The following is a 57,671-nucleotide window of genomic DNA, read 5'->3' as shown; positions in this document are numbered from 1 at the left end:
AAAATGGTCGTCAGGTTCTGGCACGTCGTCGTGCTAAAAGCCGCGCTCGTCTGACCGTTTCCAAGTAATAAAGCTAACCCTGAGTGGTTAAGCTCGCATTTCCCAGGGAGTTACGTTTGTTAACTCCCAGTCATTTCACTTTCGTCTTCCAGCAGCCATTACGGGCTGGCACGCCGCAAATCACCATCCTCGGCCGCCAAAATTCGCTGGGGCATCCCCGCATCGGTCTTACCGTCGCCAAAAAAAACGTTAAGCGTGCGCATGAACGCAATCGGATCAAACGTCTGACGCGTGAAAGCTTCCGTTTACGTCAACATGAACTCCCGCCAATGGATTTCGTGGTGGTGGCGAAGAAAGGGGTTGCCGACCTCGATAACCGTGCTCTCTCGGAAGCGTTGGAAAAATTATGGCGCCGCCACTGTCGCCTGGCTCGCGGGTCCTGATAGGCCTGATTCGGGTCTATCAGCGCCTGATTAGTCCGCTACTCGGGCCGCACTGCCGTTTCACGCCAACCTGTTCTCAATACGGAATTGAGGCATTGCGCAGGTTTGGATTGATAAAAGGCAGTTGGTTGACGGTGAAACGCGTATTAAAATGCCACCCTTTACACCCTGGTGGTGACGATCCCGTCCCGCCTGGACCATTTGATACCAGAGAACACTAACGATGGATTCGCAACGCAATCTTCTTATCATCGCTTTGTTGTTCGTGTCTTTCATGATCTGGCAAGCCTGGGAGCAGGATAACAATCCTCAGCCTCAGCAGCAGACCACGCAGACAACGACCACAGCAACGGGTAGCGCCGCCGACCAGGGCGTACCGGCCAGTGGCCAGGGGAAACTGATTACGGTAAAAACCGATGTGCTTGACCTGACCATCAACACCCGCGGTGGTGATGTTGAGCAGGCGCTGCTTCTGGATTATCCGAAAGAGCTGAAGTCAACTGAGCCATTCCAGCTTCTGGAAACTTCGCCGCAGTTTACCTATCAGGCGCAGAGCGGTTTAACCGGTCGTGATGGCCCGGACAATCCGGCAAACGGACCGCGTCCGTTGTATAACGTCGATAAAGATGCGTTTGTGCTGGCTGATGGCCAGAACGAAATCGTCATTCCGCTCACGTACACCGATAAAGCAGGCAACGTATTCACCAAAACCTTCACCCTGAAGCGCGGTGAATATGCGGTGAACGTCGGCTATAGCGTAGAGAACGCCAGCGAAAAACCGCTGGAAATCTCAACCTTTGGCCAGCTGAAGCAAACCGCCAACCTGCCGACGCATCGCGACACCCAGACCGGTGGCCTGACTACCATGCACACCTTCCGTGGCGCGGCGTACTCAACGTCTGAAACGAAGTACGAAAAATATAAATTCGATACTATCGTTGATAACGAAAACCTGAACGTCAGCACCAAAAACGGTTGGGTTGCCATGCTGCAGCAGTACTTTACTACCGCATGGGTTCCGCAGAACAACGGCACTAACAACTTCTATACCGCGAACCTTGGCAACGGTCTTGTGGCTATCGGCTACAAATCTCAGCCGGTTCTGGTCCAGCCGGGTCAAACCGACAAGCTGGAAAGCACCCTGTGGGTCGGCCCGGCCATTCAGGACAAAATGGCCGCCGTTGCGCCGCATCTTGACCTGACCGTCGACTATGGCTGGCTGTGGTTTATCTCTCAGCCGCTGTTCAAGCTGCTGAAATGGATCCACAGCTATCTGGGCAACTGGGGCTTCTCCATCATCGTCATTACCTTTATCGTTCGTGGCATCATGTACCCGCTGACCAAAGCGCAGTACACCTCCATGGCGAAGATGCGTATGCTGCAGCCGAAGATTCAGGCAATGCGCGAGCGTCTGGGCGACGACAAGCAGCGTCAGAGCCAGGAGATGATGGCCCTGTATAAAGCGGAGAAGGTTAACCCACTGGGTGGCTGCTTCCCGCTGATTATCCAGATGCCAATCTTCCTTGCGCTGTACTACATGCTGAGCGCTTCGGTTGAACTGCGTCATGCGCCGTTTATCCTGTGGATCCACGACCTGTCTGCGCAAGACCCGTACTACATCCTGCCGATCATCATGGGCGCGACGATGTTCTTCATTCAGAAGATGTCTCCGACTACCGTGACCGACCCGATGCAGCAGAAGATCATGACCTTTATGCCGGTCATCTTTACGGTGTTCTTCCTGTGGTTCCCGTCTGGTCTGGTGGTTTACTATATCGTCAGCAACCTGGTCACCATTATTCAGCAGCAGCTGATTTACCGTGGTCTGGAGAAGCGTGGTCTGCATAGCCGCGAGAAGAAAAAATCCTGATACTCTTGAATTATTTTGAGTATTTACGGTAACGTTAATGCCAGAGAAGGCGGTCAATAGACCGCCTTTTTTACATCTACATAGAGAGTCACCATGAGCCATAACGACACTATCGTCGCCCAGGCAACCCCACCGGGACGCGGTGGTGTGGGCATCCTGCGCATCTCTGGCCTGAAGGCGCGCGACGTTGCGCAGGCGGTGCTGGGCAAGCTGCCGAAACCGCGCTATGCCGACTACCTGCCGTTTAAAGACAGCGACGGCAGCGCGCTGGATCAGGGTATTGCCCTGTGGTTCCCCGGCCCGAACTCCTTTACTGGTGAAGACGTGCTGGAGCTTCAGGGCCATGGCGGCCCTGTTATTCTCGACCTGCTTCTGAAACGTATTCTGACGCTTCCGGGTGTGCGCATCGCCAGGCCCGGCGAGTTCTCCGAGCGCGCGTTTTTGAACGATAAGCTCGATTTAGCCCAGGCCGAAGCGATTGCTGACCTGATCGACGCCAGCTCCGAGCAGGCGGCTCGTTCAGCGCTGAATTCGCTGCAGGGCGCATTCTCTACTCGCGTCAACCATCTGGTGGAAGCGCTGACTCACCTGCGCATCTACGTCGAAGCAGCCATTGATTTTCCGGACGAAGAGATCGACTTCCTCTCCGATGGTAAAATTGAAGCCCAGCTTAACGCGGTTATCGCCGATCTCGACGCCGTGCGCGCCGAGGCGCGCCAGGGCAGCCTGCTGCGCGAAGGGATGAAAGTGGTCATTGCCGGGCGGCCGAACGCCGGGAAATCAAGCCTGCTGAACGCGCTGGCGGGCCGGGAAGCGGCTATCGTCACCGATATTGCCGGAACCACCCGCGACGTTCTGCGCGAGCATATCCACATTGACGGTATGCCGCTGCACATCATTGATACCGCCGGCCTGCGCGATGCGAACGACGAGGTCGAGCGCATCGGCATCGAGCGTGCCTGGCAGGAGATTGAACAAGCCGACCGCGTACTGTTCATGGTCGACGGCACCACCACCGGTGCGACCGATCCGGCGGATATCTGGCCAGATTTTATCGCCCGTCTGCCGAAAAATTTGCCGATTACCGTGGTGCGCAACAAAGCGGATATTACCGGCGAAACGCTGGGGTTGAGCGAAGTAAATGACCACTCACTTGTCCGCCTTTCGGCGCGTACCGGCGAGGGCGTAGACGTGCTGCGCAATCATCTCAAGCAGAGCATGGGTTTTGAGACCAATATGGAAGGCGGCTTTCTGGCGCGCCGTCGCCACCTGCAGGCGCTGTCCGATGCCGCAGAGCATCTGCAGCAGGGTAAAGCGCAGCTGCTGGGCGCCTGGGCTGGCGAGCTGCTGGCGGAAGAGCTGCGCCTGGCCCAGCAGAACCTGAGCGAAATCACCGGTGAGTTTACCTCCGACGACCTGCTGGGGCGCATTTTCTCCAGTTTCTGTATTGGTAAGTAATCTCAGTTTGTGAGCATTGACTAACCCGCCTTAACGTCCTGTTAAAGCGGGTTTATTATTTTCCCTTTACGTCTTCACGGCATAGCGCTTTCTCTATTACCCTGATCGATACCCTCGCTTTACTCGTACCGGATACCACCATGTTGAGTGATTACACCCTGATTGATACCGTACCTTCTGCGGAAGACTTTTGCCGCCTGCGCATCATTTCTGGTATGTCCCCGCGCCCGCTGGAAGGCGCCCGCGCGGGTCTGCCGCATAGCTGCTACGGGGTGCATATCCTCTATGAGGGCGTGCCCGTTGGGATGGGGCGCATCGTCGGCGACGGCGCGCTGAACTTTGAAATCGTCGACGTCGCCGTTGATCCCGCTCATCAGGGAAAAGGGCTTGGTCGCCAGATCATGCAAAAAATTGTCGCCTGGCTGGATGAAAACGCGTTTAAAGGGGCATACGTCTCGCTGGTGGCGGATGTTCCCGAGCTGTACGCAAAATTTGGGTTTTCCAGCGTCAGGCCAGAAAGTGAAGGTATGGCAAAGATCTGGAAATAACGTCGCTGATAAAGAAGCATCCGGGGATGCGGTATCCCGCGGATGCCAGTCGATGCGCTTAACGATTAAATAAAATCGGCAGCGCGAAAAGCGTCCAGCGCGACGCGCTTTTGCTCGCTGGTCATCGGGCGCAGCGGGCGGCGCGGATCGCCGACGTCAATACTGTGCAGCTGCATCGCCAGCTTCCCGGCCGCAACGCCGCCGTACTGAATCAGGACGCGAATAATTGCGATAACCTTATCCATACAGGCAGCAACATCCTGATGGTCTCCCCGGTTAAAGCTGTCGATCAGACGATGATAGAGCGGCGCCGCATAGTTATAAGTACTGCCAACCGCGCCGACGGCGCCGCAGGCCAGGCCTGCCGGTAAAAACTCATCCACGCCGAACGGAATATCGAACTGGCGATTGTTGACGCGCAGGCAGCGCTGGAACTCATACATATCCGCGGAGTTAAACTTCATACCGGACAGGTTCGGGATTTTATCCGCTGCCGCGATCAGGAACTGCTCCATATCCAGGCTCAGACCCGACATGCCGGAGTGGTAGTAATAGAAGCCTTTTGACGGCGCGGCGGCGGCGATAATACGGCAATATTCCACCAGATCGTCGACGGTTGACGGTTTGAAGAAGCACGGTCCGATGACCGAGGTGGCAAAAATATCCAGGGTTTCAGCATGGCGGCTGAGCTCCAGCGCATCGGCGATGCTGAGAGCCCCGGTGTGTAGCGTAATGCTTAATTGTCCCTGGCTTGCCGCGACCCAGCGCTCGGCAATTTTTTTACGCTCTTCTACGGAACAGTGGATGCCTTCTCCGGTCGTCCCACAGACGTAAGCACCTTTAACGCCCTGCGCAATCAGATGCTCGGCAATCCGATCGATAACGGGGTAGTTGACTTCGCCGTTGGCATCAAAAGGCGTATGGGGGGCGGCAATAAGACCTGTTAACTTTGTCATGTAATCCTCGAATGGTGTTTTTCTTCTTAAATTAATTAATTTTGAAGTATTACTCCATCCTAGGGGCTAACGATGCCGGTTGCAACAGGTTACCGGCAGGGAGAAAAAACGGGAGTATCAGATTGTGACGAATCGCACTAAATTCGCGCTACTTGAGCATGGACAGAGCATCCATCGTTCGCAGTTTATTCGCGCGGGCGGCTTCCGGGTCTCTCTGCACCAGCAGCGTATAAATGAGATCCAGAACGAAGAGCTGCGCCGTTTTAGTGCCGATAGAGTCACCCTGCAGGCGCCCCTGTCGGTTGCCGTTAATGAGCGTAATATCAGCGACTTTACTCAATGGCGATCCGAGGTTATGCGTTAAGGCGACGGTGGTGGCTCCAGCCTGCCTTGCCAGATCGAGGGCGTGCGCGGTTTCCGGCGAATGTCCGGAGTGGCTGATGCCGATGGCGACATCGCCAACCTTGAGCAGCGCGGCCTGCATATACATAAAGTGATTATTTGTTAAGGCATCGACGCGCAGCCCGATTCGCATCAGCTTATGCTTCATCTCCTCGGCGGTCAGTCCGGAAGCGCCAACGCCAAAGATATAGGCGCAATTACAAGTATGCAGCGCCTCCACGACCCGTTCCACCTGCTCCATATCCAGCAGATTTAGCGTTTCCGAAAGCACGGTCGAGATGGCGCCCTGGAGCTTCAGGCCGATGGTGTGCGCATCGTCGGTTTTCTGAATTTCAGCCTCCAGCAGCGTGCTGTTGTCATCGCTATCGTTCATGGCCAGCTCAATGGCCAGTTCCATTTTGAAGTTCTGAAAACCTTTATAGCCCAGCTGTCGACAGAAACGGATCACCGATGCTTCGCCCGCGTTCACTTCCTCTGAGAGATCGGCAATCGAAAGCTGAGTCACCTTATGCGGGGAAGCGATCACATACTGCGCGATGCTTTTCCCGACGCGGGTCATACTGCTTTGCATCGCCCCCAGGGTATCAAGTATTTTCCCGGCTTTGACCGGCGAAGTCGGAGTCGTCATCTCTTCCCTACTGTTTACGCGATTATCAGGCGCTCATGATGGAGGACAGTTCAGCGCCAGGCAATATGGTTTTTTAAAAAACGCCGTGGTGATGCGGCTATCCCCGGCGCGGCAAAAACATATTACGTCTCATCGCGTGAGTCAGATCGCCTTTTTTCATTCCCCCTCGCCTGTGACCATGATCTTGTTCACATATCTCATGCAAAGCCCTTGTGGTGTTTAACTTCTAAAAAATACATTAATTGGAGTTTAACTTCATTCGGGTGCGCGGCACCCTGCTTTTTTTTGGCCCTACAGCATAAAAACGTTGCTCATCACAGGAGAGCATATGAGTGAAATAATAAGTACCAAACCATGGTATAAGCACCTCAATAAGTCGCAGTGGCGGGCGTTTTCCGCAGCCTGGCTGGGCTATTTACTGGATGGTTTTGATTTCGTTTTAATTGCTCTGGTGCTCACCGAAGTACAAAGCGAATTCCAGCTCACCACGGTACAGGCGGCGAGTATTATCTCGGCGGCGTTTATCTCCCGCTGGTTCGGCGGCTTGCTGCTGGGGGCGATGGGTGATCGCTATGGCCGCCGCCTCGCGATGGTCAGCAGTATTATTCTTTTCTCCGTCGGTACGCTGGCCTGCGGCTTTGCGCCCGGATACACCTCCATGTTTATCGCCCGTATGGTGATTGGAATGGGAATGGCCGGAGAGTACGGCTCCAGCGCCACCTATGTGATTGAAAGCTGGCCAAAACACTTGCGAAATAAAGCCAGCGGCTTCCTGATTTCCGGCTTTTCCGTCGGCGCTGTCGTAGCGGCGCAGGTTTACAGTCTGGTGGTCCCCTTGTGGGGCTGGCGCGCGTTGTTCTTCCTCGGCATTCTGCCGATTATTTTCGCGCTGTGGCTGCGTAAAAATATTCCGGAAACGGAAGACTGGACAGAGCGCCAGACGAAAAAAACGCCGGTGCGGACGATGGTGGATATTCTCTATCGCGGTAAATATCGCGCCATGAATATGCTGATGACGCTGGCCGCAACGGCCGCGCTCTGGTTCTGCTTCGCCGGAAACCTGCACAATCCGCTCGTGGTGATTGCGCTGGCGCTCGTCTGCACCATCATTTTCATCAGCTTTATGGTACAGAGCAGCGGAAAACGTTGGCCGACCGGCGTGATGCTGATGGTTGTCGTTCTGTTCGCCTTTCTCTACTCCTGGCCTATCCAGGCGCTGTTGCCGACCTATCTGAAAACCGAGCTGGCATACGATCCGTCGACGGTCGCGAAGGTGCTCTTCTTTAGCGGATTCGGCGCAGCCGTCGGCTGCATCGTCGGCGGTTTCCTCGGCGACTGGCTGGGCACGCGAAAAGCCTACGTTTACAGCCTGCTGGCATCGCAGGTTCTGATTATTCCGGTCTTCGCCATCGGCGGCTCCAGCCTCTGGGGTCTGGGCATCCTTCTCTTCTTCCAGCAGATGCTGGGTCAGGGGATTGCCGGGATCTTACCGAAATTGATCGGCGGCTACTTCGACACCGACCAGCGCGCTGCCGGTCTGGGTTTCACCTATAACGTAGGCGCCCTGGGCGGGGCGGCTGCGCCGGTCCTCGGCGCGCTGGTCGCACAGCACATGCATCTGGGTACGGCGCTGGGGTCGCTCTCCTTCGGACTGACGTTTGTGGTGATCCTGCTGATTGGTCTGGATATGCCGTCCCGAGTACAGCGCTGGATTCGCCCGGAAGCGCTACGTACCCATGACGCTATTGATGGTAAACCGTTCAGCGGCGCACTGGTTGGTCACGACAAAGCGAACGCTCCGCTTTGCGATAAACACTAAATTCATGCGCCCGGCTCTGTCGGGCGCAAACGGAAGTAAGGGATAGTGCTATGTCTTTATTTGATGATTTGGATAGTAACGTTAAACAATTGGGTGGCCTCATTGTCTCCTGCCAGCCGGTACCGGGTAGCCCGTTAGATAAACCTGAAATCGTCGCGGCTATGGCGCTGGCGGCGGTCAATACGGGGGCGGTCGCAGTACGAATTGAAGGCCTTAACAACCTGAAGGCGACCCGCGAACTGATTTCAGTACCGATTATTGGCATCATCAAGCGCGATCTGCCGGACTCGCCGGTGCGTATTACGCCATTTCTGGAAGATGTAGACGCGCTGGCGCAGGCGGGGGCGGATATTATCGCCTTCGACGGTACGGAACGCCCGCGTCCGGTTGGCGTTAAGGCAATGATTGACCGAATTCATCAGCGTGGCTGCGCGGCGATGGCAGACTGCTCCAGCCTGGAGGACGGGACTGAGTGCCACAATCTTGGCGCAGACATTATCGGGACAACGATGTCCGGGTATACCACGGATGCGGTACCTACCGAACCGGATTTCCCGCTAGTGCAGGCGCTGAGCGCCAAAGGATACCGGGTCATTGCCGAAGGCCGATTTAACTCCCCGGCGCTGGCGGCGCAGGCGATAAAGCACGGCGCATGGGCGGTGACCGTCGGCTCAGCGATTACGCGTCTGGAACACATCTGCCAGTGGTACCGCGATGCGCTGACTGAGGCTGCGCTATGACCACGCTGGCAATTGATATCGGCGGCACCAAGCTGGCCGCCGCACTGGTCGATACTCAGCATCGCGTGCTGGAAAAACAGACGCTGTCAACGCCAGCCAGCAAAACGCCGGCGGCGCTAACGGAAGCGTTACGCGAGCTGGTTGCGCCTTTCGCAGGCCGGCCCCGGCAGGTAGCGGTCGCCTCCACGGGCATTATTGGTCACGGCGTTCTGACGGCGTTAAACCCGGATAACCTGGGCGGGCTGGCGCAGTTTCCTCTTAGGGACACGCTGGCGCAGCTAACGGGGCTGCCGTGCCTGGCGGTGAACGATGCGCAGGCGGCAGCCTGGGCCGAATATCACGCTCTGGCTGTCGATGCGAGCGAGATGGTCTTCATCACCATCTCTACCGGCGTGGGCGGCGGTATCGTCTGCCACGGTAAGCTCTTGTCCGGCAAGGAGGGGCTGGCCGGACATATCGGCCATACGCTGGCTGACCCGCACGGCCCGCGCTGCGGCTGCGGGCGTATTGGCTGCGTGGAGGCTATTGCATCCGGAAGGGGGATCGCCGCGCTGGCAACTGACGATCTGCAGGGAATGACGGCCAAAACCATTTTTGCTCTTTCGCAGAGCGGCCATTCCCAGGCGACATCCTTAGTTCACCGTTCGGCGCAAACCATCGCCCGGCTGATTGCCGACATGAAGGCCAGCTATAACTGCCAGTATGCCGTCCTGGGCGGCAGTATCGGGCTGGCGCCCGGCTATATTCCTCTGGTTGAAAGATATCTGGCGCAGGAGCCTGCGGTATATCACACCCCTATTGTAGCCGCACACTATCAGCATGATGCCGGGCTGATTGGCGCGGCGTTGTTAGCAGAGGACAAAGCATTATGATTATCGGCGATATCCATCACCCGGAATGCGCAGGACTATCACCCGTTCTGCTTGAGGCTGTGAGGCTGGCCGTTAAGGCCCAGCCGCAGCAGTGTGAACCCGGGCGTTATGATTTACAGGGCGATGATATTTATATGAACGTCATGCGCTTCGCTACGCAGCCGGCGGAAAGTAAAAAAGCGGAGCTGCACGAAAAATTTATTGATATTCAGATCCTGCTGGAAGGCGAAGAAACAATCCATTATGGCGTGGTCGATAGCGCCCGGGAGTGCGAAACATGGCACCACGAGGAGGACTACCGGCTATGTTCAACCATTGCCGACCAGCAGCAGGTAGTGCTGAAGCCCGGTATGTTTGCCATTTTCTTGCCGGGCGAGCCGCATAAGCCAGGCGTGCAGGGCGCAGAGAGCGTTGAGATAAAAAAAACGGTGATTAAAGTTAATCACACGCTGCTGGCCTGACAAGCCTCCGCCGCCCGCCAGACCCGCTGGCGGGACGGTATCCCCTGAATCAAACCCACCATACCGATTTATACGGGCATGAAAAGTGTCTCTTGCGTCTCCCGTTTCCTCTCAGGAAAACATTGTTGTCCAAATGGCAACTCGTACTACCGCACGAACCCCACTATGCTTTACGGCAATCTTATGTGAGGGGTTCTATGGCACGCTTTCTTATCTGCAGTTTTGCGCTGGTTCTGCTTTATCCATCCGGCATCGATATGTATCTGGTCGGCCTGCCGCGCATTGCGCAGGATCTGGGGGCCAGTGAAGCGCAGCTGCACATCGCCTTTTCAGTTTACCTGGCAGGAATGGCCGCGGCGATGCTGTTTGCTGGCCGTATAGCCGACAAATCCGGCCGGAAGCCGGTGGCGATTTTCGGCGCCGTCGTTTTCCTGCTGGCCTCTCTTCTTTGCTCGCAGGCGCAGGGCAGCGCCCATTTCCTGGCCGGGCGTTTTATTCAGGGTATTGGCGCGGGCAGCTGCTACGTGGTCGCCTTTGCGGTATTGCGCGATACCCTGGACGATCGCCGCCGGGCAAAAGTGCTTTCTCTCCTTAACGGTATTACCTGCATTATTCCGGTTCTGGCCCCGGTAATCGGTCATCTGATTATGCTGAAATTCCCCTGGCAGAGCCTGTTCTATACCATGAGCGGCATGGGGGCTCTGGTGGGATTGCTGTCGATATTTGTGTTGCGGGAAACGCGACCAACATCCGTTCCGCACGCGGCAAAGCAGCAAAATATCGTCCCGGAGTCGCTGCTCAATCGCTTTTTCCTCAGCCGAATCGTGATGACTACTCTGAGCGTGACGGCTATTCTGACCTACGTTAACGTCTCACCGGTGCTGATGATGGAGGTGATGGGCTTCGATCGCGGTACCTATTCCATGACCATGGCGCTTATGGCGCTCGTGAGCATGGTGGTTTCGTTTTCGACGCCGTTTGCTCTGACGCTATTTAAACCCCGCACGCTCATGCTGACCTCACAGGCGCTGTTCTTTAGCGCGGGCGTGCTGCTGAGTCTGTCCACCAGCCAGACGGTGACGATGCTGGGGCTGGGACTGATTTGCGCAGGGTTCTCCGCAGGCTTTGGCGTGGCGATGAGTCAGGCCCTCGGGCCATTCACCCTGCGCGCTGGCGTAGCGAGTTCAGTTTTAGGGATAGCTCAGGTTTGCGGCTCTTCTCTGTGGATTTGGCTGGCGGCCATCATCGGACTCAGCGCGATGAATATGCTGATCGGGATACTTATTGCCTGTAGCATAGTGAGCATTGTTCTGATTATGGTCGCCTCTCCGGCGCGGGCCGCGCAACGCTATGAAGAAACCCCTGTCGAGTCTCGATCTTAATCTGCTGCTCTGCCTGCAGCTCTTAACTCAGGAGCTCAGCGTCACCCGCACGGCGAAACGGATGAACGTCTCGCCGTCAGCGGTAAGCAAATCGCTGGCCAAGCTGCGCGCCTGGTTTGACGATCCGCTGTTTGTCAAAACGCCTCTGGGGCTATCGCCCACGCCGCTGATGAGCAGTATGGAGCAGGATCTGGCGGACTGGATGCAGATGGGCAATCAGATCCTTGATAAGCCTCATCACACTATGCCCAGCGGGCTAAAGTTTGAGCTGGCGGCAGAGTCGCCGCTGCTGATGATCCTTCTCAATACGCTTTCGCAGCGGATTTACCAGCGCTATCCTCAGGCGCTGATCCGCCTGCGTAACTGGGATTACGATTCGCTGGATGCGATTATTCGCGGTGAAGTCGATATCGGATTTTGCGGCAGGGAAACACATCCTCGCTCCCGGGAGCAGCTTAGCCTGCTGCCCTGGTATATTGATTTTGAAATCCTGTTTACCGATCTCCCGCAGGTATGGCTGCGCGCCGATCATCCCGCGCTGAGCGAAGAGTGGAATCTGGACACGTTCTTGCGCTATCCGCACATTAATATTTGCTGGGAACAAAGCGACACCTGGGCGCTGGACGATGTCCTGCAGGATCTGGGACATAAACGCACCGTGGCGCTGACCGTTCCGGGTTTTGAGCAGTCGTTATTTATGGCCGCTCAGCCCAATCATACGATGCTGGCCACCGCTCCGCGTTACTGCCAGCGTTACAATCAGCAGCACCACCTGCCGCTGGTTTGCTTACCTCTGCCGCTGGAACCGTCGCAGCTGGAGAAAATACGCGTCCCCTTTACCCTTCTTTGGCATAAGCGCAACAGTTATAACCCGAAGATCGTCTGGCTACGGGAAACGCTCAGGCAGCTCTACGCCGAACCGCTATAGCTCCCGGTTTGCCCCCCTTTGCGCAATAAATTGTAAAATTCACGCAATTTCCCTTTTCAAGAGATGATTTCCACATTAAAACCTGGTAATTCTGAGCGATAATATCATTTGCAGTTTTTATCATTGACCATTAATCACGGAGCGAAGAATGGCAACGCATTTTGCAAGAGGGATACTCAACACCCGGGAGCCGCTATCCACACGCCTGTCAGCGGCCTGTCATCAATCCGCCAGACGCCTGCCTGAGTACCGACAAAGCCGATATCGCGCATCCCGGTCACTCCTCGCAGAACTCCTCTTTATGTTGTACGGCATCAGTGAACTCCCCGAAATTATTGACGAAGAGAATGGAAAACCGGCTTTTCGCGACGAACATCTCCCGCGTTTCTCCATCTCCTATGCCGGAAATATCGTCGGCGTTGCCTTAACCACCGAAGGCGATTGCGGCCTGGATATGGAATTGCCGCACGCTTCCCGCGCGTTACATGCATCGCACGATACAGAACGTTACGTATTTAACAGTAATGAGCGAATATGGATTAGCAATCAGCACGATCCTGACGAAGCGCGCGCGCAGCTTGATGCGTTACGCAAAAGCGTGATGAAGCTGACCGGCGAAACCGCCTTGAACCTGCAGCTTCTCCCGGGCTCCGGACGGTTGCGGACAAGCGGGACGCAGTCAATCGAAGCCGTCTGCGACGCCGAAACGGTGCTGGTCTGGTCTATTGCCGCCAGCCCGGATATTGGCCAGCTAAAAGTCTGGGAATATAACGCGAAAGAGGGTTGGCGCAGCCTGCCTGACGCGCAGACCCGTGCTAAAGAACCATCCGCCCGGCTGATGCGCTTCACCAGTTTACCGGTAGAAAAAGCCTTCTCCCTCAACTGACCGGTGTTCCCGGCCATCATGATGCAAAGGAGCAATCATGTCTGATACGTTGAAAGTTGTTACGTTACTCGGAAGTCTGCGCAAAGGCTCTTTTAATGCCATGGTCGCACGTACCCTGCCCGGCATCGCGCCCGCGGGTATGGAAGTTTCCGCGTTACCGTCCATTGGCGATATTCCTCTCTATGATGCCGACGTGCAGCAGGAAGAGGGTTTCCCACAAAGCGTTCAGGATATCGCGCAGCAAATTCGTGAGGCGGATGGCGTGGTTATCGTTACGCCGGAATATAACTACTCGGTGCCCGGCGGCCTGAAAAACGCCATCGACTGGCTGTCTCGTCTCCCGGAACAACCGCTATCCGGCAAGCCGGTTCTGATCCAGACCAGCTCTATGGGGGCCATTGGCGGCGCGCGCTGCCAGTATCATCTGCGTCAGATTCTGGTATTCCTCGATGCGATGGTGATGAATAAGCCCGAGTTTATGGGCGGCGTGATTCAGAATAAAGTGGATCCGCAGGAGGGGAAAGTTGTCGATCAGGGCACGCTCGATCATCTGACCGGGCAGCTTAGCGCTTTTGCCGAGTATATTCAGCGAGTTAAGGCCTGAATAAAAAGGGATGTCACCCCGCCCCTCTCCCTCGCGGAGAGGGTGTAAACGCTAAAGCCCTTTTCACAGAAAAGGGCTTACTGTTTATTTCGCGTCAATAAACACAATCTTCAGCACGAACAGCAGTGAAACTACAATAACGCACGGGCTGAGATCGCGCAGCCGGCCGGTGCCAATCTTCATCACGCAATAAGAGATAAAGCCTAAGGCAATACCTTCTGTAATGGAGAAGCTAAACGGCATCATCACGGCGGTAATAAACGCAGGAACGGATTCGGTTAAATCATCCCACTTCACGCGCGCCAGGCTGGACGTCATCAGGACGCCAACGTAAATCAGCGCGCCGGCTGCGGCATAAGGAGGGACCATGCCCGCCAGCGGCGACAGGAAGATCACCAGCAGGAACAAAATGCCCACCACCACGGCGGTTAAGCCGGTACGGCCGCCCACGGAAACCCCAGAGGAAGATTCAATATAGGCAGTGACGGAAGAGGTACCGATAAAAGACCCCGCAACGGAGGATACGCTATCGACAAACAGCGCCTGCTTCATACGCGGGAACTTGCCCTTAGCATCGGCCAGGCCGGCCTTGTCGGTTACGCCGATCAGGGTGCCGGAGGAGTCGAACAGGTTCACCAGCATAAACGAGAAGATCACTCCTGCCAGGCCAAGATTCAGCGAACCTGCCAGGTCAACATGGCCAATGACCGTCGTTACGCTCGGCGGCATGGAAACGATGCCGCTGTAGTGAACGTCACCCAGCATCCAGCCCAGCAAAGTGGTGACCACGATAGAAACCAGCACCGCCGCGTGGATGTTGCGGGAAGCCAGAATAGCAATAATAAAGAAGCCAAGAATACCCAGCAGCACGCTGTGAGACGTCAGGTTGCCGATACTCACCAGGGTTTCCGGGTTGGCGACGATAACGCCCGCGTTTTTCAGGCCCATCATACCGATAAACAGGCCGATACCGCTGGTGATACCAATACGCAGGCTAACCGGGATATTCGCAATCATCCAGTAGCGCACGCGGAAAATCGTCAGCAGGAGCAGGCCAACGGCGCCCCAGAAAATCGCGCCCATCCCGACCTGCCAGGGCAAGCCCATCGCCTGTACCACGACAAAAGCAAAGAAGGCGTTTAGCCCCATCGCCGGCGCCAGGGCCACCGGAAGGTTCGCGAACAGCCCCATCATGATGCTGCCGAATGCAGCAATCAGACAGGTTGTGACGAAAACGGCGCTGGTATCCATACCCGCCACGCCGAGGATCTGTGGGTTAACGAAAACGATGTACACCATCGTCAGAAAGGTGGTGAAACCTGCAATCGCTTCGGTGCGTGCCGTCGTGCCGTGTTCACGCAGTTTGAACACGCGCTCCAGCAGACCCTGGCCAGAAGACTGGCTGGTTTGTTGTTGACTCATTATCGGTTTCCGAACAAAGGAGGGAAAATTCGTCGCTATCCTATACCAAAATGCGACAATAAGGGCGGTTGTGAGATACTTTTTTTCATCGATTTTGCTTATACGGCAACGATTGCGTCTCACAAATCAGCAAGACGAAAACGTTAACTTATTAAAATGGAAACGACATGACCCAACCAGAAGCAGTATTTTTCGACTGTGACGGCACGCTGGTCGACAGCGAGGTGATCTGCTCCCGCGCCTACGTTCACATGTTCAGGGAATTCGGCATTACGCTGGATTTAGAGGAGATTTTTAAGCGCTTCAAGGGCGTAAAGCTGTACGAGATTATCGACACCATTAACGCGGAGTACGGCGTTAATCTGGATAAGGCGACCCTTGAGCCGGTGTACCGCGATGAAGTCGCCCGCCTGTTTGATAGCGAACTGGAAGTCATCTCTGGCGCCCAGGCGCTACTGGACGCGGTCAGCGTGCCGATGTGCGTGGTCTCCAACGGTCCGGTGAGCAAAATGCAGCACTCTCTGGGTAAAACCGGAATGCTGCACCATTTTCCCGAGCGTCTTTACAGCGGCTATGATATTCAGCGCTGGAAGCCCGATCCGGCCCTGATGCTGCATGCCGCAAAAGCGATGAACGTTAACGTCGAAAACTGCATTCTGGTTGATGATTCCAGCGCAGGCGCGCAGTCAGGGATTGCCGCCGGAATGGAGGTGTTCTACTTCTGCGCCGATCCGCATAATAAGCCGATCGACCATCCGAAGGTGACGACCTTTACCCGCCTGGAAGAGCTACCTGAACTATGGCAAGCGCGCGGCTGGAATATAACGCGATAAACCCGGAGCGTAGCGCTATCAGGACGCGTCCCGCCTGCGCTACGCTGAAAGTGGATTACGGTTGTCTCAATTCCGCAGCCGCCGCTTTATCAGCCACTATCACCAGGGATGGATGCAGTTTCAGCACTGATGCCGGAACCCGCTCGCTGACTTCGCCTTCAATCACCTCTTGTAGCGCCCGCGCCTTTGCGGCGCCGCTGACGATAAGCAGCAGGTTTTTCGCCGCCATAACGCTTTTCGGCCCCATCGTGACGTAGCTATCCGGCACCGCAGAGAAGTCGCCGCCCATTTCGCCGTGAGCGACAAGGCCCACCATATCTCCGACGATAGGGACTTCCACCGTCGCATCGTGGAAGCGCGTGGTATTCGGCAAGTTACCGCAAAAATGGCCGTCGGCGCCGAGGCCCATCACCATCAGATCGAGGCCCCCTTCTTCCTGTAATCGCTGGTCGTGATGCATAAAGTTTTCATGGCTGAGCTTGTGAATGTTCTCTTCCGGGATCTGAGCGGGAGTAAAAAACAGATTGCGCAAATTGGAAATGGTCACGCCTTCACGATCCTGTCCACGGAATGGGATCTCGTCAAAGTTGTAATAATGGACTTGAGAATAGAACGGTTTACCTTTAATCGCGGCCGTCAGATATTCATACATTTTTTTCGGCGTACTGCCTGCCGTCACCGCCAGATTCACCCTGCGCGGCGCGGTGATATAGCCCAGAACGTGATGGCTGGCGACCAGGCTCATCTCCGCATAATCTTCCGTCACGATTAATTTCATATTGTCTCCCTCAAGGTATTGAAGATAAGGAGCCAGCAAACTGGCCCCTTAATTTTATTTGAACAACTTCTGAACGAACTCGGCGTAGGCCGGGCGCCAGACGTCCATTTCATGGTTGAGGCCCGGATACTCATGGTAATCAAAGTTGATTTTCTGCTTCTCCAGCTCCGCTTTCAGGCCGGCGATATCTTTACCGGTGACCACGTCTTTCTCACCCACGACGACGGTAAAGTTACGCAGCTGCTTGTTGATCGCCTGCGGCTGGTTTAGCTGTGCTTCAACGCCGGCATCCGGTACCGTCGTTGTCGTTACGCCGCTGAAGGTTGCCAGCCAGCCGAAGCTCTCCAGATGGTTCATTCCGGAGACCAACGCCTGATAACCGCCCTGCGACAGCCCGGCAAGCGCCCGGCCATCCGCGTCTTTACGCACGTTAAAGCGCTCATCAATCAGCGGAATAATATCGTTCATCAGCTCTTTATCAGCCGCTTTCGCATTCAGCGGATAGAAGGTTTTACGCCGCTCCTGCGGCGGGAAGTTTTCCGCAACCGCTTCAGGAATATCGGTTTCGGTATCCGGCACCACTACCAGCATGGGCTTGATTTTGCCTTCCGCCAGCAGGTTATCCATGATTTGCGGGATACGTCCCTGATCGATAGCCGACAGGCCGCTGTCGCCAAAACCGTGATAGAAGTAGAGCACCGGCAGCGGCTCGCCGCTACCGGTATAGCCTGGCGGCGTCCACACGTAGGCGCGACGCTCAGAATTCAGGGCCTTTGAGTGATAGGTCAGAGTTCGTAGCTCGCCGTGAGCCACCGCGCGATCGTCAAGAATGCTGCCGGGAACCAGAATCAGGCTGGTATTCACCTGTCGCTGCGGTTTTTGATAGCGGCTACCGGTGTCGACAGAACGGAATCCGTCGACATCGAAATAATATTCGTAAAGGTTCGGGGTCATCGCTTCGCTTTTCCATGTCCAGATCCCCTGCTCGTCTTTGGTCATATCATGGGAGACGAAGGTATCCGGCGTTGCCCCCGTTACCACGGATACCCGTTTTGCATCCGGGGCAAACAGGCGGAAGGTAATGCTCTTATCGCCGTTAACCTGGGTAATATACTGGCTGACCGGGATCGCCGCGCTCGGGGTGGCCGGGAATGGCGCGGCATGAGCGGTAAATGCAGCGCCTGCCAGCGCCAGAGCGAAGTAAATAGCATGTCGTTTCATCGATATTCCTCTTGAGAATTTGTCCTGACCGGAACCAGCCTTACCACCAGATTTCAGCCTGGGCGCCTACGGCAAACTGGTCGTTCTTACCGTCTTCAAAAATGCTGCGAGTATTGCTGTTGGCTGCCTTATCCAGGTCGATATCCTGCGCTTTAATATAAGTCGCATAGAAACGAATTTCCGGGCGGGAGGTCAGCATACTGGTATTCACTTTAAAGGTATGGAACAGGGTGGTTTTGTAGCCGGATTCGTTATATTTCTTGCCGGTGATATCTTTGTTCTGCTGCTTGAAATAGCCCAGCTCAACGCCGGTCTGGTTATATTTATCCCAAATCCAGGCCGGGCGCACGACGGCGCGAATAGACTCAAAATCAGAGTGCGCGCCGGTCTCGTAGCTGTAGACATCATTACCAAAAGAGTAAACGATGGCGTTCGCCAGAATGATGTCATCACTCAAATAGGTTTCTCCCTGAGAGGTCAAACGAACGGCGGTGCCGTTGGTGTGATCGCCATAGTATCTGCCGTTAAAGGTGGTATACGGGCTGGATCCCGCGTAGCGCGAGAAGCTGCTGGCGATGGAGTTATTTGCCAGCAGGAAGGAAAATTCGTTAAATCCGCCGTTATCAAACTTCTGCGTTAACGACGTTCCCGCCATCCAGGTATCTTTCCATTCATAATATCCATTATTACCTTCATTATATTTCTCAGATGAGCTCTGATTGGCCGCGACATAACGACCGCTGACCATCAGTGATGCTTTATCCCAAAGAGGGATCTCTTTATAACGAATATCAATAGTATTGGTGTTAATTTGCTGGCTTTTGGTCAACGTGCGGTTGTAGTCATCGACGTCCTCGCGCACCAGCGCGATATCAAATTTACCCGCGCCCACTTTCCAGTTTTCAAGACCAATGCCTGCTGCGGCATCGGTTCTCTGCGTTTTCCAGTCCAGCATCTGGATTTCAATTTTCGGCGCGCCGTGCTTACCCACCCAGAAATCCGCCTCCGGTGCGAATGGCAGGAAACCTTTGGTATTTACGTACATATCAGAGAACTGCATATAGTTCTCGCCGCCAGCGTTATCGCCAAACCAGCCGGAGGAATACTGCTGCCCGACGTTACCGTCAAGCATCACGATGGCATCAACCCGCTTATTGTCTTCCTGATAGACCCGCTGCTTAAGCTGTAAATCAAACCAGCCAGAGTATTCATTACCGAAGCGACCGAGCGAGCCAATCGCCCAGGACTTTGGTGAACCATGAGATGCGGTCCCCCAGCCGGAACGGTAATAGCCGTTATAGCTGAAGCCAATTTCATCCTTCACAAACTTGCTGAAATCCTTCATTGTCATCGAGCTATAAATGGACTCGCCATTCGCCGCGGGCTGTTCGTTTTTCACCAGAACCGCGGCTGGTTTTTCTGCGCCGCCGGCCGGTGCGGGAGCGCTGGCAACCTGCGTAGAAGCACGTTGTGTGTTGGTACCGGACTGCGTATTGGCGATCCAGATTTGATTTCTGGCTTTCTCTTCATCTTTATATTTTTTAAGTTCGGACTGCGTATCTTTAAGCGCCTTTTCCAGAAGCTCAAGGCGCTGTTCGACCGTTAGCGATTCCGCCAGAGCATGCGTCGAATAAGCGAGCGGTGCCATAATAAGTATGGCAGATGTAATCAGATTTTTTTTAAACATAAGTTCCCTTTATATAAACATGAGTGCAATTGAATATCGCGAAAAAATAACAACCTGCGTGAAGGCATGGTGTATTCTCAGACATCCTTGCATCGCATAAAAAAACCTGAAGAAAACTCCCTGTATAAAACAGAGGCGATTTTCTTCAGGTTTTGCCCGCACGGCGGTAACAATCCCATTCATTTACTGCGGGTGGATTATTTGGCAAAAAAAAACCTGACATCACCCGGTTAACGGTGATGTCAGGTTTTGCCTGCTTACGCAGTAACAATCCAGCGTACTTATTCGGGCCCTGTAACGACAAGTCACCCGATTAATGAACCACATTGTTACGCTATAAAAATCAAACCACAATTGGCGAAATTATTATTTGTGATGAAAATCGCATCAATTTTTGCGAATAAAAAAAATAGCCACTGCATTAATCATAACTAATTCTGATATATCCTTATATCAGAATTAGTCTCTGTGATTCATTACTCTTTAGGATCTTTTCCCGCCAGCAGTTTATCCAGTTCGTCGCCGCCAACGTGACGGAAATCCTGACCTTTAACGAAGTAGAAAATATATTCGCAGATATTCTGGCAGCGGTCGCCAATACGCTCAATCGAGCGGGCGCAGAACAGCGCGGTCAGGACGCTGGGAATAGTGCGCGAATCTTCCATCATATAGGTCATCAGCTGGCGCACGATGCCTTCATATTCCTGGTCGACTTTCTTATCTTCACGATAAATCCGCACCGCTTCATCAAGGTCCATACGGGCAAAAGCATCCAGCACATCGTGCAGCATCTGCACGGTATGGCGCCCCAGCGATTCCAGACTCACCAGCAGCGGCTGGTGCTGCTGGGAGAACTTTTCCAGCGCTGTGCGGCAGATTTTATCCGCAACGTCACCGATACGTTCCAGTTCGGCGATGGTTTTGATAATCGCCATCACCAGGCGCAGGTCGCTGGCGGTCGGCTGACGCTTGGCGATGATGCGCACGCAGGCTTCATCGATCGCCACTTCCATCATATTGACCTGCTTATCGCCGTCGATAACGCGCTTTGCCAGTTCGCTGTCCTGGTTATGCATCGCGGTGATAGCATCAGAAAGCTGCTGCTCCACCAGCCCACCCATGGTCATGACCTGGGTGCGGATGTACTCCAGTTCGGCATTGAACTGGCCGGAAATATGTTTATTAAGATTTAGGTTATCCATGGTATCTCCTGATTGCCCAATAGGTTAGAGCCTGAAAGCAGAAGGGCAATCAACCGTAGCGGCCAGTAATATAATCTTCAGTTTGCTTCTTAGCGGGTTTGGTAAACAGATCGTCCGTGTTGCTGAATTCAATCAGCTCGCCAAGATACATAAACGCCGTATGGTCGGAGCAACGCGCGGCCTGCTGCATGTTGTGAGTCACGATAACGACGGTGTAATCCTGTTTCAGTTCGGTGATCAGCTCTTCAATACGCCCGGTAGAGATCGGGTCCAGCGCCGAACAGGGCTCATCCAGCAGCAGCACTTCCGGACGAATAGCGATACCGCGCGCGATACACAGACGCTGCTGCTGACCGCCGGAGAGAGAATATCCGCTCTGATGCAGTTTATCTTTGGTTTCATTCCATAATGCGGCTTTGGTCAAAGCCCACTGCACTCGCTCGTCCATATCCGCGCGGGAGAGTTTCTCGAACAGACGCACGCCAAAGGCGATATTGTCATAGATAGACATCGGGAACGGCGTCGGCTTCTGGAATACCATGCCGACTTTGGCACGCAGCAGCGCGATATCCTGGGTATTGGTCAGAATATTATCGCCATCCAGCAGAATTTCACCTTCTGCACGCTGCTCCGGGTACAGCTCAAACATTTTGTTGAACGTACGCAGCAGCGTGGATTTACCGCAGCCTGACGGACCGATAAACGCCGTCACCTGGTTTTTTGTGATATCCAGGTTGATGTTTTTCAGGGCATGGAATTTTCCGTAGTAGAAGTTCAGGTTACGAACTGAAAGCTTACCCGGGGTCGTATTCACCATACTCATCTCGTTCTTTTCCTCGTTCGGCGCCGCGTTTCGCCGCGCCGCAAAAATTAACCGTGTTTATTCTTCGCGAAAATAACGCGCGCCAGAATGTTCAGCAGCAATACGCACAGGGTGATAATCAATACCCCGGCCCATGCCAGTTGCTGCCACTCCGCAAAGGGACTCATGGCAAATTTGAAAATCGTTACCGGCAGGTTAGCGATCGGCTGCATCATGTCGGTGCTCCAGAACTGATTGGAGAGCGCGGTGAACAGCAGCGGCGCCGTTTCCCCGGCGATACGGGCAATGGCCAGCAGGATACCGGTCATAATGCCGGAGACCGATGCTTTCAGGGTGATCGCAGAAATCATTCGCCACTTTGGCGTACCGAGCGCATAGGCCGCTTCGCGCAGGCTATCCGGCACCAGCTTCAGCATATTTTCAGTAGTACGAATCACGATAGGCACCTGCAGCAGCGCCAGCGCAATCACGCCCGCCCAGCCGGAAAAGTGCTGCATTTGCGCAACGACGATGGTGTATACAAACAGACCGACCACAATCGACGGCGCGGAAAGCAGGATGTCGTTAATAAAACGAATGACTTCAGCCAGCCAGGATTTACGGCCATATTCCGCCAGATAAATCCCCGCCAGAATGCCCAGAGGGGTACCGATAACCGTCGACCACAGGATCAACAATCCGCTACCTGCCAGGGCGTTCGCCAGACCGCCGCCCGCCGTATTAGGCGGCGGCGTCATTTCGGTAAACAGCGCCAGGCTCATGCCGTCGATGCCGCGAGTGACGGTGGACATCAGGATCCAGATAAGCCAGAACAGGCCAAACGCCATGGTCGCCATCGATAGCGTCAGGGCGAGGCGGTTTTTCATGCGGCGTTTCGCCTGCATTTTGCGACGGGATTCCGCCAGCTCTGCGGTGGTTTGTAATTCAATCGTCGCCATTAGCGTGCCCCCTCGTTCTTAGCCAGGCGCATGATCATAAACTTTGATGCGGCCAGAACAATAAAGGTGATAACGAACAGAATCAGACCCAGTTCCATCAAGGCTGCAACGTGCAGTCCGGTTTCCGCTTCGGCAAACTCATTCGCCAGCGCGGAGGTGATGCTGTTACCTGGCATATACAGCGAAGCGCTATCGAGCTGGTAGGTGTTGCCGATAATAAAGGTTACCGCCATGGTTTCCCCCAGCGCGCGCCCCAGTCCGAGCATCACCCCGCCAATCACGCCGTTTTTGGTAAAGGGCAGAACGATACGCCAGATAACTTCCCATGTTGTACAACCGATACCGTATGCGGACTCTTTCATCATTACCGGCGTCTGTTCAAAAACGTCACGCATAACGGCAGCGATGTAAGGAATGATCATGATGGCCAGAATGACGCCGGCCGCCAGAATGCCGATACCAAACGCCGGACCCGCAAAGAGCGCGCCAACGAACGGAATGGTCGACAAAACGTTGCCAACCGGCTCCTGAAAGTAAGTCGCAAACAGTGGAGCGAAAATAAACAGACCCCACATGCCGTAAACGATACTGGGGATGGCGGCCAGCAGTTCAATAGCGATACCCAGCGGGCGCTTCAGCCAGGCGGGTGAAAGTTCCGTCAGGAACAGCGCGATACCGAAGCTCACCGGTACGGCGATCAGCAGCGCGATAAATGAGGTGACCAGCGTCCCGTAAATGGGCACCAGGGCGCCGAAAATCTGGTTTGGCGCATCCCACTCTTTGGTCCACAGAAAGGCAAAGCCAAATTTCTCAATGCTTGGCCAGGACGAGATGATAAGGGAGACGATGATGCCGCCAAGCATCAATAGCACAATCAGCGCCGCCAGTTTTACCAGCACGCTGAAAATTATGTCACCCTTTTTCCCCGGAGGGTTAAATGCCGGCTTGGTTGCAGCCATACGTTACTCTTCAGTTTCGGGCCAGAAAAAATCGTAGTTTACTGATCTTTCTGGCAAAGGTAATGCCATACCCTAAATAATTCGAGCTGCAGGCAGGTAGCAAGCTTGTTCACCCTGGTCACATAGCGTATCTATGCTCCCGGGATGAACAAGCGCTGCCATCGTCCCTGTAACTCGACGTAAGACGGGTATTAGTACAGCGCTTTACCGCTGCTGTCCTTTACGTTGGTCTTCCATGCTGCGCGAACTTGCTCAACCACGCTATCCGGCAGGGTGGCATAATCCAGCGCATTAGCTTCTTTACCGCCGTTCTTATACGCCCAGTCGAAGAACTTCAGCACTTCAGCGGTTTGCTCTGGCTTGTTGGAAGCCTTGTGAACCAGGATGAAGGTGGTAGAAGTGATCGGCCAGGCATTGTCGCCTTTCTGGTTAGTCAGATCCTGTGCAAAGGATTTGCTCCAGTCGATTTCTTTCGCCGCGTTAGCGAAGTTGTCTTCCGTCGGGCTCACCGGCTTGCCATCGGCAGACAGCAGTTTGGTATAAGCAAGGTTGTTCTGTTTCGCGTAGGCATATTCTACGTAGCCGATTGAGCCCGGCAGACGCTGAACGAACGCGGCGATGCCGTCGTTGCCTTTACCGCCCAGCCCGGTCGGCCAGTTAACGGTTGAACCCGCGCCGACTTTAGATTTCCACTCTTCGTTCACCTTCGCCAGGTAGCTGGTGAAAACGAAGGAGGTGCCGGAGCCATCCGCACGGCGAACAACCGCGATGTTCTGAGAAGGCAGCTTCATACCTGGGTTGAGCTTAGCAATCGCTTCGTCATCCCATTTTTTGATTTTGCCCAGGTAGATATCACCCAGCGTTTTACCGTCAAGCACCAGCTCGCCTGATTTCACGCCAGGCAGGTTGATCGCCAGCACCACGCCGCCGATCACGGTCGGGAACTGGAACAGACCTTCCTGAGCCAGTTTGTCGTCAGCCAGAGGGGCATCAGAGGCACCGAAATCTACGGTGTTGGCCGTAATTTGTTTTACGCCGCCAGAGGAGCCGATACCCTGGTAATTGATTTTATTACCCGTTTCCTTGTTATAGGTATCTGCCCATTTGGCATACACCGGCGCGGGGAAAGTTGCGCCAGCGCCAGTCAGGCTTGCTGCTGCAAAAACAGAGAAAGCACTCATCGATAAGGTCGCGGCGACAACTGTTGCGACGGTGGTACGCATAACGTTCATAATGTCTCCTGCTGGATTCGTAAACCATTGTTTCGAAGCTATGGTGAGCAAAATAGGACAAACAGGTGACAGTAAAATGTACGAATTATTACAGTTTTATGACAAGCCAAAAGGCGGGATTTTACGATAAATAAAAACAATACAAATCATATTGTTAATAAAGATAATGAGGAAAATATTGCCGAAAAATTTTATTTTTATGACGGCAAAAAAGCGTCGCAAAAATGACAGACTGTCATAAAGCGGGTGGGATCTCGCCGTTCGCCGCAAATAAAAAGGGCTGCCGGATGGCAGCCCTGTCACGATGTAAAAACCGTTATTCCACGGTCACCGATTTCGCCAGGTTACGCGGCTGATCGACGTCAGTTCCTTTGATCAGCGCGACGTGATAAGCCAGCAGCTGCAGCGGTACAGTATAGAAGATTGGCGCGATCACCTCTTCAACGTGCGGCATCTCAATGATGTGCATATTATCGCTGCTGGTGAAACCCGCATCGCCGTCAGCAAAGACGTACAGCTGGCCGCCGCGGGCGCGAACCTCTTCAATGTTAGATTTCAGCTTTTCCAGCAGTTCGTTGTTCGGCGCGACCACAACCACCGGCATTTCTGCATCAATCAGCGCCAGCGGACCGTGCTTCAGCTCGCCAGCGGCATAGGCTTCCGCGTGAATATAGGAGATCTCTTTCAGCTTCAGCGCCCCTTCAAGGGCAATGGGGTACTGATCGCCACGTCCGAGGAACAGCGCGTGATGTTTATCAGAGAAATTCTCAGCCAGCGCCTCAATGCGCTTGTCCTGCGAGAGCACCTGCTCAATGCGGTTCGGCAGCGCCTGCAGGCCATGCACGATATCGTGTTCAATCGCGGCATCCTGGCCCTTAAGACGCGCCAGTTTCGCCACCAGCATCAGCAGAACGGTCAATTGCGTAGTGAAGGCTTTAGTCGAAGCGACGCCGATTTCCGTCCCGGCATTGGTCATCATCGCCAGATCGGACTCCCGCACCAGTGATGAACCCGGCACGTTACAAATCGCCAGCGAGCCCAGATAGCCCAGCTCTTTCGACAGGCGCAGACCTGCGAGGGTGTCCGCCGTTTCGCCGGACTGCGAGAGGGTGATCATCAGGCTGTTGCGACGCACGGCCGATTTACGATAGCGGAACTCAGAAGCGATTTCGACATCACACGGCACACCGGCCAGCGATTCAAACCAGTAACGGGAAACCATTCCTGAGTTGTAGGAGGTACCGCAGGCGATGATCTGAATATGCTCGACCTGAGACAGCAGCTCGTTAGCCTGCGGGCCCAGTTCGCTTAAATCAACTTCACCGTGGCTAATGCGCCCGGAGAGGGTATTTTTGATCGCGTTCGGCTGCTCGTAGATCTCTTTCTGCATATAGTGGCGATAGATACCTTTATCGCCTGCATCGTACTGCAGACTGGATTCAATATCCGGGCGCAGCACTTCGGCGCCGGATTTATCAAAGATAGTGACCGAACGACGGGTGACTTCCGCAATATCCCCCTCTTCGAGGAAGATAAAGCGGCGGGTAACCGGCAGGAGCGCCAGCTGATCGGAGGCAATGAAGTTTTCTCCCATCCCCAGGCCAATAACCAGCGGGCTGCCCGAACGAGCGGCCAGCAGCGTACCCGGATCGCGGGAATCCATAATCACGGTACCGTAAGCGCCGCGAAGCTGCGGGATAGTCCGCAGAACAGCATCACGCAGGGTGCCGCCTTGTTCCAGCTCCCAGTGAACCAGATGCGCAATAACTTCGGTGTCAGTCTCGGAGGCGAAAACGTAGCCCCGCGACTGCAACAGCTCGCGCAGCGGCTCATGGTTCTCGATAATTCCGTTATGCACGACCACAATATGGTCAGAAACATGCGGATGCGCGTTGCCTTCAGAGGGTTCGCCGTGCGTCGCCCAGCGGGTATGGGCAATTCCCGTCCCACCGTGCAACGGATGTTCCTCCAACGCCTGGGCCAGCATCTGGACTTTCCCAAGGCGACGAACGCGGTTCATATGACCTTCGTTATCGACGACTGCCAGACCGGCGGAGTCATAACCGCGGTATTCCAGACGACGTAAACCTTCGAGAAGGATTTCAGCAATATCACGCTGCGCGACTGCGCCAACAATTCCACACATAGTTTTTCATTCCGATTTTGGCTGTATGCCATACGTTGTCGGTCAACCTGTTTACCCGTTTTTCCGGGCGCCCCGAGCCTTGTAGAGAGTGGGGTTATTTTTATGGGCACTGCCGTGGGGGGAGGATTATTTTATCCCCTCACCCCGCTCTTTCCCCCAAAAGGGCGAAAGAGAAAAGCGTTAATTCTTCTTCACCGGGCGCTGCCAGCCCTGTTTATGAACCTGCGGCACGCGGCTTAAAACTAACTCATCGTCGGCAACGTTGCGCGTTACCGTCGTTCCTGCAGCAATGGTGACTCCCTTGCCGATGGTCACGGGAGCGACCAGCTGGCTGTCCGAACCAACAAACACGTCATCGCCGATCACCGTTTTATGTTTATTTGCGCCATCATAGTTACAGGTGATGGTGCCGGCGCCGATATTGACGTTATCGCCAATCTCAGCGTCTCCGAGGTAGGAAAGATGCCCGGCTTTCGTGCCTCTCCCCAGACGCGCCTTTTTAATTTCGACAAAGTTACCGACGTGCGCGCCTTCCAGGAGCTCCGCGCCAGGGCGCAGCCGTGCGAATGGCCCGATAGTACAGGCGGCCTCAAGATGAGCATCTTCCACTACGGTATAAGGACTGATCTCGCAGTCATCGCCAATGGTACTGTTCTTGATCACGCAGCCGGAGCCGATCTTCACCCGATTGCCCAGAACAACATGCCCCTCGAGAATAACGTTAGTATCTATTTCGACATCGCGCCCGTGTTTCAGCACGCCGCGCAGGTCAAAACGCGCCGGATCGCGAAGCATTACGCCTGCGAGCAGAAGTGCCTCCGCCTTTTCAGACTGCCAGACGCGTTCCAGGCGGGATAGCTGCAGCCGGTTATTCACGCCTTCCACTTCGCTTAGGCGCTGAGGATGGACTGCCGCGATTTCGCGACCTTCGGCATAGGCCATGGCGATAATATCGGTAATGTAATATTCGCCCTGCACGTTGTTATTGGTCAGCTTAGCCAGCCAGCGTTTGAGATCCGCCCCGTTGGCGACCAGAATTCCGGTATTAATTTCCTGAATCCGACGCTGCTCTTCGCTGGCGTCTTTATGCTCAACAATGCCGGTTACCGCACCGTTATGGCGCGTAATGCGGCCATAGCCGGTCGGATCGTCCAGCTTCACCGTCAGCAAACCGATGCCGCCCTGCGGTTTCGCTTCTCGCAGGCGCTTTAATGTTTCGACGGAAATCAACGGTACATCGCCGTACAGCATGAGGATATCTTCATCATCTTTGAAGAACGGCGCCGCCTGCTGCATGGCGTGGCCGGTACCCAGCTGTTCAGCCTGTAAGATCCAATTTAGCTTATCTTCGTGCAGCGTCTGGCGAAGGAGATCGCCGCCGTGCCCGTAGACCAAATGGACAGCGGAAGCACCTAATTCTTTAGCCGTATCAATGACATGCTGAACCATTGGCTTGCCGGCCAGCGAATGCAGCACCTTGGGAAGATCGGAATACATGCGGGTACCCTTGCCTGCGGCAAGAATCACCACGCTCATCGGACTGTTTGACATACGCATCCTGACTGCTGTTAGAACGAAAAGTAAAAGCCTTTCACGTTGAAATATCTACATATTTTTCATCATGAAACGAGACGGAGATAAAACGCGCAGGCTTCACGCAATACATCATTTTAGGGGGCTATTTTTAGTCAGCGCAAACCCGTTTCGCGCAAAAAAATCATTTTTATGAGGGGGTGGCCAGGCTATCCCTCTGCTTTTGCTGTTTTTTTGGCGGGTAAATAAAGAAAACCCATAAAATAAAACGCAGTTTTAATATTCATTAATTGTGACGTGATAAATAGAAACGCCATTTCATTTTCCTGATAATGCCGATTAATAATTACCCAGGAGAAAAGAATGAATAACAAAATACCTTTGGCATTAACCCTTTGCAGTACGATGATCGCGCTACCGCTGCAGGCCAACGAAGGCCCTCAGTGGCGCGCTATCGCCTTCGGGCAATCCACGGACAGCAATTTTTCCTCGAATGTTCTGCCTGAAAAGATTGGCGTCAATGATGTCACTATCGCCGGTAAAAAACTGACGCCGCAGGACGTCGCCGATCTCAGCCAACCCATTACTATTGAAAGCCGGGGAGGTAAAATTGCCAACTCCCACGACGGACTGACCTTCTTTTATACCCAACTTCCGACCAGCCAGAATTTTATCCTGCAGGCAACGGTGACCGTCAATCAGTTTGGCCCGGAAAATGGCGCTCGCCCGGCAGCACAGGAAGGGGCAGGACTGCTGGTGCGCGATGTAATAGGAGTTCCGCGTCAACAGCCGCTGAAGGTCGGTTATGAAGAGTTCCCGGCGGCGTCCAATATGGTGATGAACGCCATTATGACGCAGGATAAAAAAGATCACTCGCATATTAAGCTGCAGGCTATCAGCCGGGAAGGGATAACCCAACCGTGGGGCAATGCGGGGGCATCAATAAAGCGTCAGAGTTATAAAGAAAAAATCGATATACAGCAAACGCCGACGTTCCAGCTCAGGCTGGAACGCACCAACGACGGGTTTATTACTTCCTGGGCAGCTACGGGCAGTGAAAAATGGGTAAGCCAGCAGGTTCCTCACGCCGATCTGATTGCTCAACAGGATAAAGAACATTACTACGTCGGTTTTTTTGCTTCTCGTAACGCTAAAATCACCGTCAGCAACGCCTCGCTCACCACGTCAGCGGCAAATACTGTTCCCTCTGCGCCGTACATCGCTAAAAGCTGGCCGCCGGTCATGCAAATTGCCTCGGGAACAAAAAGCCAGGACAAAAAGTACATCCTACAGGCGCGTACCAATAGTGACGGGCGCATCACCGTTCGCCAGGATGAAGTGGTGATCGGGCAGGATAAAGCCGTGAAAGCCGGTGAGATGTTTACCCAGCCTGCCGTTCTGAAAGATAAAAGCACGTTCGAAGTTACCTTTACGCCGACCACCAGCGCAAAAACGCTGACCCAGACGCTGACGGTGGAACAGAGTGCCAATATCACAGGCAATACGCTCTATGCTGCACCTGAGGGGCAAGCGCAGGCCAAAGGCACGGCAGAGTCGCCGTTGGATTTAGCCTCCGCCGTCGAGCTCGTACCCGCTGGCGGGGAAATTATATTAGCCGCCGGAGACTACCCGCAAACCGTCATCCCTCTGAGCGCCAGCGGCCTGAAAGACAAAACCAAGACCCTGAAAGCCGCCGGTAAAGCGGTAATACACGGGCTACTGCTGGATGCCAGCTACTGGCATATCGTTGGAGTAGATATTACGGATAAGAGCCTGCGCATACAGGGTAGCCATAACCTGATTGAGAACGTCACCGCTTATCGTAACGATGATACCGGCATTCAAATTTCCTCACCGGCGGATGTAGGACGCCCGCTGTGGGCCAGCTATAACCGGGTGGTGAATTCAGAATCCTTTAGCAACGAAGATCCAGGAAAAATAAACGCCGATGGCTTCGCTGTAAAAATGCGCGTAGGAGAGGGGAACCGGCTGGAAGGCTGTTACTCGCACGATAACATCGACGACGGTTTCGATCTGTTTAATAAGATTGAGGACGGTGCAAACGGCGTTGTGGTGATCGAGAACTCTATTGCCCGCAATAATACCAGCAACGGTTTTAAGCTCGGCGGGGAAGGGCAGCCGGTTGCTCATGAGGTACGTAACAGCATCGCCATCGGGAACCATCTCGACGGTTTCACCGACAACTTCAATCCCGGCAAGCTGGTAGTGGTCAACAACGTCGCGGTGGATAACCAGCGCTTTAACTACCTGTTCCGCCCAAGCCCATACGGCGCGCCGGAAACCCAGGGCACGTTCAGCGAGAACCTTTCCTTACGTAGCCAGCCGGGGAAATATGACGATGCCGTTGTCGGGAATATCGACGATAGCAACTACTTTATCCACGGTGGTAAAAGCATCAACGCTCAAGGAAAAAGCATTAACAGCGCCGATTACCAGACTCTGGCGCTGCCTGACCCGCTAATACGTGAGGCTGACGGCAGCTTCAATACCGGTAACTTCCTCAGCCGTAATTAACCCCGCTATACGTGAAAAACATAAAGGTCGCCCTGGGGCGACCTTTTCACTTTCTGTCTGTTTCACACCGCATGTGTTGTCGTTTTAGTTAGCGGTACAGCGCAAAAACAGCCTGGAAAGTTGACTTCTTAGTGGTTGAACGTACCGAAGGTTACGTTCATAGCACTGAAGAAAGCGACGATTTTATTAAGCAGTTTCATGATCTCTTCCTGGATAGTGATTACGTTTTATGATGCATTTTTTGTGACTTACATCACAAAACAAAGTCTACGCTGCATTCTCCAAACGATCAACAAAAATGAGATGTTCATCACAAATTTTTTAAACCATCTTTTTAGTTTTGTTATTTCTGAAACGAAGCCATAAAAAAAGCCAGCCTGGAAACCAGACTGGCTTTTTAACTTTCAAGCCGGTGTTACATCGCTTTTTTGGTCAACTCGATAACGCGCAGTTTAGCGATCGCTTTGGCCAGTTCCGCGGACGCCTGAGCGTAATCCACGTCACCATGAGAGCTCTTAATGTGCTCTTCAGCCTTACGTTTCGCTTCCAGGGCTCGCGCTTCGTCGAGATCCTGGCCACGAATTGCCGTATCAGCCAGAACGGTCGTGCTACCCGGCTGCACTTCAAGAATGCCGCCTGACAGGTAGATAAATTCTTCGTGACCGTGCTGCTTAACGATGCGAATCATACCAGGCTTAATGGCGGTGAGCAGCGGCGCGTGCCCCGGGTAAATACCCAGTTCACCTTCGCTACCCGTTACCTGGATTTTCTCGACCAGACCAGAGAACATTTGTTTCTCTGCGCTGACGACGTCCAGGTGGTAAGTCATTGCCATATCACCCTCCGATTAAGGCGTTAAAGTTTTTTGGCTTTTTCCACGGCTTCGTCGATAGAACCGACCATGTAGAACGCCTGCTCCGGCAGGTGATCGTATTCGCCTTCCATGATGCCTTTAAAGCCACGGATGGTGTCTTTCAGGGAGACGTATTTGCCCGGAGAACCGGTAAATACTTCTGCCACGAAGAACGGCTGGGACAGGAAGCGCTGAATCTTACGTGCGCGAGCTACCACCAGTTTATCTTCTTCAGACAGTTCATCCATACCCAGGATGGCGATAATGTCTTTCAGTTCCTGATAACGCTGCAGGATGGACTGAACGCCACGAGCGGTGTCGTAGTGCTCCTGGCCAACAACCAGCGGATCCAGCTGACGGCTGGTGGAGTCCAGCGGGTCAACTGCCGGGTAAATCCCCAGAGAAGCGATCTGACGGCTCAGTACCACGGTTGCGTCAAGGTGCGCAAAGGTGGTGGCTGGAGACGGGTCAGTCAAGTCATCCGCAGGTACGTATACCGCCTGTACGGAAGTGATAGAACCCGTTTTGGTGGAGGTGATACGTTCCTGCAGAACGCCCATCTCTTCCGCCAGAGTCGGCTGGTAACCTACCGCTGAAGGCATACGACCCAGCAGTGCGGATACTTCAGTACCGGCCAGGGTGTAACGATAGATGTTATCGACGAACAGCAGAACGTCACGACCTTCGTCACGGAACTTCTCAGCCATGGTCAGGCCGGTCAGCGCAACGCGCAGACGGTTTCCCGGCGGCTCGTTCATCTGGCCATACACCAGGGATACTTTATCGATAACGTTGGAGTCGGTCATTTCGTGGTAGAAGTCGTTACCCTCACGAGTACGTTCACCTACGCCCGCAAACACGGAGTAACCGGAGTGCTCGATCGCGATGTTACGGATCAGCTCCATCATGTTTACGGTTTTACCTACACCCGCACCACCGAACAGACCAACTTTACCGCCCTTCGCAAACGGACACATCAGGTCGATAACTTTGATGCCGGTTTCCAGCAGTTCCTGAGAGTTTGACAACTCTTCGTAGGAAGGCGCTGCGCGGTGAATCGCCCAACGCTCTTCTTCGCCGATGTCGCCTTTCATGTCTACCGGTTGGCCCAGTACGTTCATGATACGACCCAGCGTTGCTTTACCTACCGGGACTTCGATCGGATGCTCGAGGTCTTTGACTTCCAGACCGCGACGCAGACCGTCGGAAGAACCCATGGCGATGGTACGAACAATACCGCCGCCGAGCTGCTGCTGAACTTCCAGCACCAGATTCTCACTACCATTTTGTACCTCAAGAGCCTCGTACACGCGCGGTACGGCATCCTGAGGGAATTCGACGTCGACCACGGCGCCGATTACCTGGACAATTTTTCCAGTAGCCATCTTGAATCCTCTACGAATTAACCTGGTTATACCGCGGATGCTCCACCGACGATCTCGGTGAGTTCCTGAGTAATGCTGGCCTGACGAGCTTTGTTGTATACCAACTGCAGCTCTTTAATCAGGCTGCCGCCATTGTCGGTCGCGGCTTTCATCGCCACCATACGTGCGGCCTGCTCGCTGGCCAGGTTTTCTACCACGCCCTGATAAACCTGAGATTCCACATAACGACGCAGCAGGGTATCCAGCAGCGCTTTCGGATCGGGTTCATACAGGTAATCCCAGGATTTACGCTTCAACTCACCATCTTCTGAAGCCGGTAACGGCAGCAGCTGAGTAATGGTTGGAACCTGAGACATGGTGTTAATAAATTTGTTGCTGACAATATACAGCTTGTCCAGACGGCCTTCATCGTAGGCCTGCAACATCACTTTTACCGGACCGATCAGTTCGGACAGGGATGGGTTATCCCCCATACCCGTCACCTGGGCGACAACATTACCGCTAACGGAATTAAAGAAAGACACGCCCTTCGAGCCGATCATTGCGAGTTCGCACTGAACGCCTTTATCGGACCATGCTTTCATTTCCGCCAGCAGCTTTTTGAACAGGTTAATGTTCAAGCCACCACACAGACCACGGTCGGTAGACACCACCAGGTAGCCCACGCGTTTAACGTCGCGTTCTTCCAGGTAAGGGTGCTTATATTCCAGATTACCGTTCGCAAGGTGACCGATCACTTTGCGCATCGTATCTGCATAAGGACGGCTGGCTGCCATGCGCTCCTGCGATTTACGCATTTTGGAAGCGGCGACCATTTCCATCGCTTTAGTGATCTTTTGCGTGTTCTGGACGCTTGCGATCTTACTACGTATCTCTTTTGCGCCGGCCATGAGCTTCTCCTCAATGCCTTGCGGCCTGCCCTAAAGCAAGCCGCCAGACTTTACCAGGATTGGGTTGCTTTGAAGGAATCGAGGATGCCTTTCAGCTTGCCTTCGATTTCGTCGTTATAGCCACCGGACTGGTTGATCTCTTGCATCAACGGAGCGTGATCACGGTCGACGTAAGCCAGCAGAGCGGCTTCAAAGCTACCGATTTTCGCCAGCTCTACATCCGCCAGATAACCACGTTCTGCCGCGAACAGAACCAGAGACTGCTGCGCAACGGACATCGGCGCATACTGTTTCTGTTTCAGCAGTTCAGTTACTTTCTGACCGTGGTCCAGCTGCTTACGGGTTGCATCGTCAAGGTCAGAAGCAAACTGCGAGAACGCCGCCAGTTCGCGATACTGTGCCAGCGCGGTACGAATACCACCGGACAGTTTCTTCATGATCTTGGTCTGAGCTGCACCACCAACACGGGATACGGAGATACCCGGGTTAACCGCAGGACGAATACCGGAGTTGAACAGGTTGGTTTCCAGGAAGATCTGACCATCGGTAATAGAAATTACGTTGGTCGGAACGAACGCAGAAACGTCACCCGCCTGGGTTTCGATAATCGGCAGAGCGGTCAGAGAACCGGTTTTACCTTTCACTTCACCTTTGGTGAAAGCTTCAACGTATTCGACGTTAACACGTGCAGCACGCTCCAGCAGACGAGAGTGGAGGTAGAATACGTCGCCCGGGAATGCTTCACGTCCAGGCGGACGGCGGAGCAGCAGGGAAATCTGACGGTAAGCAACGGCCTGTTTAGACAGGTCATCATAAATGATCAGCGCATCTTCACCGCGGTCACGGAAGTATTCACCCATTGCGCAACCGGCATACGGAGCCAGGTATTGCAGCGCGGCGGATTCAGATGCGGTTGCAACCACAACGATGGTGTTAGACAGCGCGCCGTGTTCTTCCAGTTTACGCACCACGTTAGAAATGGTGGACGCTTTCTGGCCGATTGCCACGTAGACGCACTTGATGCCGGAATCACGCTGGTTGATGATGGCGTCGATTGCCAGAGCGGTTTTACCGGTCTGACGGTCGCCGATGATCAGTTCACGCTGACCACGACCGATTGGGATCATGGCATCAACGGATTTATAACCGGTCTGCACCGGCTGATCGACGGACTGACGTTCGATTACGCCCGGAGCGATAGCTTCAACGGCAGAGAAGCCGTCGTGCTCCAGCGGACCTTTACCATCAATCGGTGCACCCAGAGTGTTAACCACACGTCCCAGCAGGCCGCGGCCAACCGGAACTTCAAGGATACGGCCAGTACATTTAACCTTCATGCCTTCGGCGAGGTCAGCGTACGGACCCATCACAACCGCACCAACGGAGTCGCGCTCCAGGTTCAGTGCGATAGCGTAACGGTTACCCGGCAGAGCGATCATCTCACCCTGCATACAATCGGCCAGGCCGTGAATGCGGATAACACCGTCACTTACAGAAACGATAGTACCTTCGTTATGAGCCTCGCTCACAACATTGAACTGAGCAATGCGCTGCTTGATCAGTTCGCTGATTTCGGTGGAATTCAGTTGCATGCTCCAGTCCCCTTAAGACTGCAAGACGTCTGCAAGGCGTTCAAGACGGCCGCGTACGCTGCCATCAATGACCATATCACCCGCACGGATGATAACGCCTGCCATTACAGACTTATCGATTTTGCAATTCAGCTTAACTTTGCGTGACAGACGTTTTTCCATCGCGCTGGTGATTTTCGCAAGCTGTTCTTCGCTCATCTGAGCGGCAGAAATAACTTCTACCTCTGCGGTTGCCTCACTGGCAGCGCGCAGGTGAATGAACTGCTCAAGAACATCAGGGAGCGCATTCAGACGACCATTTTCAGCCATTACCCGAATCAGGTTTTGACCGTTTTCGTCCAGTTGCTCACCACAAACCGCGATAAACGCATCAGAGAGCGTTTCCGGCGCCAGCGCGCCAGAGAGTAGCTCTGCCATTTGTTCGTTTTTAGTCACTTCAGCGGCAAACGCCAGCATATCCTGCCAGCGCTCTACGCTTTGGTGTTCGACGGCAAAGTCAAAAGCTGCTTTGGCGTAGGGGCGAGCTACCGTTACAAATTCAGACATCAGCCCCTCCCTCCTTACAGTTCAGCGACAAGTTTATCCACGATGTCGCTGTTAGCAGCTTCATCCACGGAACGTTCGATGATCTTCTCGGCGCCAGCAACAGCCAGGATAGCGACCTGCTTACGCAGCTCCTCGCGAGCACGTTTACGTTCGGCATCGATTTCAGCCTGCGCCTGTGCGACGATTTTAGTGCGTTCCTGTTCTGCTTCAGCTTTGGCTTCGTCCAGAATCTGAGAGCGACGCTTGTTCGCCTGCTCGATGATTACCTGGGCTTCCGCTTTCGCTTTTTTCAGCTGGTCGGTCGCGTTGGCCTGTGCAAGGTCCAAATCTTTCTTAGCGCGTTCTGCAGAAGCTAAACCGTCAGAAATTTCTTTCTGGCGCTTTTCGATGGCAGCCATTAACGGCGGCCATACATACTTCATGCAGAACCATACGAAGATAACAAACGCGATGGCCTGGCCGAGGATTGTTGCGTTCATGTTCACAGCACAATACCTCTTAAAAAATAACTCTGTGGCTTAGGTTTCTTTCGAACAACTTACTACGCGACGGCGAACATCACGTACAGACCCAGACCTACAGCGATCATCGGGATAGCATCCACCAGACCCATAACGATAAAGAACTGAGTACGCAGCAGAGGAATCAGATCCGGTTGACGCGCTGCGCCTTCCAGGAATTTACCCCCGAGGATGCCGATACCGATCGCAGCACCGATTGCCGCCAGACCCATCATCACAGCGGCAGCCATGTACAGCAGATCCATATTCAGGTTTTCCATGACAGTCTCCAGTTTGTTTCAGTTAAAACGTAGTATGTTGGTAAAAAATCAATGCTCTTCAGATGCCATCGACAGATAGACGATCGTCAGAACCATGAAGATGAAGGCTTGCAGCGTAATAATCAGGATGTGGAAAATGGCCCACGGCACATTCAGAACCCACTGTGACCACCACGGCAACAGACCAGCAATCAGAATGAAAATCAGCTCACCGGCATACATGTTGCCGAACAGTCGCAGACCCAGAGATACAGGTTTAGACAGCAGGCTTACCCCTTCAAGGATTAAGTTGACAGGAATGAACGCCCAGTGATTGAACGGCTGCAGGGTCAGTTCTTTAACGAACCCGCCCACGCCTTTCATTTTGATGCTGTAGAAAAGAATCAGGATAAACACGCCAAGCGCCATCGACAGGGTGATGTTGACGTCCGCAGACGGAACCACGCGCAGTGCTGGCAGGCCGAAAATGTGTTCACCGATGTATGGCAACAGGTCGATAGGCAGCAGGTCCATCAGGTTCATCAGGAATACCCAAACGAACACGGTGAGGGCCAGCGGAGCGATAACCTTGCTCTTGCCGTGGTACATGTCTTTAACGCTGCCATGGACGAAGCCGATGATCATCTCGATAAAGGTCTGGAATTTTCCCGGTACGCCGCTGGTCGCCTTTTTGGCTACGCTACGGAACATAAGCAGGAACAACAGACCAAGCACCACCGAGAAGAACATGGAGTCAATGTTGAGCGTCCAGAAGGTGGCCGGGGGGTTATGCGGATCCACCAGCGAGAAAGTACGCAGGTCCAGCTGAAGGTTATTCAGATGGTGTCCTATGTATTCCTGCGGCGTCATATTTTCTGAAGCCATGATGCCTTTTACCCTTTGTTGTTAATTACAGCTGGCGCCAGAACTTGTACCACCAGCACCAAAACCCACGTCACTATCAGCGGCAAAAACACCACTTTGAAAACCGCCAGCGCCACCGCCAGAAGGGCGAAGGTCAACAACACCTTGAAAGCTTCGCCGAGAGCGAAGGTCCAGGCCACTCGGCCTTTAGCAGGTGTATGCGCCTGATGACGCCAGGCAAAAATCATAAAAATCATATTTGGCAAAAGAACCGCCAAACCTCCGCTAACGGCGGAGATGCCCCAGAAAGGGTCTTTGAGGCTGAACAGCAGTCCACTTGCTATTACCGCCAGTAACTGAATAAACAGAAGCTTACGAGCAACGTTTCGACTCAAGAGCGACACTGACATCACGTATTTACTCCTGCTCCCTTCGAGGTATGTCGCGTGTCGTATAAAACGTCCTTTAAGACGAAGAGTCAAGCATCAAAAAGCGGACAAATTATACGGTGACGCCCCGTGATTTCAAACAATAAGTAGCAAAATAGTGAATAAATGTTTAATTATTTTCCGACTGACAACTTTTCATGCATTTCACCAATCTGTGAGCCGTCATGCAAAACTGCAAATACCGCGAAAACACGGCTATTAAAGCGTGCATCAGATCACATAATAAACATTTTTCGTGAAATCGAATTAATTCTGTACATAAAACTCAATTTTTTATCCAATTGATATTCAACATAAAAAGTGGGTATTCTTTCTAAAACAATCCCATATACAATAAAAACCTTTTATTGACATTCATAATAAAAATTTAACATCAGTATGAAGTGCAAGCAGCGAGATTTTTAGCGTACTGATATTTTCAATGTTGACTATTCTCCTGGTAAAGCAACAGCGCAAAGTTAACCGAAAGAAAAACCATGGTAACAACAAGGTTAAATCTTATCCGATACTACCCTGCCGTGACTTTTATTTTTGTAACATGCACAACCCGGTTTTTTTTCACATTTTTTGATAAAAATTAAATCATTTTTGGCTGGACCACCACAAGGTGACGCTCACCATCCAGCTGAGGAACATGCAGTTCGAAAACATCACTAATGGCAAACCCTTCCGGAAGATTGGCCATTTCATCTTCTTGCGCTAACCCTTTGAGCGCATAGAAGTGACCGTCCTGCGCCGGTAAATGATGGCACCAGCTCACCATATCATTCAGCGACGCAAAAGCGCGGCTGATCACGCCATCAAACGGCGGTTCAGCCGGAAACGCTTCCACGCGGCTTTGTACCGGCGTGATGTTATCCAGTTTTAACTCATGCTGGACCTGTCGCAGGAAACGTACTCGTTTACCGAGGCTATCCAGCAGGGTGAAATGAGATTCAGGGCGTACGATAGCCAGCGGGATCCCCGGCAGACCCGGTCCGGTACCCACATCGATAAAACGCGTTCCTTTAAGGTATGGCGCAACAACAATGCTATCGAGAATGTGGCGTACCAGCATCTCATCCGGATCGCGAACCGAGGTAAGGTTATAGGCCTTATTCCACTTATCCAGCATGCCTACATAGGCGACCAGCTGATTTTTCTGGTGATCGGTAAGTGAAATACCCGCTTCATCAAGCAGACGAGAAAGTTTGTTGATCACGTTCGGTACCTGTTTAAAAACAATGAGCCCGGAGGCGATGCGCTTACCGGGCTGGATATAAACCAGGCGGATATCTTATGCGCTATCCGCCAAATGTATCGTTCAGGGAAAGTCAGGCGCTACGGCGCAGCATTCCCTGCTTTTTCAACCACACCAGCAAAATCGAGATTGCCGCAGGCGTAATGCCGGAAATACGCGATGCCTGCCCTATTGAAGACGGCTTGTGGTCGTTCAACTTAGCAATGACTTCGTTCGACAGCCCATTCACCTGGCGATAATCAAGCGTGGCAGGCAGCAACGTGTTTTCATTGCGCTGCTGTTTCTCAATCTCATCCTGCTGGCGCGCGATGTAGCCTTCGTATTTTACCTGAATCTCAACCTGTTCCGCGGCCTGCTTGTCTTCAAGACCCGGCGAGAATGGCGACATCTTCACCAGCTGTTCGTAGGTCATTTCCGGACGACGGAGCAAATCTTCACCGTTAGCTTCACGAGACAAAGGCGCCGTCAGCTGTGCGTTAACTTCAGCGGCGCTTTCCGCCAGCGGATTTACCCAGCTGGATTTCAGGCGCTGACGTTCACGTTCAATACTCTCAAGCTTCTCGTTGAAACGCGCCCAGCGTTCATCATCTACCAGGCCCAGTTCACGGCCTTGCTCAGTCAGGCGCAGATCGGCGTTGTCTTCACGCAGCATCAGGCGGTATTCCGCACGTGAAGTAAACATGCGGTACGGCTCTTTGGTGCCGAGCGTACACAGATCGTCCACCAGGACGCCAAGGTAGGCCTGGGAGCGACCCGGCGCCCATCCCTCTTTCTCGGCAGAGAAGCGGGCTGCGTTCAGGCCTGCCAGCAGGCCCTGAGCGGCCGCTTCTTCATAACCGGTAGTGCCGTTAATCTGGCCCGCAAAAAACAGGCCATGGATAAATTTACTTTCCAGCGTTGGTTTCAGGTCACGCGGATCGAAGAAATCGTACTCGATAGCGTAGCCGGGGCGAACGATTTTTGCATTTTCCATCCCCTGCATTGAGCGGACGATTTGCATCTGGACATCAAACGGCAGGCTGGTGGAGATGCCATTTGGATAAATTTCGTTCGACGTCAGTCCTTCCGGCTCGAGGAAGATCTGATGCTGATTGCGATCGGCAAAACGCATCACCTTGTCTTCGATCGAAGGACAGTAGCGAGGGCCGATCCCTTCAATCACGCCGGCATACATCGGGCTACGATCGAGGTTATTGCGGATCACATCGTGGGTTTTCTCGTTGGTATGCGTGACATAGCACGGTACCTGACGCGGGTGCTGGGAAGCATTCCCCATAAACGAGAAAACCGGCATTGGATCGTCGCCGTGCTGCTGAGCCAGAACGCTGAAATCAATGGTCCGCGCATCAATACGCGGTGGGGTACCGGTTTTCAGGCGGCTGACGCGTAGCGGCAGTTCACGTAAACGGCGAGACAGCGGGATCGACGGAGGATCGCCAGCGCGACCGCCGCTGTAGTTATCGAGTCCGATATGGATCTTACCGTCGAGGAATGTCCCTACGGTCAGCACTACCGCTTTGGCGCGGAATTTAAGCCCCATCTGGGTAACAGCACCCACCACGCGATCGTTCTCCACAATCAGATCTTCAACGGCCTGCTGGAAGATCATCAAATTAGGCTGATTCTCCAGGGCCGTGCGTACGGCTTGCCGATAAAGCACGCGATCGGCCTGAGCGCGAGTCGCCCGTACGGCTGGGCCTTTGCTGGCGTTTAGTATCCTAAACTGGATACCGGCATGGTCAATGGCCTTCGCCATCAGGCCGCCAAGCGCATCCACTTCTTTTACCAGGTGTCCTTTCCCAATGCCGCCAATCGCCGGGTTACAGCTCATTTGCCCTAGCGTGTCGATATTGTGTGTCAAAAGCAGAGTCTGTTGACCCATTCGCGCTGCGGCCATTGCGGCCTCAGTGCCTGCATGACCCCCGCCAATGATGATGACGTCAAAAGGATCCTGATAAAACATGGTGGTATGCCTCGCATAAAGCGGTTTGAAAATGGATTGAAGCCCGGGCCGTGGATTCTACTCAACTTTCGCCTTTCGAGAAAGCGCCGGGATCCTGAGTATTAAAAAGAAGATCTTTTATTTAGAGATCTGTTTTATTGTGATCTCTTATTAGGATCGGCTTGTCTTGTGGATAAGTCGGATCCAAGATTTAAGATCAATCGTTTAAGAAGGATCGCTTTCTGTGAATGATCGGTGATCCTGGTCCGTATAAGCTGGGATCAAAATGAATGGTTATACACAGCACAAAAATCAGTCTACGGTTATACTTTGGATAACTACCGGTTGATCCAAGCTTTTAAGCATAGTTATCCACAGAAGAAAGTATGATCTTTACAATTCTCAGAGCAATTTTTGCCAGGATCCCAGCCAGACCTCAGCCGGATCTTCCGGAATTTCATGTTCGAGGACGTTAATTTTTAGCGTTTCGCCAATCTGTTTTGCCCCGCAGGCCTTCAGCGCCGACTCCAGCTTATCAATCGCTCCGCAGAAGGTGTCATATTCACGACTACCGATACCGACTGCGCCAAAATGGACCGCAGAAAGGTCGATCTGCTTTTCCTGAAGCGCTTCATAAAAAGGCAGCAGGTTATCGGGAATGTCGCCGGCGCCATGAGTAGAAGAGATAACCAGCCAGATCCCTTCCGCCTGTAGATCGTCAATCAGCGGGCCGTGCTGAATAGTCGTGCTGTGACCAGCCTCTTCCAGCTTTTCCGCCAGATGTTCTGACACATATTCTGCGCTACCCAGCGTACTGCCGCTGATAAGAGTTATCTCTGCCATGATCGCCCGCTCCACTTTTCCAGAGTGGCGTATTGTACGCTGTGAGCGAGCTGGGATCTACCTGTGGAAAAATGTGGGATTAAATAGTCCGTTCACGGGCGGATGGTACGCATGATCGGGTTTTGCAGCACGATCAGCGTTTCGGTGGACTGAATTTCATCAATTGTTTGGATCTTGTTGATAAGTACATGCTGGAGCGCATCGATCGATCGGCACATGACTTTTATAAAGATACTGTAGTGCCCGGTGGTGTAATACGCTTCGGTAACCTCATCCAGACTGTTTAACCTCGCCAGCGCCGAGGGATAGTCTTTGGCGCTTTTCAGAATGATGCCGATAAAACATCCCACATCGTAGCCCAGCTGCTTTGGGCTCACGTCAATGCGTGCGCCAGTGATAATTCCGGCCTGCTTCATCTTCTCCACGCGAACGTGAATGGTTCCCGGACTGACGCCAAACTGTTTTGCCAGTTCAGCATAAGCGGTGCGCGCGTTGGCCATTAAGGCCTCAAGGATGCCTCGGTCCAGATTGTCGATCTGATAATTTTCCATAGGTTTTTCTTATGAAGTTTGACGAATCTTTCTATTTTAGCCTCAAATTTTAATGAATCAAAATCGATGCAGGCTTTTTGTTGTGGGATTATTGAATTGCAGCGCTGTTTTGTTGCTTAATCAATGGCAACAGGACGCAGGAGTTATAAAAAATGAAAACCGCATACATCGCAAAACAACGCCAGATTAGTTTCGTTAAGTCACACTTTTCCCGTCAGCTTGAAGAGAAGCTCGGCCTGATCGAAGTTCAGGCGCCGATCTTAAGCCGCGTGGGCGATGGAACTCAGGATAACCTTTCTGGTTGCGAAAAAGCGGTTCAGGTTAAAGTGAAAACACTGCCAGACGCCCAGTTCGAAGTGGTTCATTCACTGGCGAAGTGGAAGCGTCAAACCCTGGGACAACACGACTTCAGCGCGGGCGAAGGGCTGTACACGCACATGAAGGCCCTTCGCCCCGATGAAGACCGATTAACGCCCATCCATTCCGTTTACGTTGACCAGTGGGACTGGGAGCGCGTAATGGGTGACGGAGAACGCCACTGCGGAACGCTGAAATCGACCGTTGAAGCGATCTATGCCGGGATCAAAGCTACCGAAGACGCCGTCAGTAAAGAATTTGGCCTCAAGCCGTTTCTGCCGGAGACGATCCAGTTTGTTCATAGCGAGGAGCTTTTAAGTCGCTATCCGGATCTTGATGCCAAAGGTCGTGAACGGGCGATTGCTAAAGAGCTGGGGGCTGTATTCCTGATCGGCATCGGCGGCAAGCTTTCCGATGGTCAGCGCCACGATGTTCGCGCGCCGGATTATGATGACTGGAGCACGCCGGCTGCTGAAGGCTATGCCGGTCTGAACGGCGATATTCTGGTATGGAACCCGGTTCTGGAAGATGCCTTCGAGCTCTCTTCAATGGGGATCCGCGTGGATGCCGAAGCGCTGAAGCGCCAGCTTGCGATTACCGGTGATGAAGATCGCCTGAAGCTGGAATGGCACCAGGCGCTGCTGCGCGGAGAGATGCCGCAGACTATCGGCGGCGGCATTGGTCAGTCTCGTCTGACGATGCTGCTCCTGCAGCTTGACCATATCGGCCAGGTACAGTGCGGCGTATGGCCGACACAGGTTCGTCAAAGCGTTGCCGCTCTTCTTTAATGCGTGATTAACGCCGCCAGCGTCGCAGCAGGCGGCTACGCAGCCCGGTATCAAAGCGCCAGATATGATCGAAAATGCGCATAATACCGGGCTTGCCGTGTACCGACATCGCCACCGCATGAAAGCGATGCTGATGTTTATGCTGTAGCTCTCCCACCTTATTGATCACCTCATCCGGCAAGCGCTGTGCGATAAAATCTGAAATGACTACCGCATCGGCATCGATCCACTGCGGATTCTGCATACGCTCAATCACTGCCCGGAAACAGCTGGCCAGATCGGTGCCGCCACGGAAGCGCTGGCTCAGAAAGCGGATCGCCTGTTCCAGCCCCTGCGGACCGGTAAGTTCGTAATGCACTACCTCGCTGGAAAACAGCATAATAAAGCAGCGGCGGTTATCCGCCAGAGCGACCCGCATTAGCGCCAGACAAAACGCCTTGGCGCACTGTTCATTAAAACCGCCCATTGAGCCGGAAGTATCGACGCAGACGATAAAGGGTCCGCGCGGCTGTTCATCAAAATCCTGGCGAGTGACCGGCCGTTCGGTGATCTTTTCTTTCCACGCATCGCCGTGAAGCCGATAGGTCAGCAGCTGCTTTTCAACCAGCTTACGATAGAACTCGAACTCCAGCTCGGTGATACCGAGGGTAGCCAGCTCTGGCGGCAACAAACGCAGAATATCGTCGCTCTGCTGAAGCCCGTCCACCTGTTCCGGTACGGTGGCCGGTTCGCGCACCAGGCTGCGAAAGGTTTCCATCGGCGCATCTTTTTTCGGCACCGCTTTCGCTTCACGTGAGCGTCCCAGCTGTTCAGCGAGCTGCATGAGCTCGGGTTGTTGGCTTAGAAAGTCGCCGTAGCGCACGATCAGCTGATAGTCGCCTCGCTTCAGCTCGCCAGCGCTCATGTCCCACAGGTGCCCCGCCGCATTGTCATTTTCCACCAGCACCGGCTCCAGCTGGCCGCTGAGGGTCATGCGTTCCTGAACTTCGCTCAGTAGCTGATCGCGCTCTTCATCCAGCAGTTGCTGATTAAGGGAGGTTGCCTGCACCACCAGGCTCAGGCGCCAGCGCTGGAGGAATAACGTGTGCAGCGCTGGCGTAAAGGTGCTGTTGTTATCCACCAGCTGCTGGGCCTGGCTGGCAAAAGGGGAGTGCAGCTTATGCAGCTGGCTCAAAATTTGCGGAAGCTGGACGATAAACTGCGAGGTAGAAAGCCGCTGTGATTGCTGATAACACTGAACCTCCGCATCCAGCTCGGGGGGGATATTGGTCTCTTTAAGTCGCGATCTGACCGCTTCCCGCCAGCGCGGAATGTCGGCGGCGATAATATTTTTTAGGCGCGGGAATTTTTCAAAGAATACCGCCAGTTGAGGTGCCGCCAGCAGCGCCAGCAGCATCTCATCGATCATACCCTCTTCGCCGACTGCCAGCATGACATTCAGCATGTCCAGCGTCATGACTGACGCGCCTGTTTAATCTGCGTTCCGACGTCCTGCAGGCTGGCCTCAATGCGTCCCAGCCACTCACCGGGAATAAACAGACATTTCTGCTGTTCGCTGAAGCGGTTATGTTGCTGATGCCATTCGTCGTCCAGCGCTTCCAGCTGCTGCCGGATTTCGGCCGGCATATTTTCCCGCGATTCGCTACCGGGCAGGGAAAGTCGCGACCCCTGTAAGCTGACATCGCGCACGACCAGATGCTGGCTGGTATCGACATCCATATTCAGCGGCTGGGCAAAACCGATACCGTTGAGCTTGCCACGAATCTCACCCCCTTTCTCCAGCCAGCGAGCAAGCTCTTCACGAACAAACGTAATATGAATCACTTCCAGGTCGTGCAGCTTAAGCGGCTGCTGGAGGAGCAGCGTCAGCGTGGGTTCCTGCACTTCAGCGGGCAGTTCATAATGAGGTTTACGGCTGAACATACCGCCAAGACGGTTTACTTTTAGCGCGGTTTTATCGCTTTGCTGCTGTTGAAGCTGAATACGTCGTTGGATAATCGACCCCAGGCGAGTGAGCATTGCCTGCTGCTGCCAGGCGTGGCTGGTCATTAAGGTCTCCAGCTGCGCGGACATCAGGTTCATCGTCTCAATATTGTGCCACAGGCAATCTTTCAGCAGGATCAGGTCTATTGGCGCGATAGTGTCGCGGCCGCTGAAAAAGGCGCTGGCCTGCAGCAGACGAATGGCTTTTTTCCACCGACGATCTGAGACGTACGGCGCGTTCGGCAGCGTATCTAACTGCTGGCGCAGCTGGAAAATAAGTTCAAAAACGCTGTCCGGCAGCTTAACGCTGCCGATATCCTGCTGCCATTGCTGAAACTCCTCGTCGCTGACCTGTAGATTCGCCGGGACGGGGTTACTGTTCTCGTCCTGCTGGCTTATCAGCATTGAGCGGAAGTTGGTTTTATCCTGAACCTTATCCAGCCATAAACGGATAAGCATCCGATCGTATAGCGCCTCCAGGCTGTTGTCTGCTTCGGGGAGTTCGTTCGACGCCGCCACCAGCAGGCGCATAGGGATTTTTTCTTCGGTTGCCCCGTTGCGGAAATGACGTTCGTTTATTGCCGTCAGCAGCGTATTGAGGATCGCCGGGCCAGCTTTCCAGATCTCATCGAGGAAAACAATTTCGGCTTCCGGAAGATAACCCGCGGTCAAACGCTCGTAGCGTCCTTCATCTTTTAGCGCCTGAATGGAGAGCGGGCCAAAAACCTCTTCCGGCGTGGAAAAACGCGTCATCAGGTACTCAAATGCGCGAGCCTGCTGGAAGGCGAATTTTAGGCGTCGGGCGATCAGACTTTTGGCGATGCCCGGTGGACCCAGCAGAAAAACGCTCTCGCCGCTGAGTGCGGCAAGCAGGCAAAGGCGAATGGCGTGGCTGCGTTCGAAGAGTCCTTTTTCCAGAGCGGCGCTGAGCCGGGAAATTCTTTCTGCCAGTAAATGTGATTGAGCCATAATAGAGTTGCGTGCTTTTTAGAATGTCGTTGTTAGGTCGAGTATAGATGTTTGCTTAGGGGTGGTAATAGCCTGAAGAATCGATTTATTTTCTTTGAGTCAGGTTAAGATGATGTCAGTTAGGGGTACGATTCAGCAAATAATCGTGCATACTGTGCGCTTTTTGTGGGCCAAGGGACTAGGCACACATTTGTTTTATAAACGAAAAGACTAGTCTATGAGCACTGATAATAAGCAATCGCTGCCGGCAATAACGCTGGCGGCAATCGGCGTGGTATACGGCGATATCGGTACCAGTCCACTGTATACACTTCGTGAATGTCTGTCCGGCCAGTTTGGCTTTGGTGTTGAGCGTGATGCTGTTTTTGGCTTCCTGTCGCTCATTTTCTGGCTATTAATTCTCACCGTATCACTCAAATACATCACCTTCGTGATGCGGGCAGACAATGCCGGCGAAGGCGGGATCCTGACGTTAATGTCGCTGGCGGGGCGAAACACCTCCGCGCGCGCAACCTCCATCCTGGTGATCCTTGGGCTTATCGGCGGCAGCTTCTTTTATGGCGAGGTGGTGATTACGCCTGCCATCTCGGTGATGTCGGCGATAGAGGGGCTGGAAATTATCGCCCCGGACCTGGATACGTGGGTGGTCCCCATATCCATCATCGTTCTGACGCTGCTATTTGCCATTCAAAAGCACGGTACCAGCATGGTCGGTAAGCTGTTTGCGCCGATTATGCTGATCTGGTTCCTGCTGCTGGCGGTACTGGGCGCGCGCAGTATCTTTGCTAACCCGGAAGTGCTGCAGGCTCTGAATCCTTACTGGGCGGTACACTTCTTCCTCGAATATAAAACCGTCTCGTTTGTGGCGCTGGGCGCGGTAGTGCTGTCGATTACCGGCGTGGAGGCGCTGTACGCGGATATGGGGCATTTTGGTAAACTGCCGATTCGCCTGGCCTGGTTTTCGGTAGTACTGCCTTCACTGGTGCTTAACTACTTTGGTCAGGGCGCGCTGCTGCTCAAACACCCGGAAGCGATTAAAAACCCGTTCTTTCTGCTGGCGCCCGAGTGGGCGCTCATTCCCATGCTGATTATTGCCGCCCTGGCGACGGTTATCGCTTCACAGGCGGTTATATCCGGCGTCTTCTCGCTAACCCGGCAGGCGGTGCGCCTGGGGTACCTGTCGCCGATGCGGATTATTCATACTTCGGAAATGGAGTCCGGGCAGATTTATATTCCGTTTATCAACTGGCTGCTCTATATCTCGGTGGTCATCGTCATTGTTAACTTTGAGCACTCCTCGAATCTGGCGGCGGCCTACGGTATTGCGGTGACGGGGACGATGGTGCTGACCACCATTCTGTTCACGACGGTAGCGCGTCAAAACTGGCACTGGAATAAGTTCGTTGTGGCGCTGCTGCTGGTTGCCTTTATGTGCATTGATATCCCGCTCTTCTCCGCGAACCTCGATAAAATCGTCTCCGGCGGCTGGCTGCCTCTGACCCTCGGCCTGGTGATGTTTACCATCATGACCACCTGGAAAAGCGAGCGTTTCCGCCTTCTGCGTCGGATGCATGAGCACGGTAATTCTCTGGAAGCGATGATCTCTTCTCTGGAGAAATCGCCGCCGGTCCGCGTTCCGGGTACCGCCGTCTATATGTCGCGCGCGCTGAACGTCATTCCTTTCGCGCTGTTGCATAACCTTAAGCATAATAAGGTGCTGCACGAGCGGGTGATTTTGCTCACGCTGCGTACTGAAGATGCGCCGTACGTGCATAACGTTCGTCGCGTACAGATTGAGCAGATTTCGCCGTCGTTCTGGCGCGTAGTAGCCAGCTACGGCTGGCGGGAAACGCCGAATGTCGAAGAAGTTTTCCACCGCTGTGGGCTGGAAGGCCTGAGCTGCCGGATGATGGAGACCTCCTTCTTTATGTCTCATGAGTCGCTGATCATCGGCAAGCGGCCATGGTACCTGCGCCTGCGCGGCAAGCTTTATCTTCTGCTGCAGCGCAACGCTCTGCGAGCGCCTGACCAGTTCGAAATCCCGCCGAACCGGGTTATTGAGCTCGGCACCCAGGTTGAAATCTGATGCGCTAAAGCCCTTCTTGATGAAGGGCTTTTTGTTTATTTGAACGCTTCTGGCTTTAACTCTTCAGACTTGCGAAACGTTTCGATGACGATCACAATTCTCACATCTGGTGATGGTTTTCTGTTCTCTTATTGCTAATACTTATACCAGCGAAACGTTTCGCTAGTGGAGTAAAAGAGAAAATGAAAAAAGGTACCGTCCTCAATGCTGAAATTTCGTCGGTCATCTCCCGCCTGGGTCATACCGATACGCTGGTAGTTTGCGATGCCGGGTTACCTGTTCCCCGCAGCAGCGCCCGTATCGATATGGCGTTAACCCACGGGGTGCCCTCCTTCATGCAGGTTCTGGAGGTGGTGACGAGCGAAATGCAGGTTGAAGCGGCTATCCTCGCGGAAGAGATTAAAACGCTTAATCCGCAGCTCCACGCGACGTTGCTCAATCATCTTGAGCAGCTGCAGCAACACCAGGGAAACACCATTGAAATTCGTTACACCAGCCATGAGCAGTTTAAAAAAGAAACCGCAGATAGTCAGGCGGTGATTCGCAGCGGGGAATGTTCCCCGTATGCGAACGTTATTCTCTGTGCCGGCGTGACGTTCTGAGGTCGCCGCTATGGAAGCCTTATTGCAATTAAAAGGGATCGATAAATCGTTCCCTGGCGTCAAGGCGCTCTCCGGCGCCTCGCTAAACGTATATCCGGGCCGCGTGATGGCGCTGGTCGGGGAAAACGGCGCCGGTAAATCCACGATGATGAAAGTGCTGACCGGCATTTACTCCCGCGATGCCGGTTCGCTGCTGTGGTTGGGTAAAGAGACCACCTTCAACGGTCCCAAATCTTCTCAGGAAGCCGGAATTGGCATCATCCACCAGGAGCTAAACCTGATCCCCCAATTGACGATCGCCGAGAACATTTTCCTCGGCCGTGAATTTGTGAATCGCTTTGGCAAAATAGACTGGAAAACGATGTACGCCGAAGCCGATAAGCTGCTGGCAAAGCTGAATCTGCGTTTTAACAGCCAGAAGCTGGTGGGGGATTTATCGATAGGCGATCAGCAAATGGTTGAGATCGCTAAGGTGCTGAGCTTTGAGTCGAAGGTCATCATTATGGATGAGCCCACCGATGCGTTGACCGACACCGAGACCGAATCCCTGTTCCGCGTAATCCGCGAACTGAAATCGCAGGGGCGCGGTATTGTCTATATCTCCCACCGTATGAAAGAGATCTTCGAGATTTGCGATGACGTCACGGTATTTCGCGATGGGCAGTTTATCGCCGAGCGTGAAGTGGCCAGTCTGGATGAAGATCTGCTGATTGAGATGATGGTCGGCCGTAAGCTGGAAGATCAGTACCCGCATCTGGACAAAGCCCCGGGCGCTGTTCGTCTTAAGGTCGACAACCTGTGCGGTTCGGGCGTGGAAAATATCTCCTTTATTCTGCGTCAGGGCGAGATTCTCGGCGTCGCCGGGCTGATGGGCGCCGGGCGCACCGAGCTGATGAAGGTACTGTACGGTGCGCTGCCGCGCAGCAGCGGTTCGGTCACGCTGGATGGACGCGAAGTTGTTACGCGCTCCCCGCAGGATGGTCTGGCCAACGGAATCGTCTACATCTCAGAAGACCGTAAGCGCGACGGTTTAGTGCTCGGCATGTCGGTTAAAGAAAACATGTCGCTGACCGCGCTGCGTTACTTCAGCCGCGGCGGCGGTAGTCTCAAGCACAAAGATGAACAACAGGCGGTGAGTGATTTTATCCGCCTGTTTAACGTGAAAACGCCTTCGATGGAGCAGGCCATTGGGCTGCTTTCCGGCGGTAATCAGCAGAAGGTCGCGATAGCCCGCGGGTTGATGACCCGCCCGAAGGTATTGATCCTTGATGAGCCGACCCGCGGCGTGGATGTTGGGGCAAAGAAAGAGATATACCAGCTGATTAACCAGTTCAAAGCCGAAGGTCTGAGCATCATTCTGGTCTCTTCGGAGATGCCGGAAGTGCTGGGCATGAGCGATCGCATCATGGTGATGCATGAAGGGCATCTCGGCGGTGAATTCACACGCGAGCAGGCCACCCAGGAAGTATTGATGGCTGCCGCTGTGGGCAAGCTTAATCGTGTGAATCAGGAGTAAAAAAGATGAATAACCCGGCTGTTTCTGGTCGTCGCTACTTCACAAAAGCGTGGCTGATGGAGCAAAAATCGCTGATTGCCCTGCTGGTGCTGATTGCGATTGTCTCGACCATGAGCCCCAACTTTTTTACCGTGAATAACCTGTTCAATATTCTGCAGCAGACTTCAGTTAACGCCATTATGGCGGTAGGGATGACGCTGGTTATCCTGACGTCGGGTATCGACCTGTCCGTCGGTTCTCTGCTGGCGCTGACCGGCGCGGTTGCTGCTTCAATTGTCGGGATTGAGGTCAACGCGCTGGTGGCCGTGGCCGCTGCGCTGGCATTAGGCGCGGCTATCGGCGCCGTGACCGGCGTGATTGTGGCGAAAGGGCGCGTGCAGGCATTTATCGCTACGCTGGTCATGATGCTGCTGCTGCGCGGCGTGACGATGGTGTATACCAATGGAAGCCCGGTAAATACCGGCTTTACCGACAACGCCGATCTGTTCGGCTGGTTCGGGATTGGTCGTCCGCTGGGGATCCCAACGCCGGTGTGGATTATGGCGATCGTTTTCCTGGCCGCCTGGTACATGCTGCACCATACTCGCCTGGGCCGTTATATTTATGCGCTCGGCGGTAACGAGGCGGCAACGCGCCTTTCCGGCATCAGCGTGAATAAAGTTAAAATCATCGTCTATTCTTTGTGCGGCATGCTGGCCTCGCTGGCCGGGATTATTGAGGTCGCGCGTCTCTCTTCCGCGCAGCCGACGGCGGGCACAGGATATGAACTGGATGCGATTGCGGCGGTGGTGCTCGGTGGTACCAGCCTCGCGGGCGGTAAAGGCCGTATTGTCGGCACGCTGATTGGTGCGTTGATCCTTGGCTTTCTGAACAACGGCCTGAATTTATTAGGCGTTTCATCCTATTACCAGATGATCGTGAAAGCGGTGGTCATTTTGCTGGCGGTACTGGTAGATAACAAGAAGCAGTAACTGAGAACTCTACAGGACATCTTAACTATGAATATGAAAAAACTGGCGACCCTGGTCTCTGCTGTAGCGTTAAGTGCGACCGTAAGCGCAAACGCGATGGCAAAAGATACTATCGCTCTGGTTATCTCTACCCTTAACAACCCGTTCTTTGTCTCGCTGAAGGATGGCGCGCAAAAAGAAGCGGACAAACTTGGCTATAACCTGGTGGTACTGGACTCCCAGAATAACCCGGCCAAAGAGTTGGCTAACGTTCAGGATTTAACCGTTCGTGGCACCAAACTGCTGCTGATCAACCCTACGGATTCCGATGCGGTGGGTAACGCCGTGAAGCTGGCTAATCAGGCGAAAATTCCGGTTATCACCCTCGACCGTCAGGCGTCAAAAGGCGACGTGGTAAGCCATATTGCATCTGACAACGTGCTGGGCGGTAAGATGGCCGGCGACTATATCGCGAAGAAAGTCGGTGAAAGCGCGAAGATCATTGAACTACAAGGCATTGCCGGGACCTCCGCGGCGCGCGAACGTGGTGAAGGTTTCCAGCAGGCCGTTGCTGCGCACAAGTTTAACGTACTGGCCAGCCAGCCGGCAGATTTTGACCGTACCAAGGGTCTGAACGTCATGCAGAACCTGCTGACGGCGCATCCTGATGTGCAGGCGGTATTTGCCCAGAACGATGAAATGGCGCTGGGCGCGCTGCGTGCGCTACAAACGGCAGGCAAATCTGATGTGATGGTTGTTGGATTTGACGGCACGCCGGATGGCGAAAAAGCGGTTAATAGTGGCAAACTGGCTGCGACCATCGCCCAGCTACCGGAGCAGATCGGCGTTAAAGGCGTTGAGACCGCCGATAAAGTGCTGAAGGGCGAAAAAGTGGATACCAGCTACCCGGTTGAGTTGAAACTGGTCATTAAGCAATAATGTGCGATTCGGATCGGCGACGGTCCGAGGGACAACATAATAAAGAAAAGCAGGGCATGCGCCACCGGATCCCGGTGGCGCGCTTTCCGGGAATATTGATTATGAAAACCGCAGGCAAACTTGTCGTCCTTGGCAGTATCAACGCCGATCACATCCTGAATCTCGACGCCTTCCCAACGCCTGGTGAAACCGTTACCGGTCATCACTATCAGGTCGCTTTTGGCGGTAAGGGCGCAAACCAGGCCGTTGCTGCCGGACGCAGCGGGGCTAATATTTCCTTTATCGCCTGTACCGGCGATGACGACATTGGCGAGCGCGTTCGTCACCAGCTGGAAAGCGACAATATTGACGTTTCGCCGGTCAGAGCCGTCACCGGAGAATCAACCGGCGTGGCGCTGATTTTTGTTAACGCTGAAGGTGAGAATACTATCGGTATTCATGCCGGTGCTAATGCCGCGCTCTCCGTTGCGCAGGTTGATGCGGAAAAAGAGCGTATTGCTGGCGCGCAGGCGCTGCTGATGCAGCTGGAATCACCGCTGGAAAGCGTACTGGCCGCGGCGAAAATCGCTCACCAGAATCAAACCTCAGTCATCCTCAATCCGGCGCCGGCACGTGAATTGCCCGATGAGCTGCTCACGCTGGTAGATATCATTACCCCTAACGAGACCGAAGCGGAAAAGCTCACCGGCGTGCGCGTGGAAAGCGACGATGATGCGGCAAAAGCCGCCAAAGTGCTCCATGATAAAGGTATCGGTACGGTGATCATTACCCTTGGCAGCCGTGGCGTATGGGCCAGCTGCGAAGGTGAAGGTCGTCGGGTGCCCGGCTTTAAAGTGCAGGCGGTAGATACCATAGCCGCTGGCGATACCTTTAATGGTGCGCTGGTCACCGCGCTGCTTGAAGGTAGTGAACTGGCGCAGGCGATTCGTTTTGCCCATGCCGCCGCCGCTATCGCCGTCACCCGCAAAGGGGCCCAGCCCTCCGTGCCCTGGCGAAAAGAAATAGACGAATTTTTACGTCAACAGGGGTAACGCTTGGCCACCATGAAGGATGTAGCCCGCATAGCGGGCGTTTCCACTTCGACGGTTTCTCATGTCATCAACAAAGATCGTTTCGTTAGCGAAGCAATTACCGCTAAAGTCGATGCCGCGATTAAAAGCCTGAACTACGCGCCGTCTGCGCTGGCGCGCAGCCTTAAATTAAACCAAACCCGCACCATAGGCATGCTTATTACCGCCAGTACCAACCCGTTTTATTCGGAGCTAGTGCGCGGCGTGGAACGTAGCTGCTTTGAGCGAGGCTATAGCCTGGTGCTGTGTAATACCGAAGGCGATGAGCAGCGGATGAACCGTAATCTTGAGACGCTGATGCAAAAGCGCGTCGATGGTTTACTCCTGTTGTGCACTGAAACTCATCAGCCTTCGCCGGAAATTATGCAGCGCTATCCTTCTGTACCGACGGTGATGATGGACTGGGCGCCGTTCGACGGCGATAGCGATCTGATTCAGGATAACTCTCTGCTCGGCGGCGATATGGCGACCCAGTATCTGATTGACCAGGGCTATAGTCGGATTGCCTGTATCGCAGGTCCGCTGGATAAAACGCCAGCCCGATTGCGCCTGGAGGGATATCAGGCTGCGATGACTCGAGCCGGACTTGCGGTACCGGAAGGATATGTGATTAGCAGCGATTTTGAATTTGGCGGCGGATTCAGCGCCATGCAGACGCTGCTGACGCTGTCAGAGCTACCGCAGGCAGTATTTGTCGGTAACGATGCGATGGCGGTGGGCGCCTATCAGGCCCTTTACCAGAGCGGCCTGCGTATTCCGCAGGACATGGCGCTGGTGGGTTATGACGACATCGAACTGGCGCGCTATATGACGCCGCCGCTAACCACAATTCATCAACCGAAAGATGAGCTGGGCGAACTGGCCATCGATGTGCTGATTCACCGCATGGCCGATCCGGGACAAAAACAGCAGCGCGTACAGTTAACGCCTGAGCTGGTGGTTCGTGGCTCAGCCTAACGCTTATGCCGCTCCTTAATCAGGTTGCGGCCATCTTTTGCTCTTAATAAGGTAAATACCAGCGCCGATACCACGGTGATAGCCCCCATGGTAATAAAGGTGTAATGAAATTGCTCAATGGTATTTGCGCTATCAAATCCTTCATAAAACCTCAGCACCGCCGCGCTAACGGCGACCCCGAGACTGATAGAGAGTTGCTGAGTAACGGCCAGCATGCTGTTGCCGCTGCTGGCGTTTTCATCGGTTAAATCGGCGAGCGTGATGGTGTTCATTGAGGTGAACTGAGTGGACATCGCCATCCCCAGAACGAATAGCGGCAGCAGCAGCATCCAGATCGACAGATCCGGAGATTGCAGCGAAAACTGAGCAATCATCAGGCCGATGAATACCGTGACCCCAACCAGCGTTTTACGGTAGCCGAACCAGCGAAGTATCTGGGTGACGGTTGATTTCGCAATAATGGAACCGATAGCCGTAGGCGCAATCATGCAGCCAGCAATAATCGCCGGATACCCGAAGCCAACCTGGAGCATCAGCGGCATCAGGAACGGAACGCAGCCGGTGCCCAGGCGCGTGGCCAGGTTTCCCGCGATCCCAACAGAGAAGGTATGCGTCTTAAATAAGGATAGCGAAATGAGCGGTGTGGGATGACGGCGAGCGTGGCGAATATAGGCCCACATTAAAACGATGCTCAGGGCGATAACGGCCAGAGCCATCCAGGTGGCAACAATCTTCTCGCCAAACAGCTCGATTCCACTGGAAAACAGCACCAGGCTCAGGCCAAAGAGGATAAAACCGAGCGTGTCGAAGCGACGTCGTGGCGTGGTGAAATCCGGCATGTACTTGCGAGCGTAGACGATTCCGATAATGCCGATGGGAATATTAATCAGGAATATCCAGTGCCAGCTTGCCCAGGTCACCAGTACGCCGCCGAGCACGGGGCCGAGGATAGGGCCGACCAGGCCAGGCATGGTGACGAAGTTGAGTACCGGCAGCAGTTCGCTGCGCGGATAGGCGCGCAGTAACGCCAGCCTCGCAACCGGCATCATCATCGCTCCGCCGATGCCCTGAATGACGCGGAAGATAACCAGTTCCATCAGGGAGTTGGAAAGCGCGCAGGCCAGGGAACCGAGGGTAAACAGGCTGACGGCGATGATAAATACTTTCCGCGTGCCGAAGCGGTCGGCCAGCCAACCGCTGACCGGGATAAGCATGGCTACTGTCAACGTGTAGCTGATAATGGCCGATTGCATCGCAAGCGGTGAACGGTTAAGGCTATGGGCGATAGCGGGAAGGGCCGTATTCAGAATGGTAGCGTCAAGCGCCTGCATAAAAAAAGCCATCGCTGCGATCCATGGCAGCCCGGCCATACTGCGGGCTTTCTTTTTGGTCATTCGATACCTTTACTATTTGTCGGAATGGTTGGGTGCACTCAACAACGCCTGGCAGGCGCTCAGCGCTCGCAAGCCGTCGCTATCCAGAATGGCATCAACGATTGCCTGATGGAGATCCAGCTTCACCACTTCATTTTGGGTAATCGAAGTGAAGTAGGTGTGGTAAACCGAATGAAATAAAGAAGCGAAAGAGGTCAGGAAAGGATTGCCGCTCATTTCATATATATGTTCATGCCAGGCCATATCGACCTCAATCCAGCGCTCGCGCTGAAAGTTCCTCTTTAGCTCAACCATCTCCTCCATCAAAGCGTTGAGTTGAGCCTTCTGCTCCGGCGTGCCTGAGGTTGACGCCAGAAAACAGGCTTGGGGCTCCAGGCTTTCGCGCATAACGAGGAAATGGCCGACAACTTCAGCGAAATTATCTTCCGTTAACCACCATGCGAGTAGTTCTTTATCGAGAAAGTTCCAGCTGCTGCGGGGCATCACCCGCGTTCCGATCCGTGGACGAGGTAAAAGCATCCCTTTCGCAGCAAGCGTTTTAACCGCTTCACGCACGGCCGTACGGCTCACGCCAAACTGCTCACCCAGTTCCATCTCTCCGGGAAGGATACTTTCTGGCGGGTATTCCCCGGTCAGGATTTTTTGAGCTAGTTTCTCCGCTAATACCCAGGAGATGTTCTTTTGTGCCGCCAACTGCTGTGCGCTTAAAGACATAAATGCCGTTCCTTTCTCTTTTTTACCTTATCAGTATGCCATCTGGCGGCGTGCTTCGTTGGTTAAAACGGCAAAACGCCGCTTTTTTGCTACATTACACGGCGTAATGATGAAAAAAGAGGCGG

54 protein-coding genes (1 of these 54 running past the window's edge) are annotated in these 57,671 nt (G+C 53.8%); 24 read left to right on the top strand and 30 right to left on the bottom strand.

Annotation, left to right across the window (positions count from 1 at the left end; genetic code table 11):
• The 6 genes from rpmH to KO1_RS06125 form a co-directional block, all read left to right on the top strand.
• Positions 1-68: the end of a 50S ribosomal protein L34 gene (gene rpmH, locus KO1_RS26915; RefSeq protein WP_004871828.1), read on the top strand. Its footprint begins 73 nt before the window's first position; only the last 68 of its 141 coding nucleotides appear in the window; its start codon lies off the left edge, out of view; it ends in the stop codon at positions 66-68.
• A 15-nt stretch (positions 69-83) separates the two neighbouring features.
• A complete protein-coding gene (gene rnpA / locus KO1_RS06140) occupies positions 84-443 on the top strand; it encodes a ribonuclease P protein component (protein ID WP_004871829.1) in 360 nt (119 codons plus the stop codon).
• Positions 407-664, top strand: a complete 258-nt coding sequence (gene yidD / locus KO1_RS26910) for a membrane protein insertion efficiency factor YidD (RefSeq protein WP_004871831.1) — start codon at positions 407-409, stop codon at positions 662-664. Before rnpA ends, yidD begins: the two co-directional genes overlap by 37 nt.
• A 2-nt stretch (positions 665-666) precedes the next feature.
• Positions 667-2,313 (top strand): membrane protein insertase YidC, encoded by a 1,647-nt coding sequence (gene yidC / locus KO1_RS06135; protein ID WP_004107212.1) that lies wholly within the window; start codon positions 667-669, stop codon positions 2,311-2,313.
• A gap of 93 nt (positions 2,314-2,406) precedes the next feature.
• Positions 2,407-3,771, top strand: coding sequence for a tRNA uridine-5-carboxymethylaminomethyl(34) synthesis GTPase MnmE (gene mnmE, locus KO1_RS06130; protein WP_004107214.1), 1,365 nt, complete (start codon positions 2,407-2,409; stop codon positions 3,769-3,771).
• A 140-nt stretch (positions 3,772-3,911) separates the two neighbouring features.
• Entirely contained in the window at positions 3,912-4,319 is a 408-nt protein-coding gene (locus KO1_RS06125) for a GNAT family N-acetyltransferase (RefSeq protein ID WP_004107215.1), read from the top strand.
• A 65-nt stretch (positions 4,320-4,384) separates the two neighbouring features.
• Here KO1_RS06125 and KO1_RS06120 read toward each other — a convergent pair whose 3' ends face one another.
• Entirely contained in the window at positions 4,385-5,275 is an 891-nt protein-coding gene (locus tag KO1_RS06120) for a dihydrodipicolinate synthase family protein (RefSeq protein ID WP_004107216.1), read from the bottom strand.
• A gap of 148 nt (positions 5,276-5,423) precedes the next feature.
• The gene (locus KO1_RS06115) at positions 5,424-6,305 is read right to left on the bottom strand and encodes a MurR/RpiR family transcriptional regulator (RefSeq protein ID WP_004107217.1); all 882 of its coding nucleotides are present in this window, start codon (positions 6,303-6,305) and stop codon (positions 5,424-5,426) included.
• Between the two features lie 328 nt (positions 6,306-6,633).
• Here KO1_RS06115 and KO1_RS06110 point away from each other — a divergent pair, with 328 nt between their 5' ends.
• The 8 genes from KO1_RS06110 to KO1_RS06075 all read left to right on the top strand — a co-directional run bounded on the left by KO1_RS06110 (position 6,634) and on the right by KO1_RS06075 (position 13,997).
• The gene (locus tag KO1_RS06110) at positions 6,634-8,124 is read left to right on the top strand and encodes an MFS transporter (RefSeq protein ID WP_004107218.1); all 1,491 of its coding nucleotides are present in this window, start codon (positions 6,634-6,636) and stop codon (positions 8,122-8,124) included.
• 50 nt (positions 8,125-8,174) lie between these two features.
• Positions 8,175-8,864, top strand: coding sequence for an N-acetylmannosamine-6-phosphate 2-epimerase (locus KO1_RS06105; protein ID WP_064406861.1), 690 nt, complete (start codon positions 8,175-8,177; stop codon positions 8,862-8,864).
• Positions 8,861-9,736: an N-acetylmannosamine kinase gene (nanK, locus tag KO1_RS06100; protein ID WP_024274849.1), complete on the top strand. Its 876-nt coding sequence runs from the start codon at positions 8,861-8,863 to the stop codon at positions 9,734-9,736. The genes KO1_RS06105 and nanK overlap by 4 nt, the downstream gene beginning before the upstream one ends.
• Complete coding sequence (gene nanQ, locus KO1_RS06095) at positions 9,733-10,197, top strand: N-acetylneuraminate anomerase (RefSeq protein ID WP_024274850.1); 465 nt, start codon at positions 9,733-9,735, stop codon at positions 10,195-10,197. The genes nanK and nanQ overlap by 4 nt, the downstream gene beginning before the upstream one ends.
• A 197-nt stretch (positions 10,198-10,394) precedes the next feature.
• Positions 10,395-11,579: an MFS transporter gene (locus tag KO1_RS06090; protein WP_004107222.1), complete on the top strand. Its 1,185-nt coding sequence runs from the start codon at positions 10,395-10,397 to the stop codon at positions 11,577-11,579.
• Entirely contained in the window at positions 11,548-12,507 is a 960-nt protein-coding gene (yidZ, locus tag KO1_RS06085; RefSeq protein WP_004107223.1) for an HTH-type transcriptional regulator YidZ, read from the top strand. The genes KO1_RS06090 and yidZ overlap by 32 nt, the downstream gene beginning before the upstream one ends.
• Positions 12,508-12,808: 301 nt before the next feature.
• Complete coding sequence (locus tag KO1_RS06080) at positions 12,809-13,393, top strand: 4'-phosphopantetheinyl transferase family protein (RefSeq protein ID WP_372586801.1); 585 nt, start codon at positions 12,809-12,811, stop codon at positions 13,391-13,393.
• 37 nt (positions 13,394-13,430) lie between these two features.
• Positions 13,431-13,997, top strand: coding sequence for an NADPH-dependent FMN reductase (locus tag KO1_RS06075; protein WP_004116720.1), 567 nt, complete (start codon positions 13,431-13,433; stop codon positions 13,995-13,997).
• Positions 13,998-14,081: 84 nt separating this feature from the next.
• Here the strand turns inward: KO1_RS06075 and adeP are convergent, their stop codons facing one another.
• Positions 14,082-15,419, bottom strand: coding sequence for an adenine permease AdeP (gene adeP / locus KO1_RS06070; RefSeq protein WP_004116723.1), 1,338 nt, complete (start codon positions 15,417-15,419; stop codon positions 14,082-14,084).
• A 167-nt stretch (positions 15,420-15,586) separates the two neighbouring features.
• Here adeP and yieH point away from each other — a divergent pair, with 167 nt between their 5' ends.
• Positions 15,587-16,252, top strand: coding sequence for a 6-phosphogluconate phosphatase (yieH, locus tag KO1_RS06065; protein ID WP_004107237.1), 666 nt, complete (start codon positions 15,587-15,589; stop codon positions 16,250-16,252).
• 55 nt (positions 16,253-16,307) lie between these two features.
• Here the strand turns inward: yieH and KO1_RS06060 are convergent, their stop codons facing one another.
• The 10 genes from KO1_RS06060 to glmU all read right to left on the bottom strand — a co-directional run bounded on the left by KO1_RS06060 (position 16,308) and on the right by glmU (position 28,789).
• On the bottom strand, positions 16,308-17,030 hold the full coding sequence (locus tag KO1_RS06060; RefSeq protein ID WP_004107241.1) for a glucosamine-6-phosphate deaminase: 723 nt from the start codon (positions 17,028-17,030) through the stop codon (positions 16,308-16,310).
• Positions 17,031-17,084: 54 nt separating this feature from the next.
• Positions 17,085-18,251 (bottom strand): alpha/beta hydrolase-fold protein, encoded by a 1,167-nt coding sequence (locus KO1_RS06055; protein ID WP_024274851.1) that lies wholly within the window; start codon positions 18,249-18,251, stop codon positions 17,085-17,087.
• A 40-nt stretch (positions 18,252-18,291) separates the two neighbouring features.
• On the bottom strand, positions 18,292-19,938 hold the full coding sequence (locus KO1_RS06050; RefSeq protein WP_004107248.1) for a carbohydrate porin: 1,647 nt from the start codon (positions 19,936-19,938) through the stop codon (positions 18,292-18,294).
• Between the two features lie 476 nt (positions 19,939-20,414).
• Positions 20,415-21,140 (bottom strand): phosphate signaling complex protein PhoU, encoded by a 726-nt coding sequence (gene phoU, locus KO1_RS06045; RefSeq protein WP_004107251.1) that lies wholly within the window; start codon positions 21,138-21,140, stop codon positions 20,415-20,417.
• A 49-nt stretch (positions 21,141-21,189) separates the two neighbouring features.
• Positions 21,190-21,963 (bottom strand): phosphate ABC transporter ATP-binding protein PstB, encoded by a 774-nt coding sequence (pstB, locus tag KO1_RS06040; RefSeq protein ID WP_004107254.1) that lies wholly within the window; start codon positions 21,961-21,963, stop codon positions 21,190-21,192.
• 47 nt (positions 21,964-22,010) lie between these two features.
• Complete coding sequence (gene pstA, locus KO1_RS06035; RefSeq protein ID WP_004107257.1) at positions 22,011-22,901, bottom strand: phosphate ABC transporter permease PstA; 891 nt, start codon at positions 22,899-22,901, stop codon at positions 22,011-22,013.
• Entirely contained in the window at positions 22,901-23,860 is a 960-nt protein-coding gene (pstC, locus tag KO1_RS06030) for a phosphate ABC transporter permease PstC (protein ID WP_004107261.1), read from the bottom strand. The genes pstA and pstC overlap by 1 nt, the downstream gene beginning before the upstream one ends.
• Before the next feature lie 191 nt (positions 23,861-24,051).
• Complete coding sequence (gene pstS / locus KO1_RS06025; protein ID WP_004107263.1) at positions 24,052-25,092, bottom strand: phosphate ABC transporter substrate-binding protein PstS; 1,041 nt, start codon at positions 25,090-25,092, stop codon at positions 24,052-24,054.
• A gap of 316 nt (positions 25,093-25,408) precedes the next feature.
• Positions 25,409-27,238: a glutamine--fructose-6-phosphate transaminase (isomerizing) gene (gene glmS, locus KO1_RS06020; RefSeq protein WP_004107265.1), complete on the bottom strand. Its 1,830-nt coding sequence runs from the start codon at positions 27,236-27,238 to the stop codon at positions 25,409-25,411.
• Positions 27,239-27,418: 180 nt separating this feature from the next.
• Entirely contained in the window at positions 27,419-28,789 is a 1,371-nt protein-coding gene (glmU, locus tag KO1_RS06015) for a bifunctional UDP-N-acetylglucosamine diphosphorylase/glucosamine-1-phosphate N-acetyltransferase GlmU (RefSeq protein ID WP_024274852.1), read from the bottom strand.
• 345 nt (positions 28,790-29,134) lie between these two features.
• Here glmU and KO1_RS06010 point away from each other — a divergent pair, with 345 nt between their 5' ends.
• Positions 29,135-31,306 carry a right-handed parallel beta-helix repeat-containing protein gene (locus KO1_RS06010; protein WP_004107271.1) on the top strand — a complete coding sequence of 724 codons (2,172 nt, stop codon included), beginning with the start codon at positions 29,135-29,137 and terminating at the stop codon, positions 31,304-31,306.
• Positions 31,307-31,721: 415 nt separating this feature from the next.
• On the opposite strand, the gene KO1_RS06005 is transcribed toward KO1_RS06010, so the two are convergent.
• The 13 genes from KO1_RS06005 to asnC all read right to left on the bottom strand — a co-directional run bounded on the left by KO1_RS06005 (position 31,722) and on the right by asnC (position 43,221).
• Positions 31,722-32,141: a F0F1 ATP synthase subunit epsilon gene (locus tag KO1_RS06005; protein WP_004107274.1), complete on the bottom strand. Its 420-nt coding sequence runs from the start codon at positions 32,139-32,141 to the stop codon at positions 31,722-31,724.
• A 20-nt stretch (positions 32,142-32,161) separates the two neighbouring features.
• Positions 32,162-33,544 (bottom strand): F0F1 ATP synthase subunit beta, encoded by a 1,383-nt coding sequence (gene atpD / locus KO1_RS06000; RefSeq protein WP_004107276.1) that lies wholly within the window; start codon positions 33,542-33,544, stop codon positions 32,162-32,164.
• Between the two features lie 26 nt (positions 33,545-33,570).
• Positions 33,571-34,434: a F0F1 ATP synthase subunit gamma gene (gene atpG, locus KO1_RS05995; RefSeq protein ID WP_004107278.1), complete on the bottom strand. Its 864-nt coding sequence runs from the start codon at positions 34,432-34,434 to the stop codon at positions 33,571-33,573.
• A 50-nt stretch (positions 34,435-34,484) separates the two neighbouring features.
• The gene (atpA, locus tag KO1_RS05990) at positions 34,485-36,026 is read right to left on the bottom strand and encodes a F0F1 ATP synthase subunit alpha (RefSeq protein ID WP_004107281.1); all 1,542 of its coding nucleotides are present in this window, start codon (positions 36,024-36,026) and stop codon (positions 34,485-34,487) included.
• 12 nt (positions 36,027-36,038) lie between these two features.
• On the bottom strand, positions 36,039-36,572 hold the full coding sequence (gene atpH / locus KO1_RS05985; protein WP_004107287.1) for a F0F1 ATP synthase subunit delta: 534 nt from the start codon (positions 36,570-36,572) through the stop codon (positions 36,039-36,041).
• A 14-nt stretch (positions 36,573-36,586) separates the two neighbouring features.
• The gene (gene atpF / locus KO1_RS05980) at positions 36,587-37,057 is read right to left on the bottom strand and encodes a F0F1 ATP synthase subunit B (RefSeq protein WP_004107293.1); all 471 of its coding nucleotides are present in this window, start codon (positions 37,055-37,057) and stop codon (positions 36,587-36,589) included.
• Between the two features lie 56 nt (positions 37,058-37,113).
• Positions 37,114-37,353 (bottom strand): F0F1 ATP synthase subunit C, encoded by a 240-nt coding sequence (atpE, locus tag KO1_RS05975; RefSeq protein WP_000429386.1) that lies wholly within the window; start codon positions 37,351-37,353, stop codon positions 37,114-37,116.
• A 48-nt stretch (positions 37,354-37,401) separates the two neighbouring features.
• Positions 37,402-38,217 carry a F0F1 ATP synthase subunit A gene (gene atpB, locus KO1_RS05970; RefSeq protein ID WP_004107295.1) on the bottom strand — a complete coding sequence of 272 codons (816 nt, stop codon included), beginning with the start codon at positions 38,215-38,217 and terminating at the stop codon, positions 37,402-37,404.
• A gap of 8 nt (positions 38,218-38,225) precedes the next feature.
• A complete protein-coding gene (gene atpI / locus KO1_RS05965; RefSeq protein WP_004107297.1) occupies positions 38,226-38,606 on the bottom strand; it encodes a F0F1 ATP synthase subunit I in 381 nt (126 codons plus the stop codon).
• A 616-nt stretch (positions 38,607-39,222) separates the two neighbouring features.
• Positions 39,223-39,846 (bottom strand): 16S rRNA (guanine(527)-N(7))-methyltransferase RsmG, encoded by a 624-nt coding sequence (gene rsmG, locus KO1_RS05960; protein WP_004107299.1) that lies wholly within the window; start codon positions 39,844-39,846, stop codon positions 39,223-39,225.
• A gap of 112 nt (positions 39,847-39,958) precedes the next feature.
• On the bottom strand, positions 39,959-41,848 hold the full coding sequence (mnmG, locus tag KO1_RS05955) for a tRNA uridine-5-carboxymethylaminomethyl(34) synthesis enzyme MnmG (protein ID WP_004116749.1): 1,890 nt from the start codon (positions 41,846-41,848) through the stop codon (positions 39,959-39,961).
• A 381-nt stretch (positions 41,849-42,229) separates the two neighbouring features.
• On the bottom strand, positions 42,230-42,670 hold the full coding sequence (mioC, locus tag KO1_RS05950; RefSeq protein WP_004107304.1) for an FMN-binding protein MioC: 441 nt from the start codon (positions 42,668-42,670) through the stop codon (positions 42,230-42,232).
• A 92-nt stretch (positions 42,671-42,762) separates the two neighbouring features.
• Positions 42,763-43,221: a transcriptional regulator AsnC gene (gene asnC / locus KO1_RS05945; protein WP_004107306.1), complete on the bottom strand. Its 459-nt coding sequence runs from the start codon at positions 43,219-43,221 to the stop codon at positions 42,763-42,765.
• A 152-nt stretch (positions 43,222-43,373) separates the two neighbouring features.
• On the opposite strand from asnC, the gene asnA reads away from it, so the two are divergent.
• Positions 43,374-44,366 (top strand): aspartate--ammonia ligase, encoded by a 993-nt coding sequence (asnA, locus tag KO1_RS05940; protein WP_004107308.1) that lies wholly within the window; start codon positions 43,374-43,376, stop codon positions 44,364-44,366.
• A 7-nt stretch (positions 44,367-44,373) separates the two neighbouring features.
• On the opposite strand, the gene viaA is transcribed toward asnA, so the two are convergent.
• Positions 44,374-45,822: an ATPase RavA stimulator ViaA gene (gene viaA, locus KO1_RS05935; RefSeq protein WP_004107310.1), complete on the bottom strand. Its 1,449-nt coding sequence runs from the start codon at positions 45,820-45,822 to the stop codon at positions 44,374-44,376.
• Positions 45,819-47,318: an ATPase RavA gene (gene ravA / locus KO1_RS05930; protein WP_004107311.1), complete on the bottom strand. Its 1,500-nt coding sequence runs from the start codon at positions 47,316-47,318 to the stop codon at positions 45,819-45,821. Before ravA ends, viaA begins: the two co-directional genes overlap by 4 nt.
• 217 nt (positions 47,319-47,535) lie before the next feature.
• Here ravA and kup point away from each other — a divergent pair, with 217 nt between their 5' ends.
• From kup to rbsR, 7 genes are all read left to right on the top strand, one after another.
• Entirely contained in the window at positions 47,536-49,404 is a 1,869-nt protein-coding gene (gene kup / locus KO1_RS05925; protein WP_004107313.1) for a low affinity potassium transporter Kup, read from the top strand.
• A gap of 182 nt (positions 49,405-49,586) precedes the next feature.
• Positions 49,587-50,006, top strand: a complete 420-nt coding sequence (rbsD, locus tag KO1_RS05920; protein ID WP_004116762.1) for a D-ribose pyranase — start codon at positions 49,587-49,589, stop codon at positions 50,004-50,006.
• 10 nt (positions 50,007-50,016) lie between these two features.
• Complete coding sequence (gene rbsA, locus KO1_RS05915) at positions 50,017-51,522, top strand: ribose ABC transporter ATP-binding protein RbsA (protein ID WP_004107317.1); 1,506 nt, start codon at positions 50,017-50,019, stop codon at positions 51,520-51,522.
• Positions 51,523-51,527: 5 nt separating this feature from the next.
• Positions 51,528-52,493, top strand: a complete 966-nt coding sequence (gene rbsC / locus KO1_RS05910; protein WP_004855792.1) for a ribose ABC transporter permease — start codon at positions 51,528-51,530, stop codon at positions 52,491-52,493.
• Positions 52,494-52,520: 27 nt separating this feature from the next.
• Positions 52,521-53,411, top strand: coding sequence for a ribose ABC transporter substrate-binding protein RbsB (gene rbsB / locus KO1_RS05905; protein ID WP_004107321.1), 891 nt, complete (start codon positions 52,521-52,523; stop codon positions 53,409-53,411).
• Positions 53,412-53,509: 98 nt separating this feature from the next.
• Positions 53,510-54,442 (top strand): ribokinase, encoded by a 933-nt coding sequence (rbsK, locus tag KO1_RS05900; protein WP_024274853.1) that lies wholly within the window; start codon positions 53,510-53,512, stop codon positions 54,440-54,442.
• Positions 54,443-54,454: 12 nt separating this feature from the next.
• Complete coding sequence (rbsR, locus tag KO1_RS05895) at positions 54,455-55,438, top strand: ribose operon transcriptional repressor RbsR (RefSeq protein ID WP_004107325.1); 984 nt, start codon at positions 54,455-54,457, stop codon at positions 55,436-55,438.
• Here rbsR and mdtD read toward each other — a convergent pair.
• Both mdtD and KO1_RS05885 read right to left on the bottom strand, forming a co-directional pair.
• A complete protein-coding gene (gene mdtD, locus KO1_RS05890) occupies positions 55,435-56,832 on the bottom strand; it encodes a multidrug transporter subunit MdtD (RefSeq protein ID WP_004107327.1) in 1,398 nt (465 codons plus the stop codon). The genes rbsR and mdtD overlap by 4 nt on opposite strands.
• Before the next feature lie 12 nt (positions 56,833-56,844).
• Positions 56,845-57,546 carry a FadR/GntR family transcriptional regulator gene (locus KO1_RS05885; RefSeq protein ID WP_004107328.1) on the bottom strand — a complete coding sequence of 234 codons (702 nt, stop codon included), beginning with the start codon at positions 57,544-57,546 and terminating at the stop codon, positions 56,845-56,847.
• Positions 57,547-57,671 lie beyond the last annotated feature (125 nt).

This window comes from Klebsiella oxytoca NBRC 105695, from assembly GCF_001598695.1.
Taxonomy (GTDB): Bacteria; Pseudomonadota; Gammaproteobacteria; order Enterobacterales; family Enterobacteriaceae; genus Klebsiella; species Klebsiella oxytoca.
The sequence above is the reverse complement of the archived record's forward strand: the minus strand, read 5'-3'. Positions and strand labels throughout refer to the sequence as shown.

Bases quoted from the DNA above. Each gene is read 5' to 3' on its own strand.
- yidD (WP_004871831.1), top strand. From the start codon at position 407: ATGGCGCCGCCACTGTCGCCTGGCTCGCGGGTCCTGATAGGCCTGATT.
- yidC (WP_004107212.1), top strand. From the start codon at position 667: ATGGATTCGCAACGCAATCTTCTTATCATCGCTTTGTTGTTCGTGTCT.
- mnmE (WP_004107214.1), top strand. From the start codon at position 2,407: ATGAGCCATAACGACACTATCGTCGCCCAGGCAACCCCACCGGGACGC.
- KO1_RS06125 (WP_004107215.1), top strand. From the start codon at position 3,912: ATGTTGAGTGATTACACCCTGATTGATACCGTACCTTCTGCGGAAGAC.
- KO1_RS06120 (WP_004107216.1), bottom strand. From the start codon at position 5,275: ATGACAAAGTTAACAGGTCTTATTGCCGCCCCCCATACGCCTTTTGAT.
- KO1_RS06115 (WP_004107217.1), bottom strand. From the start codon at position 6,305: ATGACGACTCCGACTTCGCCGGTCAAAGCCGGGAAAATACTTGATACC.
- KO1_RS06110 (WP_004107218.1), top strand. From the start codon at position 6,634: ATGAGTGAAATAATAAGTACCAAACCATGGTATAAGCACCTCAATAAG.
- KO1_RS06105 (WP_064406861.1), top strand. From the start codon at position 8,175: ATGTCTTTATTTGATGATTTGGATAGTAACGTTAAACAATTGGGTGGC.
- nanK (WP_024274849.1), top strand. From the start codon at position 8,861: ATGACCACGCTGGCAATTGATATCGGCGGCACCAAGCTGGCCGCCGCA.
- nanQ (WP_024274850.1), top strand. From the start codon at position 9,733: ATGATTATCGGCGATATCCATCACCCGGAATGCGCAGGACTATCACCC.
- KO1_RS06090 (WP_004107222.1), top strand. From the start codon at position 10,395: ATGGCACGCTTTCTTATCTGCAGTTTTGCGCTGGTTCTGCTTTATCCA.
- yidZ (WP_004107223.1), top strand. From the start codon at position 11,548: ATGAAGAAACCCCTGTCGAGTCTCGATCTTAATCTGCTGCTCTGCCTG.
- KO1_RS06080 (WP_372586801.1), top strand. From the start codon at position 12,809: ATGTTGTACGGCATCAGTGAACTCCCCGAAATTATTGACGAAGAGAAT.
- KO1_RS06075 (WP_004116720.1), top strand. From the start codon at position 13,431: ATGTCTGATACGTTGAAAGTTGTTACGTTACTCGGAAGTCTGCGCAAA.
- adeP (WP_004116723.1), bottom strand. From the start codon at position 15,419: ATGAGTCAACAACAAACCAGCCAGTCTTCTGGCCAGGGTCTGCTGGAG.
- yieH (WP_004107237.1), top strand. From the start codon at position 15,587: ATGACCCAACCAGAAGCAGTATTTTTCGACTGTGACGGCACGCTGGTC.
- KO1_RS06060 (WP_004107241.1), bottom strand. From the start codon at position 17,030: ATGAAATTAATCGTGACGGAAGATTATGCGGAGATGAGCCTGGTCGCC.
- KO1_RS06055 (WP_024274851.1), bottom strand. From the start codon at position 18,251: ATGAAACGACATGCTATTTACTTCGCTCTGGCGCTGGCAGGCGCTGCA.
- KO1_RS06050 (WP_004107248.1), bottom strand. From the start codon at position 19,938: ATGTTTAAAAAAAATCTGATTACATCTGCCATACTTATTATGGCACCG.
- phoU (WP_004107251.1), bottom strand. From the start codon at position 21,140: ATGGATAACCTAAATCTTAATAAACATATTTCCGGCCAGTTCAATGCC.
- pstB (WP_004107254.1), bottom strand. From the start codon at position 21,963: ATGAGTATGGTGAATACGACCCCGGGTAAGCTTTCAGTTCGTAACCTG.
- pstA (WP_004107257.1), bottom strand. From the start codon at position 22,901: ATGGCGACGATTGAATTACAAACCACCGCAGAGCTGGCGGAATCCCGT.
- pstC (WP_004107261.1), bottom strand. From the start codon at position 23,860: ATGGCTGCAACCAAGCCGGCATTTAACCCTCCGGGGAAAAAGGGTGAC.
- pstS (WP_004107263.1), bottom strand. From the start codon at position 25,092: ATGAACGTTATGCGTACCACCGTCGCAACAGTTGTCGCCGCGACCTTA.
- glmS (WP_004107265.1), bottom strand. From the start codon at position 27,238: ATGTGTGGAATTGTTGGCGCAGTCGCGCAGCGTGATATTGCTGAAATC.
- glmU (WP_024274852.1), bottom strand. From the start codon at position 28,789: ATGTCAAACAGTCCGATGAGCGTGGTGATTCTTGCCGCAGGCAAGGGT.
- KO1_RS06010 (WP_004107271.1), top strand. From the start codon at position 29,135: ATGAATAACAAAATACCTTTGGCATTAACCCTTTGCAGTACGATGATC.
- KO1_RS06005 (WP_004107274.1), bottom strand. From the start codon at position 32,141: ATGGCAATGACTTACCACCTGGACGTCGTCAGCGCAGAGAAACAAATG.
- atpD (WP_004107276.1), bottom strand. From the start codon at position 33,544: ATGGCTACTGGAAAAATTGTCCAGGTAATCGGCGCCGTGGTCGACGTC.
- atpG (WP_004107278.1), bottom strand. From the start codon at position 34,434: ATGGCCGGCGCAAAAGAGATACGTAGTAAGATCGCAAGCGTCCAGAAC.
- atpA (WP_004107281.1), bottom strand. From the start codon at position 36,026: ATGCAACTGAATTCCACCGAAATCAGCGAACTGATCAAGCAGCGCATT.
- atpH (WP_004107287.1), bottom strand. From the start codon at position 36,572: ATGTCTGAATTTGTAACGGTAGCTCGCCCCTACGCCAAAGCAGCTTTT.
- atpE (WP_000429386.1), bottom strand. From the start codon at position 37,353: ATGGAAAACCTGAATATGGATCTGCTGTACATGGCTGCCGCTGTGATG.
- atpB (WP_004107295.1), bottom strand. From the start codon at position 38,217: ATGGCTTCAGAAAATATGACGCCGCAGGAATACATAGGACACCATCTG.
- atpI (WP_004107297.1), bottom strand. From the start codon at position 38,606: ATGTCAGTGTCGCTCTTGAGTCGAAACGTTGCTCGTAAGCTTCTGTTT.
- mnmG (WP_004116749.1), bottom strand. From the start codon at position 41,848: ATGTTTTATCAGGATCCTTTTGACGTCATCATCATTGGCGGGGGTCAT.
- mioC (WP_004107304.1), bottom strand. From the start codon at position 42,670: ATGGCAGAGATAACTCTTATCAGCGGCAGTACGCTGGGTAGCGCAGAA.
- asnC (WP_004107306.1), bottom strand. From the start codon at position 43,221: ATGGAAAATTATCAGATCGACAATCTGGACCGAGGCATCCTTGAGGCC.
- asnA (WP_004107308.1), top strand. From the start codon at position 43,374: ATGAAAACCGCATACATCGCAAAACAACGCCAGATTAGTTTCGTTAAG.
- viaA (WP_004107310.1), bottom strand. From the start codon at position 45,822: ATGACGCTGGACATGCTGAATGTCATGCTGGCAGTCGGCGAAGAGGGT.
- ravA (WP_004107311.1), bottom strand. From the start codon at position 47,318: ATGGCTCAATCACATTTACTGGCAGAAAGAATTTCCCGGCTCAGCGCC.
- kup (WP_004107313.1), top strand. From the start codon at position 47,536: ATGAGCACTGATAATAAGCAATCGCTGCCGGCAATAACGCTGGCGGCA.
- rbsD (WP_004116762.1), top strand. From the start codon at position 49,587: ATGAAAAAAGGTACCGTCCTCAATGCTGAAATTTCGTCGGTCATCTCC.
- rbsA (WP_004107317.1), top strand. From the start codon at position 50,017: ATGGAAGCCTTATTGCAATTAAAAGGGATCGATAAATCGTTCCCTGGC.
- rbsC (WP_004855792.1), top strand. From the start codon at position 51,528: ATGAATAACCCGGCTGTTTCTGGTCGTCGCTACTTCACAAAAGCGTGG.
- rbsB (WP_004107321.1), top strand. From the start codon at position 52,521: ATGAATATGAAAAAACTGGCGACCCTGGTCTCTGCTGTAGCGTTAAGT.
- rbsR (WP_004107325.1), top strand. From the start codon at position 54,455: ATGAAGGATGTAGCCCGCATAGCGGGCGTTTCCACTTCGACGGTTTCT.
- mdtD (WP_004107327.1), bottom strand. From the start codon at position 56,832: ATGACCAAAAAGAAAGCCCGCAGTATGGCCGGGCTGCCATGGATCGCA.
- KO1_RS05885 (WP_004107328.1), bottom strand. From the start codon at position 57,546: ATGTCTTTAAGCGCACAGCAGTTGGCGGCACAAAAGAACATCTCCTGG.